We start from the raw sequence: 57,671 nt of genomic DNA on the forward strand, positions 1-57,671 counted from the left end.
TCCCACGAATGTCGATTCCAGGTAAGTCGAAAGGAATTTCCGTCACTTCTGATTGGTAGCTGGCTTTGGCTGATAACGACAGTTGTGGCAGATACCCTTTATTAGCATTGGAAATATTATATTCCTTTGTTTTCTCAATCAATCCGTATCGCTTTATTAAAGGATAGTGCTCTCGGGCCTGTTGCTGGCACTCTTCCAAGGTCAGTCCCTGAGCCCATAACATGGCGGTCGGGAGGATAAGTAGAAAGCTTGCCAAAATGAATAAATTTTTCATATCCTTAGTCTGCTTTATATGGTTTCTACATTTTCTTGTTTCCTTCGTTCAAGGTACTGATGATAGTCTTGGTTCAAGGATTGTTCAAGGTCTTTTGCCGCCAACTTGAATTTGAGGAGTGTTTTTAACAGCATTGTCGGTAAGCGCAAATGTATTTGGAATAATTTGAATAATCAAGAGAAAAAGAGGGGAGAAAGGTAGAAATAAGTTTTTTTATCTTTTAGAGCCTTGTTTAAAAATGGCTGAAGTCTTTTTATTACAAAGCTTCTGTATCAGTGGGGGCGTTCCTTGTAAAAAACGGAGTACACAGGGAATTGCTGAAGGCAGATTGTGAAGGGACTTGAAAAGCACGGATGAAGGGAGGATGAGGGGATGTACTGTCATTCTTAACCGATTGATTATCTGAATGTTTTAATTAAAATGTAAGGATGAACGGAAAAGAGGTGATGAGCGGCTTAATGAGGGGATAATCTCACCCGCCACTGCATGAAAAACATGCCGGGCTTTCTTAAAAAGGTGCTGAGGTTTTTTGAAAACATAAAGAGCTTTTTAGAAAACATACCGAGCTTTTTGGAAAACACAAAGGTCTTTTTGCAACATTCAGTGTGAGCTGTATATTCTTAAAAAACACGTACGTAGGCATCGGTCTACACATACGGTGGCATAAGCCCACACGTATATACGCATCGGGCTACACGTACGTACGCATAAGCCTGCACGTATATATGTCATTGTGTCAGGTTCCGTCTATATTCTGTGCCGGGATTTGGTCCGTTTGTCTCCGGAAGAAATGGTCAGTTTGGCAACTATAAGATTAGTATTGAGGAAAATTTAAACAGGCTCTAAGTTTGGTTAGCCCTTGTTTGATGTATTCCCGTTTCATATCTTCCGGTTTTAGCACGACATTATCATACATCAGCAGGTCAATATCCAGTTTAACAATTCCGGCCGCTTTATCTGTAGAGAGGCGTCCGCTCCGATGTTCCAATACTTTGAATAAATCATGAACCGCTCCCGGTGACAGTGCTGTGGTGAAGCTGGCCAACTGATTGCTGAAAGGAGAATGAAATCCGCTTCCGATGGCTTCTGTTTCCATAAGTTCGCCGAAATGAATATCGGGGAAGGCTTCACTCAGCGCTTTTCGTGCATCCGAAAGTTGTGTGAAACGGTTTGTGTTAGAGCCCATGCAAAGCAAACAGTAGTGTTCGTTCATAACATTTATTGCATTAATGCTGCAAAAGTAAGAAATGTTTTTGTACTTTTGCATGATTATATAAAAGAAATGGAACCATGAAATTTATCGGAATTATTCCTGCAAGATACGCCTCTACACGTTTTCCGGCTAAACCTTTAGCCCTTTTGGGAGGCAAACCCGTGATTCAAAGAGTTTATGAACAAGTGGCCGGCATCTTGGATGAGGCTTACGTGGCTACGGACGACGAGCGCATTGAAGCTGCAGTAAAGGCTTTCGGAGGCAAGGTCATTATGACTTCTGTTCATCATAAAAGTGGTACAGACCGGTGTTACGAAGCGTTTACCAAAGTGGGGCAGGGATATGATGTTGTCGTCAATATTCAGGGTGATGAACCCTTTATCCAGCGTTCGCAACTGGAGGCTGTCAAGGCTTGTTTTGATGACGCCTCAACGCAGATTGCCACTTTGGTGAAACCTTTCACTCCCGAAGACGGTTTTGCGGCATTGGAGAATGTGAACTCTCCCAAGGTGGTAGTCAACAAGAATATGAACGCGTTGTACTTCAGCCGCTCTATTATCCCTTATCAGCGTAATGCCGAAAAGCAGGATTGGCTGGCCGGACACACCTATTACAAGCATATCGGTCTTTACGCTTATCGTGCTGATGTGCTGAAGGAAATAACCTCTCTTCCGCAGTCTTCACTGGAACTGGCGGAATCGTTGGAGCAGCTTCGTTGGTTGGAGAACGGCTATACAATTAAGGTAGGTATCAGTGAGGTGGAAACGATAGGTATTGATACTCCTCAGGATTTGGCGCGTGCAGAAGAATTCTTAAACCGACAGGAGGCAAAGAACGCATGATTTTAGACAGAACGACTCCGCCGCCTATTCGCCAATTAAGCGAATTCAGTATCGCACTTCCGGAACGGAGAGTGATGAAAAACGGCATGCCGCTGAATATTATCAATGCCGGAACAGAAGATGTTGTCCGTTTCGATTTGTTGATTGGTGGCGGACAATGGCATCAGGAACAGCCTTTGCAGGCTATGTTCACTAATCGTATGTTGCGTGAGGGAACAGGACGTATGACTTCGGCACAAATTGCCGAAAAGCTGGATTATTATGGGGCTTGGCTGGAGCTTTCTTCTTCAGTGAATTATGGTTTTATCACACTTTATTCATTAAATAAGTATTTCTCTCGTACCTTGTCTGTCATTGCTGAAATGGTGAAAGCCCCGCTTTTCCCGGCAAAGGAACTTTCGGTAGTCGCAGACACCAACAAGCAGCAGTTCCTGGTCAATAGTACGCGTGTGGAAATGATTGCCCGTAAACAATTAAACCGTGCTTTGTTCGGTGCGGAACATCCTTTCGGACGCTATGCGGTGGCCGAAGATTACGACCGTATTACTCCTGAAGTGTTGCGCGAGTTTTATCAGAAATACTATCATTCGGGCAATTGTTCGGTCTATATATCAGGGAAAGTCACTCCTGATATTATCCGGAGTATCGAAGAGAACCTGGGCGATGATGCCTGGGGAGAGGTGAAGGACAAGCCTGTGATGCAGGCGGTGGCACCCCGAACCACTTCAGAAAAACATCTCTTTGTCGAGCGTGAAGATGCTTTGCAAAGCTCCCTCAAAATGGGAAGTTTTGTAATGGACCGCCAGCACCCTGATTTTTTGAAAGCAAGAGTGATGGTGACTTTGTTCGGAGGTTACTTTGGCAGTCGGTTGATGTCTAACATTCGTGAAGATAAAGGATATACTTACGGCATTGGGGCGGGAATCGTATCTTATCCCGATACCGGTATTTTAATTATCAGTACCGAAGCGGCGAATGAATACATTAATTCCATTATTGTCGAAGTTTATCGTGAAATGGATAAACTCTGCAATGAATTGGTGCCGCAGGGTGAACTGGAGATGGTGAAGAACTACATGCTGGGCGATTTATGTCGTTCGTATGAAGGTCCGTTCTCACTGTCGGATGCATGGATTTATATTGAAACGGCAGGGCTGGACGATAAGTTCTTTATCCGTTCGCTGGATGCCATCCGTGGAATCACGAGGGAGGAAATACAGAGATTGGCACAGGCGTACTTCTGCAAAGAAAACTTAATAGAGGTCGTTGCGGGTAAAAAAGTGTAATAACCTGCAACGCTGAAAGCAGAAAGTAGTATCTTTGACTTGTCTTATCTATTATCTAGAAACGAACCAATGAAGAAATACGCATATATATTATTGATTTTGGCTTCGGTCAGCACAATGGCTACCGCCCAAATAAAGATAGGCAACTATTCTTTTAAGGATGGGAGCGAGTATACAGGAGAACTGAAAGGCCGTAAGCCTAACGGAAAAGGAAAAACAGTCTTCAAGAATGGCGACATTTATGAAGGTCAGTATATAAAAGGAAAGCGTGAAGGTGACGGAACCTATACATTTCACGACGGAGAGAAATACGTGGGACAGTGGTATCAGGACCAGCAGCACGGTAACGGCACTTTCTATTTTATGAACAACAATCGTTATGAAGGTATGTGGTACACCGATTACCAGCAAGGCGAGGGTACGATGTATTATTATAATGGCGACATCTATGTAGGCAATTGGTTTCAAGACCAGCGCAGCGGAAAAGGCACTTATACGTGGAAAGCCGGCGCGCAATACGTGGGTGAGTGGAAGAATGATAAGAAAAACGGTGAAGGTACGATGGTATGGCCCGATAAATCAAAATACGAAGGACAATGGAAGGATGATATGCGTGACGGAAAAGGTACCTTTGTATATGTAAATGGCGATAAATACGTAGGCGATTGGAAAACAGATGTGCAGGATGGCAAAGGCATTTATTATTTCCATAGCGGAGACCGTTATGAAGGTGATTATGTAGATGGCGAGCGTACAGGTGAGGGCATTTATTATCATAAAAACGGTGATAAGTATGTCGGCACATTCAAAAATGGGGAACAACACGGAACAGGTACATTTACCTGGGCAAACGGTGCTGTGTATGATGGTCAATGGGTTAATAACCAGCGTAATGGCAAAGGTCATTATGTTTGGGCCAACGGCGATGAATATGAAGGCGACTGGAAGAACAATATGGCTGATGGTGAAGGAGTCCTCCAAATGAAAGACGGAAGTTGTTATAAAGGCCATTTCTCTAAAGGGAAGGAAGATGGCAAAGGTGTGCTGGTGGATAAAAACGGCGTACGTTTTGACGGATTCTTCAAACAGGGAAAGAAACACGGCGCTTTTGTCGAAACAGATAAAGACGGAAAGATTATCCGTAAAGGCGTATATAAATTTGGAACATTGGATGCCTCTCAAAAATAAGAATATGTTAGACTTAGAACAAATTACCAAAAAAGTACGTGAAATAGCACTCCAAGGGGGTGCTTTTCTTCGCAATGAGCGTAGCAGTTTCGACCGTGGCAGAGTGGAAAAGAAGAACGCCCATGATTATGTGTCTTATGTGGACAAGGAATCGGAGCGCAGAATTGTAGCGCAATTGCGCGAATTGCTACCCGAAGCGGGCTTCATTGCCGAAGAAGGTTCAGGCAGTCTGACTGATGAAGAGTATTGCTGGTTGGTAGATCCGCTGGACGGAACCACTAACTTTATCCATAATAATGCGCCCTACTGTGTCAGTATTGCTTTGAGAAACCGAGAAGAATTGCTGGTAGGAGTGGTATATGAAGTGTGTCGTGACGAACTCTACTGGACATACAAAGGCTCGCCGTCTTATCTGAATGGCAGAGAAATCCGTGTGTCGGATATAGCAGACATGGATGAGGCTTTCGTTGCGTTAGGCTTTCCGTATAATTCTCAATCTTATAAGCCGCTAGCCGAACATATAGTGCATACACTTTATGGTAATGTGGGCGGCCTTCGTCTTCAGGGGGCTGCGGCTGCAGAACTGTGCTATGTGGCAGCCGGACGTTTTGAAGCCCGTATAGAAGGGCTACTTGGCCCATGGGATATTGCTGCCGGTTCAATAATCTTGATGAATGCAGGTGGAAAAGTGACCGATTACAGTGGAGGAGAAGACTTCTATAACGGCCGTGAGGTGCTTGCAACCAATGGAAAGCTGCATAATGAATTTTTGAAGATAGTAAGAAAAAGATAAATACTTTGCTTTTTTCTAGTTCGTTACAAATATATATCGTATATTTGTCAAGTAAACGTGTGACAAATAGAACATGGATATATCTATTATCTTTCAATTTTTAAAGGAACTGGCTGCAAACAACAACCGTGAGTGGTTTCAGGCGCATAAAGAAGAGTATTTGAGAGCGCAGGCTGAATTTGAACAATTATTGACAGCTGTTATCGCCCGAATCTCTTTGTTTGATGATAGTATCCGAGGTATAGAAGCCAAGGACTGCACTTACCGTATTTATCGCGATACTCGTTTTTCGGCGGATAAGACTCCTTACAAAATACATTTCGGCGGCTATATCAATGCCCATGGCAAGAAATCGGATCATTGCGGCTATTACCTTCATCTGGAAAATGGGCACAGTATGCTTGCGGGAGGGAGTCTTTGTCTCGATTCTAAAGTGCTGAAAGCCGTTAGACAGGCGGTATATGATAATATAGAGGAGTATAGAGCCATTGTAGAAGACCCTGCTTTCAAGCGCTATTTCCCGGTTATCGGCGAAACACATCTGAAAACAGCTCCTAAAGGATTCCCTAAAGATTTTGAATATATAGATTATCTGAAGTGCAAGGAGTTTACGTGCGCTTACATGGTGCCCGATGAGTTTTTCATGGCACCCCACCTGATGGATAACGTGGAGGACGTCTTCAAGCAGTTGAAGCGTTTTGCTGATTTCACGAACTTCACCATTGACGATTTTGAATGATAGAGAGTAATATTAACCATCAAAATATAAAATTATGGTAGTAGACAAATTTGAAAATTTGGAAAAGTATGCTTCATTAAATCCCTTGTTTGCAGAGGCAATCAAGTTTTTGAAGACAACCAATTTGAATGCTCAGGAATTGGGAAAAGTAAAACTTCAGGGTGATGACCTGGTGGTTAACTTTTCGCAAACCAACCCCAAAACTAAAGAAGAAGCTAAATTGGAAACGCATAATCGTTTCATTGATATACAGATGCCTTTGTCGGGAGTAGAAGTAATGGGATACACTCCGCGCGAGGATTTGCCTGAAACTGAATATAATGCTGATAAAGATATTTCTTTTTACCAAGGATTGGCGGAAAGCTATATCCCTGTAAAGCCGGGAATGTTTGCAATCTTCTTTCCTCAAGACGCGCATGCGCCGGGAATTACACCGGATGGCGTGAAAAAAGTAATCGTAAAAATATTGGTATAAAATAAAAGAAATGACTAACAGTATTAATTATCATATTATGGAAAATACAACTCCCAAATTAGGAATTATCGAAAGTGATCCATGGCTGGAACCTTATTCGGCTGCCATTGAAGGACGTCACCAGCACGCAATCGACAAAGAACTTGAATTGACAAACGGTAAATCAACACTTTCTGACTTTGCGACCGGTTATCTTTATTTCGGTCTGCACCGTACTAAAAGGGGATGGGCGTTCCGCGAATGGGCACCGAATGCGAAAGAAATCTATATTATTGGAGATTTCAATGATTGGAAAGAACACGGTGATTTTCGGATGTATCGTGTGAAGAACTCTCCGGGAGTGTGGGAAGTGGAACTCAATCCTAATGCCGTAAAGCATGGTGATTTGTATAAATTGAAAGTCCGTTGGCACGGTGGTGAAGGCGAGCGTATTCCCGCTTGGGCCACTCGTGTCGTTCAGGATGAACAGACAAAGATATTCAGTGCTCAGGTTTGGGCGCCGGAAAAACCTTATAAATTCAGAAAAAAGGTATTCCGTGCCAAAATAGATCCATTGATGATTTATGAATGTCACATTGGTATGGCCCAGAATGAGGAGAGGGTAGGTACTTATAACGAATTCCGCGAAAAAATATTGCCTAGAGTAGCGGCTGATGGCTATACTTGTATTCAGATTATGGCTATTCAGGAACATCCTTACTATGGAAGTTTCGGCTATCATGTATCCAGTTTCTTTGCTCCATCTTCTCGTTTTGGTACTCCCGAAGAACTGAAAGAACTGATTGATACAGCTCACAGAATGGGTATCGCTGTTATTATGGATATCGTTCACTCTCATGCCGTTAAGAATGAAGTGGAAGGACTTGGCAACTTTGCCGGAGACCCGAATCAATACTTCTATCCCGGTGCGCGTCGTGAACATCCGGCATGGGATTCATTGTGCTTCGATTACGGCAAGAATGAGGTTATACATTTCTTGTTGTCCAACTGTAAATATTGGTTGGAAGAGTTTCATTTCGATGGCTTCCGTTTTGATGGTGTGACTTCCATGCTGTATTACAGTCACGGTTTGGGTGAAGCATTCTGTAATTATGGTGATTACTTTAACGGTAATCAGGACGATAACGCAATTTGTTATCTGACCTTGGCCAATAAGCTGATTCATCAGGTGAACTCCAAAGCTATTACTATTGCTGAAGAAGTATCGGGTATGCCGGGACTGGCTGCACCTTATCAAGACGGAGGATACGGCTTCGATTACCGTATGGCTATGAATATTCCTGATTATTGGATTAAGACAATCAAAGAAAAGATAGACGAAGACTGGAAACCGAGCAGTATGTTCTGGGAAGTGACCAACCGCCGCAAAGACGAGAAAACTATTTCGTATGCCGAAAGTCACGATCAGGCTTTGGTAGGAGACAAAACAATTATATTCCGTCTGATAGATGCCGATATGTATTGGCATTTCCAGAAAGGGGACGAAAATTATAACGTGCATCGCGGTATTGCCCTGCATAAGATGATTCGCTTGTTGACGGCATCTACCATCAATGGCGGTTATCTGAACTTTATGGGCAATGAATTCGGTCATCCTGAATGGATTGACTTCCCGCGTGAGGGTAACGGATGGTCACACAAATATGCACGCCGCCAATGGAACTTGGTAGATAATAAAGACCTGTGTTACCATTACTTGGGTGATTTTGATTCGGCCATGATACACACTCTCAGAGAAATGAAAAACATACAGGACGCTCCGGTGATTGAAATATGGCATAATGACAATGACCAAGTATTGGCATACCGTCGTAAAAATAATATCTTCGTATTCAATTTCAGCCCGACTCAGTCGTTTACGGATTACGGCTTCCTGGTTCCTTACGGGGCATACGAGGTAGTTCTCAATACCGATGCGAAAGAGTTTGGAGGTTTTGGCCTGGCAGACGATAGCATACGTCATCTGACCAACTTTGACCCTCTTTATAAAAGAGAAGGAAAAGAATGGCTGAAACTGTATATTCCGGCTCGTTCGGCGGTGGTTTTGAAAAAAGTGAAAGAATAACTTTATATGAGTAGCAATACCAATTTATCCTATAAGAGAGCCGTCCGCATCCTCACGGGTGCGTGCGGTCTTCTTTTCTCCGCTTTCAGTTTCATATATCTCTATCTGTTTCAGAATGATGTATTGGGAGCATTGCACTATTCGTTGTCTCAGGGAAAGACCCATTATTCGCCTTTGGCGGGAGCCGTTATCATTACACTTGTTTTATTGATATTCAGATGGGGAATAAATGGTTTGTTGGGGTTGAAAGGTCCGGTAAGGTCACTTTCGTATTTTCCCTCCTGTCTGTTGCTAGGTGTGCTGACGGATGTGGATTATTCTCTTTACCACGGAGGAAATTTTGCGGATAAATGGTTATGGTTGCTGCCTCTTCTACTTATTATATATGTGGGAGTCGTTTTTGCTCTCCGAAGGATACTACGTCATTGGTTAGACCATGAAGGCTCTGTGGTCGGACTGATTAACTCTAATCTGGCCATCTTGTTGGCACTGTGTCTGATGACGGCTTGCATCGGCAATTCGGATATCAACTTTCATCACGAACTGGCTATAGAAAGTGCTATCCGCAAGAAGGACTATAATGTCGCACGCAGAGTGGGTTACGAATCGTTAGATCCCAGCCGTACGCTGACTGTACTTCGGACATACGCTCTGTCACGTGAAGGAACGATGGGAGACCATTTGTTTGAATATCCTCAACACTATGGTTCGGACGGATTGTTGTTTGCTTCGTTTTCGCAAGAAACTTTGCGGATGAATGCAGATAGTTTGTATAATTATTTGGGAGCCAAACCGCGAGCCACAGAAAGCACGACTGATTTTCTGGCTCGCATCTGCCGGGATGAGGTGGGCAAACATACAGCATTGGATTATTATCTGAACGCTCTGCTGCTCGACAAAAAGCTTGATAGATTTGCTTCTGTCGTGGAAGACAACTTCTTTGAGCAAGATACATTACCCCGTTACTACCGCGAGGCGATTCTGCTCTATAAGCAATCGCATCCTGCTTATCCACGTGTATTGAATGATACGTTGATGATACAACGTCTGCAAGAATTTGATAAACTTCAAAAAGAATATACTTCACCGATAGAGCGGAAGAACCGTATGCGACGCAAATTTGGCGATACCTATTGGTGGTATTACCGTTATCAATAATATTTTTGGGAAATCATTGGTACTTTCCCATGCTTTTTTACTACTTTTGCAGACTCTAAAAAGGAATGTAAAAATAACAATATAGCAATGGCAGTAGAATTAAAAGAACTTACCAAAAGAAGCGAGAATTATTCTCAGTGGTATAATGATTTGGTGGTAAAGGCAGATTTGGCCGAACAATCACCTGTGCGCGGATGTATGGTTATCAAGCCTTACGGATACGCCATTTGGGAAAAGATGCAGCGTCAGTTGGACGACATGTTTAAAGAAACAGGACATGTTAACGCCTATTTCCCGTTGCTGATTCCTAAATCCTACCTTAGCCGTGAAGCCGAACACGTAGAGGGCTTTGCCAAAGAATGTGCAGTGGTGACTCACTATCGACTGAAGAATGCGGAAGATGGTTCGGGAGTTATTGTTGACCCGGCTGCTAAGCTGGAAGAAGAACTGATTATCCGTCCTACTTCGGAAACAATTATTTGGAGTACATATAAGAACTGGATAAACTCATACCGTGACCTTCCCATCCTGTGCAATCAATGGGCAAATGTAATGCGCTGGGAAATGCGTACCCGTTTGTTTCTTCGCACAGCAGAGTTCTTGTGGCAAGAAGGTCATACAGCCCATGCAACTCGTGAAGAAGCAGAAGCGGAAGCACAAAAGATGCTGCATGTTTATGGTGATTTCGCAGAGAAATATATGGCTGTTCCGGTTGTCAAGGGTGTGAAATCGGCCAACGAACGCTTTGCCGGCGCACTTGATACTTATACCATCGAAGGTCTGATGCAAGACGGAAAAGCATTGCAATGCGGTACTTCTCACTTCTTGGGACAGAACTTTGCAAAAGCATTCAATGTTCAGTTTGTTGATAAGAATAATAAACTGGATTATGTTTGGGCCACTTCATGGGGGGTATCTACTCGTTTGATGGGTGCGTTGATTATGACTCACTCGGATGATAACGGTTTGGTGTTGCCACCGCATTTGGCTCCGATTCAGGTAGTTATCGTTCCTATTTACAAGAACGACGAAATGCTGAAGAAGATTGATGCCAAGATAGAAGGTATCGTGAAGAAGCTGAAGGCGATGGGCATCTCGGTGAAGTATGACAACGCCGACAACAAGCGTCCGGGCTTTAAATTTGCCGATTACGAGCTTAAAGGTGTACCCGTCCGTTTGGTAATGGGCGGCCGTGACCTCGAAAACAATACCATGGAAGTGATGCGCCGCGATACGTTGGAAAAAGAAACTCGTTCATGCGACGGTATCGAAGAGTACGTGCAGAACTTGTTGGAAGATATTCAGAATAACATCTATCAGAAAGCATTGAACTATCGTAACAGTCATATCGTAAAGGTGGATTCATACGATGAGTTTAAAGAACAAATAGAAAAAGGCGGTTTTATTTTGGCTCATTGGGACGGAACTCCTGAGACGGAAGACCGCATTAAAGAAGAGACAAAGGCAACAATCCGTTGTCTGCCTTTTGATGCAGATGAAGAAAGCCTTACTCCGGGCAAATGTATGGTAACCGGCAAACCATCTGCTCGCCGTGTACTCTTTGCTAGAGCTTATTGATTTTTTTAGTCTAAAAATAGGGAAGGTCGGCTGCAGTGAATGCTACCGACCTTTTTATTCTTTGGGAAATGATTGAAGTAGAAAATTTATCTATCAACTTTGGCGACTTGTTGCTTTTCAGGCACCTCAACCTACATGTAAATCGGGGGGAGAGCGTTTGCGTTTGCGGTGACTCGGGCAGTGGAAAGACTTCATTACTGAAGGCTATTCTGGGATTTGTACCTATAAATGAAGGAGTTATCAGGGTAGATGGGGTAGAGATGACTTCCCGAAGTGCCGATTCCGTCCGACGGAAAATAGCATGGATTCCACAAGAGCTTGCCCTGCCGTCCGAATGGGTAAGTGATATGGTGCGTATGCCTTTCGAGTTGAAAGCCAATCGCGAAACAGGCTTTTGCATGGAGCATTTGTTGGATAATTTTGCCTTGCTGGGCTTGGAAGAGGAGCTTTACCACAAGCGTGTGCACGAGGTGTCGGGGGGACAAAGGCAACGGATTATGCTGGCAGTTACCGGGTTGCTCAATAAATCGGTACTGATTGTAGATGAACCGACCTCAGCACTCGACCCCAGTTCTTGCGAGCGTGTGATAGATTTCTTTAAAAGCCTGTGCGGTAAGGGAATGACAGTTTTGGCGGTCTCTCACGATAAGCAGTTTGCCGCCGGTTGCGACCATATATTTAACCTATAATAAAACGTGTATAGATGGGAACGATAGATATAGATTACACCAGCCTGGGAGTAGGATTGTTGCTTTTACTGATTCCTGTTTACTTCTTGTGGCGTTTTAAGACGGGGCTACTGAAACCTATTCTAACCGGTGCCGTGCGAATGATAATTCAGTTGTTTTTTATCGGTGTCTATCTCCGCTTTCTGTTTGAGTGGAACAATCCTTTTATTAATTGCTTGTGGGTAATTATTATGGTGGGCGTGGCAGCCGAAACTGCAGTTACCCGCACTCACCTGAAACGTCATATTCTAATGATTCCCATCTCCGTGGGCTTCTTGGTAACAGTGGTATTGGTGGGGCTTTACTTCCTGGGATTCGTACTTCGACTGGATAACATCTTCAGTGCTCAATATTTCATTCCAGTATTCGGCATTATTATGGGTAATATGCTGGGAGTGAACGTGATTGGCCTTAATACCTACTATGCTGGTTTGAAGCGCGAGCAACAACTTTACTATTACTTGTTGGGCAACGGTGCTACCCGTAGTGAGGCCATTGCCCCTTTCATTCGTCAGGCTTTAATAAAAGCATTCAGTCCCGGTATAGCTAATATGGCTGTGACAGGCTTGGTGGCACTTCCCGGAACTATGATTGGACAGATATTAGGTGGAAGTTCGCCTCATGTAGCCATTAAATATCAGATAATGATAGTGGTGATAACTGTTGCCTCCTCTATGCTTTCACTGATGATTACCATTATGTTGGCTTCCCGAAAGTCTTTTGATTCCTACGGTCGCTTGCTGCAAGTGCACAAAGAGGGAAAGCGAAAATAAGGTCTTCTGACAAATATTATTCCAATATGACAGATAAAGAACAAATATGGTGTAGGATAGCCAAAATGGAGACTCCCGGTTTTTTTATCACCGCAGACATCATGCGTGAAGGAAGTTCGGAACTGAATGGGCTGGAAGTGTTTATCGAAGAGAAAATAATACAGATACGACAGGGTGTCACAGGTCGGAAATTTACTTTTCAGGAAGGGGAGTGGCGTCTCCATCTCACTTTTTTTCCTACCGACCGTGTGGTAGATGAGCGTTATGCCCTAAAGAATAAGTTTATCAAACAGAGAAAATAATCTTGCACGTTTTATTGGTTTTATTATCTCGTAAACTTGTTTACTGCCGTTGCTTTTCAGCGAAATTACCCTTTGCGCAGAATTATTTTATGCAGGAAATGGTCTTCGTAGTAGTCCACAAGATATATAACCGAATCATTTTCTGTAGCACATCCCGAAAAGAAACCACGACAAGCAGATAATTTCCTTTGATATAGATACCCAATTCCCGATTCTCGATTGTCATGTCAAGCGGAATCTGTTCAATGGAACGGATGGCTCCTGTGGTGAAATCAGACTTGCTGAACTCTACTATATTGTTTTCTGACATTGCCGGATAACTTATTCCCGAAAGCAAAATGCGGGAATTGGACTGGGATTTGTCGGACGATTTGTTTCCGCATCCCATCAGTAGTCCAATCGTTAGGGTTGCCAGTAGAAAATATAAAGTGATGCTTCGCATAGTCATATATATAGTAGTGTTGGTTCAGAAGGTTTATACTTTGAGATGAGAACAAATATAGAAATTTTCTTCGATTATTTTCGTTTCATCAAGAAAAAAATGTATCTTTGCATTCAAATTTTCTCAAAGGAATGAAAATTAAAGAAGTAATTGGTGCCCTTGAAAGGTTCGCGCCTCTGCCTTTGCAAGACGGTTTTGATAATGCCGGACTGCAAATCGGACTGACAGAAGCGGAAGCAACAGGGGCTTTGTTGTGTCTGGACGTTACTGAAGCCGTTGTAGATGAAGCAGTGATGTTGGGATACAATCTCATTGTGTCACATCATCCGCTTATTTTCAAAGGATATAAATCGATTACGGGACGAGATTATGTGGAACGTTGTATCCTGAAAGCTATCAGGAACGATATTGCTATTTATTCGGCTCATACCAATTTGGATAATGCTCCGGGTGGAGTGAACTTCAAGATTGCCGAGAAAATCGGTTTGAAGAATATCCGTATACTCGAACCTAAACAGGAATGTCTGCTGAAATTGGTTACTTTTGTTCCTTGTGCACAAGCTGATGAAGTAAGAAAAGCATTGGCAGAAGCCGGATGTGGATGTATAGGCAACTATGATTCATGTAGTTATAATGTGGAGGGCGAGGGGATTTTCCGTGCGTTGAAAGGGGCAAATCCATTTTGCGGAGAGGTGGGCGAACTGCATAAAGAGCCCGAAATACGCATTGAGACAATTCTTCCCGATTTTAAGAAGGCGACTGTCATAAAAGCTCTGCTGGATGCTCATCCTTATGAGGAGCCTGCATTTGATTTCTATCCGTTGAAAAACGATTGGGCTCAGGCGGGAGCCGGAATCATAGGAGAGTTGGAGGAGCCCGAAACGGAGCTGGAGTTTCTGAAAAGCATCAAGAAAACTTTTGAGGTGGGGTGTGTGAAGCATACCCATTTATCGGGACGTCTGATTCGGACTGTAGCTTTATGTGGTGGAGCAGGCGCATTTTTATTGCCTCGTGCGGTCGGTAAAGCAGATGTTTTTATTACCGGTGAGGTGAAGTATCATGACTATTTCAATTATGAGAATGATATTTTGATAGCTGAAATAGGGCATTATGAGAGTGAACAATATACAAAAGAAATATTTTATTCAATCATACGGGAAATGTTTCCGGCACTGGAAGTCCAGATGACGCGGGTAAACACCAATCCCATTAAATATTTGTAAGAAGAACTATGGCTAGAGAAGCAAAGAAAGACCCGAGTGAATTGACGGTAGAAGAGAAGTTGAAAGCTTTATACCAGTTGCAGACCATGGTGTCCGAAATCGATAAGATTAAGACACTGAGAGGTGAACTTCCTCTTGAAGTACAAGACCTTGAAGACGAAGTAGCAGGTTTGAGTACCCGTATCGAAAAGATAAAAGCTGAAATAGAAGAGCTGAAATCAAACATTGCCACAAAGAAGATTGAGATTGAAACGGCTAAGAACTCTGTTGAGAAATATAAATCTCAGCAAGATAATGTACGCAATAACCGTGAATATGATGTGCTAACCAAAGAAATCGAATTCCAGTCATTGGAGATTGAACTCTGTGAGAAGCGTATTAAAGAATATACAGCTGCTGAGAAGACCAAGAATGAGGAAATCGAACAAAGCAATGAGGCTTTGGAAGAAAGAAAGAAAGACTTGGATGCAAAGAAGGCAGAACTGGAAGAAATTGTTTCTGAAACCAAGCAGGAGGAAGAAAAGCTCCGTGAAAAGGCTAAAGTGCTTGAGACTACTATCGAACCTCGTTTGTTGCAGGCATTTAAACGTATCCGCAAGAATTCTCGTAATGGCTTGGGTATCGTTTATGTACAACGCGATGCTTGCGGTGGTTGTTTTAACAAAATTCCGCCTCAGAAGCAGTTGGATATCCGTATGCGTAAGAAGATTATCGTTTGCGAATATTGTGGTCGTATCATGATTGACCCTGAATTGGCAGGTGTGGTAGCAGAACAACACTTGGAATCTGTAAAGAAATAAGTTTTTTATTTATTGTTAATATTGAACGGATTGCATGGAACTTACTGTCACCGATGTGACAGTTCTGTTTTGTGCAATCCGTATTTTTATCTCTATTTCTCTCCCCCTGCTACAGTTGGGAATAAGATGGAATTTCGGGTAAGAAAACGTAACTTTGTGTGTCGTAGTCGATTTGGCAGCAATAATGGCTCAGACCGTTGCTCACAATGAGATATTTCACTCTCAGCACCATGTTATAGCGCGTTATCTGGTCAAACACCGCTTGTGTTATTTCTATATGGGGGGCTTTGTACTCCACAATCAGTTTTGCATTCAGATTCTTATCATACAACACGGTGTCGCAACGCTTCTTTGTTCCGTTCAAGTCCAATTGTATCTCGTTGGCAAGTAATCCTTTAGGATAACCTTTATAATCCGTCAGAAAGTGAACAAAATGCTGTCTTACCCATTCTTCGGGAGTAAGGGCGACATATCTTTTTCGGAGCGTATCGAAAATAACATTTTTTCCGTTGCGCTGTGCTATTTTAGCTTCGTAGGATGGTAAGTTTAATGATAACATTTAGTAAATTTGCATAAGTATAATCCGGTATAACCGGCACAAAAATACAAAAGATTATGAAAACAAAAGAGGAAATTGTAGCAAACTGGCTTCCTCGCTACACAAAAAGAAGCCTGGAAGATTTCGGAGAGTATATACTTCTGACCAATTTCAATAAATATGTGGAGTTGTTTGCCGAGAAATTCGGCGTTCCGGTGTTGGGACGTGATGCCAATATGATATCTGCCAGTGCAGAGGGGATGACCATCATTAACTTTGGAATGGGAAGCCCTAATGCGGCCATTATTATGGATTTGCTGGGTGCCATTCAGCCCAAGGCATGTCTCTTTCTTGGAAAATGTGGAGGGATAGATAAGAAAAATAAGTTAGGCGATTTGATTCTGCCGATAGCTGCCATCCGTGGAGAAGGAACTTCTAATGACTATTATCCGCCCGAAGTTCCTGCATTACCGGCATTTATGTTGCAACGTGCTGTTTCGTCTGCCATTCGTGATCATGCCCGTGATTATTGGACAGGGACTGTATATACCACTAACCGGCGCATTTGGGAACATGATGAAGAGTTCAAGAAGTATCTTCTTAAGACTCGCGCCATGTGTGTGGATATGGAGACAGCCACATTGTTTACTACCGGTTTTTATAATCATATTCCTACCGGTGCATTGCTTTTGGTGTCAGATCAACCGATGATTCCGGAAGGGGTGAAAACTGACAAGAGCGACAACATTGTAACGCAACAGTTCGTGAAGGAGCACGTAGAGATTGGCATTGCTTCCATGCGTATGATTATTGATGAAAAGAAGACGGTTAAGCACTTGAAATTTGACTGGTAATTTTACTCATTATGGCAAAAGAAACCACTTACGAAGAAATAGCTCGTGACCTGAAAAACCGTATCTATAAACCTGTGTATTATCTCATGGGAGAAGAGTCTTATTATATAGACAAAATCTCTGAGTATATTGCTCAAACGGTGTTAAATGAAAGTGAAAAGGAATTCAACCAAACGATTATATATGGTGCCGATACGGATATAGCTACCATTATCAATGCAGCCAAGCGCTATCCTATGATGTCCAAATATCAGGTTGTCATAGTAAAGGAAGCACAGGGTGTAAAGAATATGGATGAACTGTCTTATTATTTGCAGAGACCTTTGGAGTCTACTATTTTGGTGCTGTGCCATAAGCATGGGGTTTTGGACAGAAGAAAAAAATTGGCAGCTGAAATAGAGAAGGTGGGTGTGCTTTTTGAATCAAAGAAGATAAAAGATGCTCAATTGGCAGGCTTTATCACTTCTTATTTAAAGCGTAAATCTATCGAGATTGAACCGAAAGCCTCCGAAATGATGGCCGAGTTTGTCGGTACGGATTTGAGTAGAATGGCAGGGGAATTGGAAAAACTTATTATTACTCTCCCTAAAGGGCAAAAACGAATCACGCCGGAGCAAATAGAGCAGAATATAGGCATAAGCAAGGATTATAATAACTATGAGCTTAGAAATGCCTTAATCATAAAGGATGTGTTTAAGGCAAACCAGATAATAAAATATTTTGAGGAGAATCCTAAGACTAATCCTTTGCAGATGACATTGTCTGTGTTATTTAATTTCTTCTCTAATTTAATGCTGGCGTATTATGCTCCCGAGAAGTCGGAGCAAGGTATTGCTGCTCAGTTGGGGCTGAAATCTCCTTGGCAATCTAAAGACTATATGGCTGCTATGAGAAAATATAGCGGGGTGAAGGTGATGCAGATAATTGGTGAGATTCGTTACTGCGATGCCAAGTCAAAAGGAGTGGGAAATTCTTCTTTGGGGGATGGGGAGTTACTTCGGGAGCTTGTTTACAAAATTCTTCATTAGATAGAGCTGTCGATGGGAGGAAGAAACTCCCGATGTTCTTTGTGATGGGAACATCGGGAGTTTTTTTATAGTATCTCTTTTCCTGTTAACTGCCTTTGTTGCATATCGATATTATTTTACATATTCATTCTCTTTTTTCTTCTTTATGCTGTTGGGGCTATCCTGATAGGCATCTTCTCTTTCAAATTTCTAGATTATCCTTTCTGCTGACAGTGAAAATAAAGCTTATCTTATTTATAATTAGATAGTTATATGGAAATTTGCTTCTTGAGAGTCGCGTATTTAGTAAGAAGTGGGTAAGTTGTTCGTGAAAATGGAAGTATTTCTCTATTTTAAAGTTTGGCGAGCGACAAATATGCCACCTAAAAAGCGGTTTGCCAAGAGAGGGAGATAAACTAATCAAATCTTGGTACAGGATATAACGGAACCAGATCAATACACATATATATGTGTAGGCCGATGCGTACGTACGTGTAGCCTGATGCGTATATATGTGCAGGCCGATGCCACCGTATGTGTTGCTCGATGCGTACGTACGTGCAAACTGTAATAAGCAAATTCCAAATCGTCATTTTTATCGTTATTGGAGTGAGGAGGATATTTGTGTGTATCGGTAAAATGTCTGTTGGACCGAGGGCTTACGAAGTCAGATGCAGAGGTATATTTCTCTTCTTCAGACGTTAAAATTCACAATTGGCGAGTTTTTGTATTTTCAACAATGAATATAGGATTGTGAACAGGATTAAATATAGTCTATTTTGTAAATTTTCAAATTTACAAACTTGTATTTTATGATTGTAAATAGGAGAGTGTTATCTTGTAAAGTGTGAGGTTATAAATGTGTATGCATATTTATTTAAGCCTATGATAGGGTGTATAATACATTGAAAACCAATTATTTTATACCTGTTTATAAAGTGGTTGATAAAGAAAGGACAAAAAACTTGCTCATTTCGATATTTTCACTTGTAAATAGTATATATATTGAATTTATAAGTATCATATAATGAGTGTTTTATATCCAGTTAATTAAAGTTGAATTTATTGCTGTTTTATGGTGATTTACGCTTGTAAATGTAATATTGTTTAAGTATGTAAATTTTGTAAATACAAATATAAACTATGCATTTATGTATTGTAAATTTGCAAATCCGAATTATAAGAATTACTTTTGTCTCTATATAATCTGACTTATTACTTTTGTAAATGAAGGAAAGAATAGCTCAAATCATCCAAAAAGAAGGTATGACTGCTGCGCAATTTGCAGATAAGATAGGAATTTCGCCTTCCTCTCTCTCTCATATCCTGAGTGGTAGGAATAATCCGAGCCTGGAGGTAGTCATGAAAATACACAAGGCTTGTGATTACATTAGTTTGGATTGGCTTCTCTATGGCGAAGGAGAAATGGAGACCGATGTAGACTCGGATAATAATGGCAGTTTTCCCGGTCCATTGTTTGACGAGAATTCATTATTTGCGTCCAATGGGACGAATGCATCTGAATATCGCAAGGAAACTGAGGTTAAAACCTCTGTTATACCCCCTAAAGAGATTGTGCGTGAGGAGATTAAGTACATAGAGAGACCTGCCAGAAAAATCACTGAAATAAGAATTTTCTTCGATAACGGTACTTATGAAACCTTTCGCCCTGAAAAATAGCTCGCATTTTACTAAATAATATAGGTATTTTGCTAAAATGCCCTCCCACAGATAAGTAATTGGGTAAATTCGTGTATCTTTGCATTGAAAAACGAATTTACCCAATTTTATTTCATGAAAAAATATATTTTAGACCTTGTGGTTACACAGAACATTAAATTGCATGCCAATTATGTTCTGATTAAAATGACTCAAGCTAACCCGTTGCCCGAAATGCTGCCGGGTCAGTTTGCTGAGATACGAATTGACGGTTCTAATACTACTTTCCTGCGCCGTCCGATTTCTATTAACTATGTGGATAAGAAAACAAACGAAGTATGGTTCCTGGTACAGTTGGTTGGTGACGGTACGCGTAAATTGGCAACTGTAAAGCAGGGTGACATCGTTAATGTAGTAATGCCTTTAGGAAACGGATTTACCATACCCGGGGATGTTACAGCATTCAAGCCCTTGCTGGTGGGCGGCGGTGTGGGTACCGCTCCTATGCTCATGCTGGGCGCAGAACTTGTAAAGGCCGGCTGTAAGCCAACTTTCCTGTTGGGTGCACGCTCCTCTAAGGATTTGTTGCAATTGGACGAATTTGAAAAGCTGGGTGAGGTTTATACCACTACCGAAGATGGCAGCATGGGCGAACAGGGTTATGTGACCGGGCATAGTCTGTTGAACAACAATGGTTTTAACATGATATATACTTGTGGTCCGAAGCCCATGATGGTATCGGTTGCCAGATATGCCAAAGCCAATGATATCGAATGTGAGGTGTCATTGGAGAATATGATGGCGTGTGGTGTGGGCGCATGCTTATGTTGTGTAGAAAACACGGACGAAGGTCACCTGTGTGTTTGTAAAGATGGTCCTGTATTTAATATAAAGAAACTATTATGGCAGATTTAAGCGTAAATATCGGCAGTTTGATGATGTCTAACCCTGTTATGACAGCATCGGGTACATTTGGTTATGGAAAAGAGTTTGAGGACTTTGTCGATTTGGAAAAAATTGGCGGTATCATTGTAAAGGGGACTACTCTCCATCATCGTGAGGGAAATCCTTATCCGCGCATGGCGGAGACTCCCATGGGGATGCTGAATGCCGTAGGATTGCAAAATAAGGGTGTACACTACTTCGTAGAGCATATATATCCTCAGATAAAGGATATCAATACCAATATGATTGTAAACGTCTCAGGCTCGGCTGTAGAAGACTATGCCAAGACCGCAGAAATTATCAATGAACTTGATAAGATTCCGGCGATTGAATTGAATATTTCCTGTCCGAATGTAAAGCAGGGAGGCATGGCTTTCGGTGTTTCTGCCAAAGGTTGTTCGGAGGTGGTAAAAGCAGTTCGTGAGGTGTATAAGAAGACTTTGATTGTAAAGTTATCGCCTAATGTAACGGATATCACCGAGATAGCACGGGCTGCCGAAGCATCGGGCGCCGATAGTGTTTCTTTGATAAACACATTGCTGGGTATGGCAATTGATGCAGAGAAACGCCGTCCTGTTCTTTCGACCATTACCGGCGGTATGAGTGGCGCAGCAGTAAAACCGATTGCTCTGCGTATGGTTTGGCAAGTAGCTAAAGCGGTAAATATTCCTGTCATAGGTTTGGGGGGTATCATGGATTGGAAAGATGCGGTAGAGTTTATGCTTGCAGGTGCTACTGCTATACAGATTGGTACGGCAAACTTTATAGACCCTGCTGTTACTGTCAAAGTATCAGAAGGCATAAATGACTATTTGGAGCGTCATGGATATACATCTGTAAAAGATATTATTGGTGCATTAGAAGTATAATAGTTTTACCTTGGTGTAACTTGGCCCCGCAAGGATGTTTTGAGGTCTTACTCTTTATCCTTGCGGGGCTTTTTGTTCTTATTGCCTGAGGTGGTTTGACTCTTGAATAAGTTGCATCTGCAACTTTGTACAAGGGTATCAAATGATAACCTCAAAGATTTTTTGCGATGAAATGGTTCGTTTTTGCAAAAGAGAAGGTCGGAATATGCAGAAAAAACTTTATTCTGAGGTGGAAAGGCTCCATCTATTCTTTAATATGCTTGAAAGGCTGAAGTAGAACTTTAAGTAGATATATACCTAAAAAAGAGGAGGTGCAGACGTCAGTTATTACCGTCTGCACCTCTTTATTTTTATATCTATTTTTTATTTTAGCAAATCCGGTCTTAGGCGCTGGGTTCGTTCTAAAGACTGCTGAAGTTCCCACTCTTTTATTTTTGCTTCGTGTCCCGATAAGAGTACATCGGGAACAGCCCATCCATTGTACTCGGCCGGACGCGTATAGACAGGAGCAGCCAATAAATTATCTTGGAAAGAATCAGACAAAGCAGATTGCTCGTCAGAAATTACTCCGGGGATGATACGAACCACTGCATCGGCAATAACAGCCGCAGCAAGTTCACCTCCTGTCAAAACATAGTCACCTATACTGATTTCTTTCGTAATGAAATGTTCACGAATCCGGTAGTCTATCCCCTTAAAATGCCCACATAAGATGATTAAGTTTTTGGCAAGTGAGAGAGAGTTTGCCATCGGTTGATTGAACTGTTCTCCATCGGGGCTTGTAAAAATTACTTCATCATATTCGCGTTCCGCTTTCAGAGCAGAAATGCATCGGTCTATCGGCTCAATCTTCATCACCATGCCGGCAAATCCCCCAAAAGGATAATCATCTACTTTACGATAACGGTCAAAAGCATAGTCACGCAAGTTATGTATATGAATTTCTGCGATTCCTTTCTTTTGTGCCCGGCTCATAATGGAGCAGTTGAAGAAGCCTTCCAGCATCTCGGGCAATACAGTTATGATATCTATTCTCATTTTCTATTTATTTTTTGCAAAAGTACGAAAATCCTCTCTTCCTAACGGTGTTTTTCATTCAAAAAATAGCTATTTTTGCAGGAAACTATCTTTTATGGTATGACTGAAATAGAAAGAATAAATCAATTGCGCGAGGAACTTCATCGCCATAACTATAATTATTATGTGTTGAATGCTCCCGAAATCAGCGACCGGGAATTCGACCTTTTGATGCGTGAGTTGCAAGACTTGGAAGCAAAACATCCCGAATATCGGGATGAGAATTCGCCTACCATGCGTGTGGGGAGTGATATTAATAAGAATTTCACTCAGGTGGTGCACAAATATCCTATGCTTTCGCTTGCCAATACTTATTCGGAAGCGGAAGTTTCGGATTTTTATGACCGTGTGAAGAAATCCCTGAATGAAGAGTTTGAGATTTGCTGTGAGATGAAATATGACGGGACCTCCATTTCCCTCACTTATGAGGATGGGAAATTGACTCGTGCCGTCACTCGTGGTGACGGTGTGCAGGGAGACGATGTGACGGATAATGTGAAAACAATCCGCAGCATTCCGCTTGTTTTGCATGGTGAAGGTTATCCGCATGAATTCGAGATTCGTGGAGAAATACTGATGCCATGGGAGGTGTTTGAAGAACTGAATCGTGAGCGTGAAGCTCGTGAGGAGCCTCTTTTTGCCAATCCGCGTAATGCGGCTTCGGGAACGTTGAAATTGCAAAACTCCGCTATCGTGGCTTCCCGCAAGTTGGATGCTTACCTATATTATTTATTGGGTGAGAACTTGCCTTGTGACGGCCATTACGAGAATCTGAAAGAAGCAGAAAAGTGGGGTTTCAAAATATCTGATGTGACACGCAAGTGTAAAACACTGGAAGAAGTATTTGAATTTATCAGATATTGGGACACCGAGCGTAAGAATCTGCCGGTGGCTACAGATGGTATTGTATTGAAGGTCAACTCCTTGCGTCAGCAGCGCAATCTTGGTTATACAGCCAAGTCTCCCCGTTGGGCTATTGCCTATAAGTTCCAGGCAGAACGGGCATGTACCCGATTGAACAGAGTGACTTACCAGGTAGGGCGTACGGGAGCCGTTACTCCGGTTGCCAATCTTGACCCTGTGCAATTGGCGGGAACTGTGGTAAAACGTGCTTCCCTGCATAATGCGGATATTATTGAAGGGCTCGACCTTCACATTGGCGATATGGTATATGTGGAAAAGGGTGGCGAAATCATTCCGAAGATTGTCGGTGTGGACAAGGATGCCCGCATAATGATTGGTGACAAAGTGAAATTTATAACTCACTGTCCCGAATGTGGAAGCAAATTGGTGCGTTATGAAGGCGAAGCTGCTTATTATTGTACTAATGATACAGCTTGTCCTCCCCAAATCAAAGGGAAGATAGAACATTTTATCAGCCGTCGGGCGATGAACATCGAAGGTCTTGGCCCTGAAACTGTAGACCAGTTTTATCAAGAAGGACTTATTCACGACATAGCCGATTTGTACACACTGAAAGCATCCGACATTATTAATCTGGAACGCATGGGGGAAAAGTCGGCCGAGAATATTATCTCAGGCATCGAGCAATCCAAGAATGTGCCGTTTGAGAGAGTTCTTTTTGCACTGGGTATCCGTTTTGTGGGTGAAACTACAGCAAAAACGTTGGCCAAAGCATTTAAATCCATCGATGCTTTGATAAGTGCCAGTCTCGATGATTTGATTCATGTCGATGAAATCGGTGAAAAGATAGCCCAAAGTATCATTTTGCATTTTGCGGATGCTAAAAATCGGGATATTGTCGAGCGTCTTCGGGATGCGGGAGTGAAATTGAAAGCTGATGAACAAGATACTTCCGACCATACTGACAAGTTGGCGGGAAAATCGATTGTTATCAGCGGGGTGTTTACCCATCACTCGCGTGACGAGTATAAAGAACTTATCGAAAAACATGGTGGAAAGAATGTGGGAAGCATTTCTTCGAAAACCAGCTTTATTTTGGCCGGAGACAATATGGGGCCCAGCAAATTGGAAAAGGCGCAGAAGTTGGGTATTGCCATTATAAGCGAAGACGAGTTTCTGGAGATGATTAAGTGACTTTTTAGTATGTATAATTTAAAAATCATGTGATTTTTATCGCTAAAATAGAAAATATTCGTACTTTTGTGGGCTATTGAATAAGAGTTTATTATTTATTTATGATACAAGCAAGATTAAAAGGAATGGGGGTGGCACTGATCACTCCTTTCAAAGAAGATGATAGCGTTGATTATGAAGCGTTACTCCGTTTGGTAGATTACCAACTACAGAACGGAACAGACTTTTTGTGTGTGTTGGGAACTACCGCCGAGACCCCGACCCTGACCAAGGAAGAAAAAGATAAGATAAAACGTTTGGTGGTAGAAAGAGTGAACGGACGGATTCCCATATTGTTAGGAATCAGTAGTAACTGCACCCGCACTGTAGTCGAATCGCTGAAAAATGATGATTTTACCGGTGTAGATGCTGTTCTCGTAGCTGTACCATATTATAATAAACCCTCTCAGGAAGGCATTTATCAGCACTATAAAGCGATTGCCGAAGCTACCAATCTTCCGGTAGTACTTTATAATGTTCCCGGACGTACGGGTGTAAATATGACAGCTGAAACAACTTTGCGTTTGGCACGCGATTTTAAAAATATCATTGCCATCAAGGAAGCTTCTGGAAATATTACCCAAATGGATGATATTATCAAGAATAAGCCGGCTAATTTTGATGTGATTTCGGGCGATGACGGAATAACTTTTCCTTTAATTACACTAGGCGCAGTGGGGGTTATTTCAGTGATTGGCAATGCCTTTCCACGTGAGTTTAGTCGCATGACACGATTGGCTCTTCAGGGAGATTTTGCGAATGCTTTGACTATTCATCATAAATTTACAGAACTGTTTAGCTTGTTGTTTGTCGATGGAAATCCGGCCGGAGTGAAAGCTATGCTGAACGTGATGGGGTTGATTGAGAATAAGTTGCGTCTGCCTTTGGTCCCTACCCGAATCACTACTTTCGAGAAGATGCGTGCCATATTGGATGAATTGAAGATTAAATGCTGAAAAGATAAAGTGTCATAGAGGAGGCTCTATCTTAAAATAAAAAACAGAACGTTGAAAATCTTATAGTTTAAACACTTAGAAGAAAAATCTCCCTGTTTTGCCTTGTACTGTGATGAATAAGGCTAAAAGAGGGAGATTTTTATATGATGACTCCCCATTATAATAAAGCTGTTTTATTTTTCTGCTTTGAGGCAGTCCTTAGTGAGTTTGTTGGGAGATGGAGAAAGCTCAACTTGAAAATTGAGGTATTGTTAACCCTAAACAATGCCCATTGTTTGGGAAAGTTGTTTCCATTGTTTCCAAAAAATGTCTCCATTGTTTTAGGAAAACCTCGGGTCAGTTTAGGCTTTGCCCCCTATGTTTTGGATTGCCCCCTTGTCCGAGCATACTACAAAAAAAGACCATCTTCGCAGATAGTCTTTCTTTGTGATCGCGACAGGATTCAAACCTGTAACCGGCTGATCCGTAGTCAGCTACTCTATTCAGTTGAGCTACGCGACCCTTTAACTTTTTCTAATAAAAATAATGAATGTGACCGCGACAGGATTCAAACCTGTAACCGGCTGATCCGTAGTCAGCTACTCTATTCAGTTGAGCTACGCGACCCTTTAACTTTTTCTAATAAAAATAATGAATGTGACCGCGACAGGATTCAAACCTGTAACCGGCTGATCCGTAGTCAGCTACTCTATTCAGTTGAGCTACGCGACCCTTTAACTTTTTCTAATAAAAATAATGAATGTGACCGCGACAGGATTCAAACCTGTAACCGGCTGATCCGTAGTCAGCTACTCTATTCAGTTGAGCTACGCGGCCATTGTCAAAACTTCTAATAACATTTATTTTTTTGTGACCGCGACAGGATTCAAACCTGTAACCGGCTGATCCGTAGTCAGCTACTCTATTCAGTTGAGCTACGCGGCCATTGTCAAAACTTCTAATAACATTTATTTTTTTGTGACCGCGACAGGATTCAAACCTGTAACCGGCTGATCCGTAGTCAGCTACTCTATTCAGTTGAGCTACGCGGCCATTGTTCTTTCGTTTTGACGGGTGCAAAGATACGGACTTTTTTTGAATCTGCAAGTATTTTAGCAACTCTTTTTTCAAAAAATTATTCGATGAAACGGGAGTTAAATAGTTGCCATCCTAGCGTGAGCCCTACATTCCAGTCGTTACTCGGTGAGCTATAATGATTTACATACGCACTGATAGAACCGAAAGATAACTGGAATACCAAAGAAACTTCTCCTAAATATTCGAACTTTGTGAAGGCTTTACCATAATATGCTTTTCCATATTCGTCTTTTTTAATGGGAAAGATGGGGATGAAGCCATAGAATTCGCCCCGTAATTGGATAGAATTTCCCAATTGATAGATGGGAATGGCTCCGATTCCGGCATACTGATTGGCGCGGAACGCTTCATTATAGGTCACTTTGCTATGGGCAGTGGGTGTAAATTCACCCGCTTCCATCAAGGTGGCGGTATAGTTATTTGAAAAGTTCCGTGAAGAGTAGTAGGCTTCCAGATAAGCACCCAGTGTAAACTTAGGGCTTATTTTGTGATAAGTTTCATTTTCGTAAGATACCTGCAACCATGATTGTATCTTCTTGTATTGATCTTCTACAGGGGCTTGCGGATTGCCTGCTTTAAACTTTTCCCTGCCTGTGAATATTTGTGCTGCCATTTTTTCTCTGCTCCCCTGGGTGGCAAATTGACGTGCGTTCAGAGTACTTCCTTCCAAAACGATGGAGCCTCCAAAGATGTCGTAAGTGCTGCGGTCATGCTTCGCTTGGCTGAAATCGATGATGTTGGTCTGGAAATAGCGATCTTGAATACGTGCGATTCCTATGCCGAATTCAGCTTTCTTTCGGCTGAGAAAGGGAAGTGCCGCATTTATCTTCACAAATTCCTCTTTCTTTTTGTTAAAAGCCGGATTGTCGTTGTTGGAGAATAACTTTTCTTCTTTATAGTAGTCTAAAGTGGAGATAGAGGCTATGAAACGATATGAAGTAGGTATTCGGGTTGGAAAATCAATACGTGCTGCCAGTTGAAGGTTATTGTAAATCCTGCCAAGTTGTCCGTCGAATGTAAATTCTTTCGAGTAATAGTTCAGGTTTTGGTATGATGCACCAAAATAAACTTGGTTGGCTCCACTAGAGGAGACATTACCCCCAACTCGGGCAGAGAGATTGGCTTCCATTTTGACCTGCAGGTTCAAATCGTAAGTGCCGTCTTCTCTATTATAAACGGCATGAGGGATAATTTCAGAAATTATATTATCTGACAATAGGCGGAAGTATCCTTGTTTTACATCTTCTATTGTGAATGTTTCGTAATTATTTTCGTGGAATTCTTTACGGATATATTGTTTTTGTCGTTCATTGGCGCCTGTGATATTAACCGTTTTGAATCGAAGCTCGGGTAAATTGCTTTTATATGCCAAGCGCTGGAGTTCTATTTGGGCAGGGTTCACTCTTCGATGAATTCGGCTTTTTATGGAGTCCATCATTTCCAATGTGCGTTTGTAGCCGATGTCATGCAATTCGTCGAAACGGTTGAAATCCATCAGATTGACATCATCGTATTTGAAAGTCAATAGAATTCCCAAAGAATCGGGTAGCGTATAGTCTGTCTTTTGCATAATCATATTTTCCAATTGTCCCATGATGTCATCTTCTTTGGGTTTTCCGGGGTTGGTGGAAACGGCACTTCCTATAATAATATCAGGATGGAAGTCTTCTTTCATCACATTTACCGGAAAATTATTGTATATTCCTCCGTCATAAGCGAGTATAGAATCTATCTCAATCGGTTTGAACATGGCTGGAAAACTCATGGAAGCACGGACGGCATCTCCCAAATCACCGTCCTTCAATACCATGGCGCGTTTATTGTAAACGTCTGATGCAATGCAACGAAAAGGTACAAACAAACTATCAAAGTTTTCTTTGCATGCTGCGGTGGATTGGGCAAAAAGTTGCAGAAATACGATATTCATTTGAATAGGATCTACAATACTGTTGGGCAAAAAATGGGGCTTTACGCTTTTAAGGGAGTCCTTTAATGAAATACGAATGTTGATAAACTCCGGAGTCGGCGGATTCTTCTTAAAATAGTAGATATATTTTTCTTCGACATCTCCCGAATACCAGCGTCTAAAGTCATCTGATTTGAGTAATTGCTCCATTTCATCGGGAGAATATCCCATAGCGTAAAGTGAACCGACAATGGCACCCATAGAAGTACCGGTAATATAGTCTATGGGTATTCCGTTTTCTTCTAGTGCACGGATAATACCAATGTGAGTCAGTCCTTTGGCACCGCCGCCGCTCAATACAAGTCCTACTTTTTGTGCTTCCAATTGAAAAGGAATTAGTATTAAGAGCAAGAGTATATATATGTGTCGTTTCATGGATTTTCTATATTTCCCCAAATATAGAAATAAATCTTTGTATATATTCGTTTTGGAAATAAAAAAAGAGAAAGTGTCAAAAGCAATTGTCTGGTTTTGCTGTTGGCACCTTCTCTTTAGTTATGAGAAAAGCTCATGAAATCAGATTAATTCGATACTTCGTTTTACAAAGTTGGTCAGAGCTTCTCCTTTTAGCATATTGTTTTGCAATAATGCAAGGTCGATTAATTGGCGGATTATTTTATTCCCACTGGCATATTCGCCTAAGACGGCTTGTTTCTTGGTTGTTTCATCCGAGATTTTCTTATCGATGTCACTCAATTCATCTTTTTCTGCTTGCGGGATGTCTTCTGATTTTTTGCCTTCTTGAGCCTTTTGAAGTTCACTGCGACGATTGTTCAAAGTTGCCATTTCGTTTTCGATAGGTTCAAGTGTTGCCTTGCATGAGCTATCGGCATCTGCCAATACTTGTTTTACAAGTTTGTGATCGGCGTTCAAAACAAGGTTATACATATTTGGCATTTCTCCATAAAAGCTCATACCAGTTTGGATATTAGCCATTTCTTTCATACGGCGCATATATTCGCTTTGTGTAATCATTATCGGTGCACCGTTTTCTCCCAGTGATTGCGCTTCGACATTGAATTCCACTTTCTTTATCTGAGGCAATTGGCTACGGAAGACGGAGGAAAGAATTTCACGTTGGCCATATTCCAAATCAGCTTCTTTATGCTCTTCTTTGGCTATCAAGCGGTCGATGACATCACTATCCACACGGGTGAAGCGACTTTTCTCAAATTTTTGTTCGAGCATGCTTACCATGGCTACATCCAATTGGCCGTCCATCAGTAATACATTGTAACCTTTGTTTTTGGCAGCATCAATGTAACTGTATTGCTCGTCCAGATTGTTGGAATACAGATAAATCAGATTTCCGTCTTTATCTGTTTGGCTGTCTTTGATTAAAGTCTGATATTCCTCATAAGTGTAATATTTTCCGTCTGTATCTTTCAATAAAGCAAACTTATTAGCTTTTTCATAGAAATCTTCTTGAGTCAACATGCCATAATTGATGAAAATCTTCAAATCATCCCATTTTTCTTCAAATTCTTTACGGTCATTTTTGAAGATAGCTTGTAAACGGTCAGAAACTTTCTTTGAAATATAGGTAGAAATCTTCTTTACGTTCGAATCGCTTTGCAGATAAGAACGTGATACGTTTAATGGGATGTCCGGCGAATCAATTACACCGTGCAAAAGAGTCAGAAAATCAGGTACAATGCCTTCTACTGAATCTGTTACATATACTTGATTACAATATAACTGGATTTTGTTTCGTTGTAATTCAATATTGCTCTTGATTTTCGGGAAGTAGAGAATACCTGTCAAATTAAACGGATAGTCTACATTTAAATGAATCCAGAACAATGGTTCGTCTGCCATCGGGTAGAGTTCCTGATAGAATTTTTTATAGTCTTCATCTTTTAGCTCCACCGGTTTACGAGTCCAAAGAGGATAAGTTTCGTTGATGATATTATCTTCGTCTGTTTCTACTTGTTTACCGTCTTTCCATTCTTTCTTCTTTCCAAAAGCTACAGGAATGGGGAGGAAACGACAATATTTGGTAAGTAAAGCGGAGATACGTGCTTCTTCTAAGAATTCTTTGCAATCATCGTCTATGTATAAGATAATGTCTGAGCCTCGATCTGCTTTTTCTACATCTTCTATAGTAAATTCGGGGCTTCCGTCGCAAGTCCATTTCACGGCTTGGGCACCTTCACGATACGATTTAGTGATGATTTCCACTTTTTTTGCTACCATAAATGCGGAGTAGAAGCCAAGTCCAAAGTGCCCGATAATGGCATTGGCGTCGTCTTTGTATTTTTCAAGGAAGTCATTGGCGCCTGAGAAAGCGATTTGGTTGATATACTTTTCTATTTCTTCAGCAGTCAGTCCGATACCACGGTCGGAGATGGTAATGGTGTCTGCATTCAAACTAACTTTGATAGTGAGGTTGCCCATTTCTCCTTTAAATTCCCCTTTGGAGGCAAGAGTCTTGAGCTTTTGGGTAGCATCTACTGCATTAGATACCAGTTCACGAAGAAATATTTCATGATCACTATATAAGAACTTTTTAATGATGGGGAAAATATTTTCAGTGGTTACCCCAATGTTTCCTTTTTGCATACTATTGATGTTTTAAGTTATTATTATTTGTTATTGTAAGCTTTAAGACAAAAAAAATGCCAGATACGCAGGTATCTGACATTTTGGCGGTTATTTTTGAATAACTTTTAGTTCTTTACTTTTCTACAGTCATATTGATAGCATCTTTTTCTTTATTGTATGATACTTTAATAGTATCTCCGGACTGTAGTTCCGTACTAAGAATTATTTCTGACAATCCGTCTTCCAAATAGTTTTGAATGGCACGTTTCAACGGACGTGCACCAAATTGTATATCATAACCTTTCGATGCGATAAATCGCTTTGCATCATCGTCTATAACCATCTTATAACCAATATTTTCCATACGTTGGTAAAGTCCTTTTAGTTCAATATCGATAATCTTTACCAATGCTTCCATATTCAGTTGGTCAAAGTTAATTATTTCGTCTAGACGATTAATGAATTCGGGGGCAAAGGATTTGTTTAAAGCCTTTGTAATGACCCCTTTAGCATATTCTTTATTATCCTCACGTACCTGTGCAGTGAAGCCTATTCCTTTGCCGAATTCCTTTAGTTGGCGGGTTCCCACATTGGAGGTCATGATAACCACCGTATTTTTGAAATCTACGGTTCTGCCATAACTGTCAGTCAGCCGGCCTTCGTCCATCACTTGCAACAAGATATTGAATACGTCAGGATGAGCCTTTTCTATCTCGTCCAATAAAACGATAGAATAAGGTCTACGTCTCACTTTTTCAGTCAGTTGACCACCTTCTTCGTAGCCTACGTATCCCGGAGGTGCTCCTACGAGGCGTGAAACAGTGAATTTCTCCATATATTCACTCATATCAATACGAATCAGAGCATCAGTGGAACCAAACATCAATCTTGACAATTCTTTGGCTAAATGAGTTTTACCGACTCCTGTAGGCCCTAAAAACATAAATGTACCAATAGGTTTATTGGGGTCTTTTAACCCTACACGACTGCGCTGGATAGCTTTTACCAATGTGGCAATTGCTTTATCCTGACCTATTACTTTAGTTAGTAATTCATCTTTCATGCCTAATAATTTCATGCCTTCGGCCTGTGCCATTTTCTGTACGGGAACTCCCGAAATCATAGAAACTACATCAGCAATCTGTTCTTCGTCCACGGTTTCGCGGTTCTCCTTTAGGCTCTTTTCCCATTCTTCTTTCAGCGCATCCAACTGTGCAGTGTATTCTTTTTCCTTGTCGCGATAGCTGGCGGCAAGTTCGAAGTTCTGCAATCTGACAGCCTCGTTTTTAAGGGATTTCGTTTCATCAATCAATTTTTCCTGCTCTTCGATTTCCTTGGGAGCAGTTATATTTATAAGATGTACGCGCGAGCCGGCTTCATCTAAAGCATCGATGGCCTTGTCTGGGAAATTTCGATCAGTGATATAACGCTCTGTCAATTTCACACAAGCTTCCAATGCGGCATCGGTATAGTTCACATTGTGATGATCCTCATATTTCTCTTTGATGTTTTGCAAGATTTGGATTGTTTCTTCAGGTGTAGTAGGTTCTACTATAACCTTTTGGAAACGGCGTTCCAAAGCCCCGTCTTTTTCAATGTTTTGACGATATTCGTCGAGTGTAGTAGCACCAATACATTGAATTTCACCTCTGGCTAATGCCGGTTTCAGCATGTTGGCGGCATCCATAGAACCTGCAGCAGAACCAGCACCAACGATAGTATGTATTTCATCGATGAAAAGGATGATATTGGGGTTCTTCTTTAACTCGTTCAGAATAGAACGAATTCGTTCTTCAAATTGTCCTCGATATTTTGTACCCGCTACAACAGCCGTCATATCAAGTGCAATTACGCGTTTGTCAAACAGAATGCGTGAAACTTTTTTCTCCACAATGCGAAGCGCAAGTCCTTCCACAATAGCAGATTTACCTACACCGGGCTCGCCGATGAGGATAGGATTGTTTTTCTTGCGCCGGCTTAGTATTTGCGCTAATCGTTCAATTTCCTTCATTCGACCCACTACAGGATCTAGTTTGCCTTCTTCGGCGGCACGTGTTATGTCAGTACCGAAATTATCGAGTACCGGCGTGTCATTAGTGGGCTTCTTTTGGGTAGAGCGTGTCTGTTGGGCAGCACCGGACTGATTGCTTCCCGCTGAAGGACGATTTTGAATTTCATCCTCTTCTTCGTCTTCATCCTCGCTGAATCCAAGTCCTGCGTGAATATCTGGCTGAAGAGTAAGCTGCTCGATTATTTTATCGTATGTTACGTCACTGCTCTCCAACAAACGGAAAGCAGAGTTGTCCTTGACTCTCATAATTGCCAATAGAATATGTTCTGAATCTGCAAGTGAATTCTTAAGTAATTTTGCTTCTAAAATACAAAGTTTCAACACCTTGGATGCAGATTCGTTAAAGTTGATATTAGCATCATAAATGGCATCGGTTTCTGAATCTCTTTTCAGGATATTTTCTAATTTATACTTTATATCTTGTAAATTAATATTCAAATTTAATAAAATCTCGATAGCCTTTCCTTCACCTTCACGTATCACTCCCAACAGCAAGTGTTCGGGACCGATATAGCTGTTTCGAAGTCTGTTTGCTTCTTCTTTGCTATACGTAATGATGTCGGACACTCTTTGTGTAAATTGATTGTTCATAAAATTATTATCCTCCTTAAAAAAAAAGTATAGTGTTTATTCTTCATGCAAAGATACGCATAAAAATGATGCGCACCGTTATTTTTCTTTTTATTTAATATTACGCCTGCAAAATGTGTGCCACATTGTATCTTCATTCTTCGGTAGATGTGATATTACGTAATATGCTGTGTCTTTTTGTCTAAAGCCATGTAAGTACATGGCAAAATATGTCATTTAGCCCAACTTTTTTGCGGGTTTGTTTTCGTATGTCGTATAAAAGCCGTACCTTAGCGTGGTTTTTGATAGACCCTGAAAATGTATAATTAATATTTGTTTTAAATGCAAGAACAAGACAGAATTATAAAAATTAACATCGAAGAGGAAATGAAGTCGTCGTACATTGATTACTCTATGTCAGTAATCGTGGCACGCGCCCTCCCTGATGTACGAGATGGTTTGAAACCCGTTCACAGACGTATTCTTTACGGAATGATGGAACTGGGGAACACCTCGGATAAAGCTTATAAGAAATCAGCAAGAATTGTAGGTGAAGTTTTAGGAAAGTATCACCCTCACGGTGATTCATCCGTATATGGTGCCTTGGTTAGAATGGCTCAAGATTGGGCAATGAGGTATCCGTTGGTTGATGGTCAGGGTAACTTTGGTTCGGTAGACGGTGATAGTGCAGCCGCTATGCGTTATACCGAGGCAAGATTGAAAAAAGTGGGTGAAGAAATGATGCAGGACTTGTATAAGGAAACCGTTGATTTTCAGAACAACTTTGATGACACATTGCAAGAGCCTACCGTTATGCCGACTCGAGTTCCGAATTTGTTGGTAAACGGAGCGTCAGGTATTGCAGTAGGTATGGCAACCAATATGCCAACTCACAACCTCTCGGAAGTGATAGACGCTTGTATCGCCTATATTGATAATAATGATATTGATATCGAGGGCTTAATGCAATATGTAAAAGCTCCCGATTTCCCCACAGGAGGTTATATATATGGCATAAGCGGTGTGCGCGATGCTTATGAAACAGGCCGTGGGCGAGTAGTAATGCGTGCAAAAGCCGAAATAGAGGCACATACTTCACACGATAAGATTATCGTCAACGAAATTCCTTATAACGTAAACAAAAAAGAGTTGATCGAAAACATTGCCTCGTTGGTCAATGAAAAGAAAATTGATGGTATTTCATATGTAAATGATGAGTCTGACCGTGAAGGTATGCGTATTGTTATTGATGTGAAACGTGATGCTAATGCCAGTGTGGTACTCAATAAGCTATTCAAAATGACGGCTTTGCAGACTTCTTTTGGCGTGAACAATATTGCATTGGTACATGGACGTCCTAAAATGCTCAATCTGAAAGATTTGATTAAATATTTTGTAGAGCACCGTCACGACGTTGTAATTCGACGTACTCAATACGATTTACGTAAAGCTCAGGAACGTGCCCATATTTTGGAAGGCTTGATTATCGCATCGGATAATATCGATGAAGTAATCCGTATTATTCGTGCTGCCAAAACTCCAAATGATGCAATAGCTAATTTAATGGAACGTTTCAACTTAAGTGAAATTCAGTCACGTGCTATTGTTGAAATGCGCCTACGCCAGCTTACAGGTCTGATGCAAGACCAACTTCATGCTGAATATGAAGAAGTTATGAAGCAGATAGCCTATTATGAAGAAATACTTTCTAATGATGAGCTTTGTAAAAAAGTAATTAAGGACGAGTTGCTCGAGGTAAAAGCTAAATACGGTGATGCGCGTCGTTCGGAAATTGTTTATTCGTCAGAAGAGTTTAATCCTGAAGATTTCTACGCAGATGACCAGATGGTTATTACTATTTCACATATGGGATACATTAAGCGTACACCGCTATCCGAATTCCGTGCTCAAAATAGGGGCGGAGTAGGATCTAAGGGAAGTGAAACGCGCGATGAAGACTTCGTAGAGCATATTTACCCAGCTACGATGCATAACACGATGATGTTCTTTACTCAGAAAGGCAAGTGTTATTGGCTGAAAGTATATGAAATTCCGGAAGGAACAAAGAATGCTAAAGGGCGTGCTATCCAGAATTTGCTGAATATTGATTCAGACGATGTGGTAACGGCATATCTCCGTGTGAAGAATTTAAGTGATACCGAATTTATTAATAGCCACTACGTTTTGTTCTGTACAAAGAATGGTGTTATTAAAAAAACATTGCTTGAACAATATTCACGCCCTCGACAAAATGGTGTGAATGCAATTACCATTCGTGAAGATGATAAAGTGATTGAAGTGCGTATGACGAATGGTAATAATGAAATTATTATTGCTAATCGTAATGGTCGTGCCATCCGCTTCCATGAAAGTGCAGTCCGTGTAATGGGACGTACTGCAACCGGAGTTCGCGGTATGACTTTGGATGAAGACGGAAGTGATGAAGTAATCGGAATGATATGCATAAAAGACCCTGAAACAGAATCTATTATGGTTGTGTCGGAACAGGGATACGGCAAACGTTCAGATATTGAAGATTATCGTAAGACTAATCGTGGTGGTAAGGGAGTTAAAACCTTGAATATAACTGATAAAACAGGCAAATTAGTAGCCATTAAGTCGGTGACGGATGAAAACGATTTGATGATTATCAATAAATCCGGTATTACCATTCGTTTGAAGGTGGCTGATGTCCGTATTATGGGTCGTGCCACTCAGGGAGTCCGTCTAATAAATCTTGAAAAGCGCAATGATCAAATAGGCTCTGTATGTAAGGTAACCTCAGAATCAGAAGAAGAAATGGCTGGTGAGGATGAGAATCAGACAGATACAGAAACGTTGATTAATGCTGATAAAGAAGGAGGGGATAGAGAAATTGAATCCTCTGCCGAAGAGAATACTGAAGAATAAAAGAGAATATAAAAGATTGTATTATTAAATCCACAAAATTATGAAAAAAGTATTATTTACAGTGGCTTTATTATTGGGTGCATGTTTTGCATCTGCACAGGTTAGTGCTGTTAAAGAAGCTAAGTCTTTAAAAAGCAAACCTGAAGAAGCTGCAAAAGTTATTGAACCGGCTTTGACTAACCCTGAGACTGCAAATGATCCAGAAACTTGGAAATTAGCAGGTGACTTCCAGAAAGCTATGTATGATGACGAAAACATGAAACTTTATTTGCCGGGTGGTCAAGCTGATACAACCAGACTTTATAATAGTTTGGCAAAAATGTATGAGTATTATTTGAAATGCGATGAGATGGAGCAGGCTAAAGTAAAAAGTGGTGAGATGAAAAAGCCTAAATATAGAAAGAAGAATGCTGATGCTCTTAAAACATTACGTTTGAATTTAATTAATGGTGGTGGAGATGCCTATAATAAAGGTGATTATGCTGATGCTCTGAAATATTTTGGCTTATTTGTAGATGTTGTAAATGAACCTATATTTGCCGATGACGAATCTCTCAAAGCAGATACATTAAATGCTTTATATGCTTGTTATGCTACTTTGGCTGCTAATATGCTAAAAGATAAAGATGCGGTTATTAAATACGGTACAATAGGTAAAGAAGATAAGAGTGAAGGTCATAGAGCTTTAATGTGTTTGGCTGAGACTTATGGTGATAAAGAAACTGGCGACTCAATAAAATGGCTGGAAGTAATTAAAGAAGGAACAGAAAAATTCCCTCAGCAGGAGTATTTTGTTGGTAATATTATGGATTATTATATCCAAAAAGGAATGATTGATGAAGGTTTAGCTCAAATTAATAAGTTGCTTGCCACTAATGAAACTCCGTATTTCTTATATGTAAAAGGCATTTTGCAATTTGAAAAGAAACAATATGACGATGCCATTGCTACTTTTAATAAAATCATTGCTAACGGTGGTGATTTAGTAGCTGAAGCTTATGCAAAGATTGGTGATTGTTATTTCTTCCCAGCACAAATCATTGTAGAAGAGAATTCAGAATTAGCTATTGATAATCCTAAATACAATGAAAATGAAAACCAAATTAAAGATTTGTATGAAAAGGCTAAACCTTTCTACGAAAAGGCTAAAGAATTGAAACCGGACAATAAAGCATTATGGGGAAATTATTTGCTGAATATCTACTGGAAATTAAATAGAGCAGAATATGATTCTTTAGAAAAAGAATTAGGACTCTAATTTTTAATTTGCATAAATAATAAATGAAGGCTGTCTCAAAAATAAAGTTGAGATAGCCTTTTTTATTTATTGAGCTTTTACAATCCAAACACTCATAAGGTTGGCATTAGCTTCAATTACGAATATATTATAATCAGCATTATGTTTAATTGTGATTAGAAAAATCCATTATTGCCTTCCTTATTTCCCACTCTATATGTTTCCCATTTAGGTGGACCGAATTTATTCACCCAAATGGAAAACAGCAATTCTTTGCTATCCTTATTTAATTACCAATATAGGTGTATTAGCATGGAATATCATTTTCCGGGCAATACTTGGATTGAATAAACGGGCAAAGATATTTCTTTTGTAGTTTGTAATACAAAGGACATCTATATTTTCTTCTTTCACATATTTATCAAGATTACTCAATATATTATCTTCCTTGATTACATTATAATGCAATTCCAATTGAGGATATTGTTTTTGAAAATAATCTTTGATTCCTGCAAGTTTAATTTCGTCCCAAGCATCATTTTCTGTGCTTAAGTGAATAAATGAAATGGTAAAATGAAACGATTTAAAGGCAGTTATTAATGAGTCGAAAGCGATTAAGTCTCTTTGGTCGAAGTTGGTCACAAACGCCACCTTTTTGATATCGTTGAAGGTCTTTAGCGGAGTGTGCTCTGGTATTGCATATACAAAAGTTCTGCTTCTTTCAATAACTTCTGCCGTTACACTTCCTATCAGGTCGATGTCTTTTTGACTTCTACCTCGTGTACCCATAATGATAATCTGTGGTTTATGCTCTTTGGCATAGCGTAAGATTTCTTCTTCTGGAATGCCGTCACGCAAAATACACGTGTATTTTACGGAGGGAAATTCACCGCTTTCAACTTTCTTTTTGATCGTATCCGATAACTTATTCAGCTCTTTGTGAACTGTCTCTATCATACTCTTTATAGACTCCTCTCTTTCTATTTGAAAGTTGAAATTTTCTGTTCCGTAAGGGATTGTGGGAACATAGATAGGACTGAAATAGGCATGTAGTAAAATAACTTCTGCATTTATAGATTTGGCAAATGAGAAACCAAATTGGCAGGCCTTCAGTGAATAGTCTGAAAAATCGACAGGAATCAGTACTTTTCTTTGTTCTTTTTTCTCTTTACTACTCTCCTCTTGTTCCTTTACTACATCTTCGGCTAACCAAGTAGAACTTTCTATGATTTGTAAAGCATGAGGTAAATCACTTTCCTTAATTCTAACTCTCACACCAGAAGATATGACAGGCTGAATTAAGTTCACGTTGTGAATATAAGCTTCAATGCCCTCTGTTTCAAGCACATTTTTAAGAATCTGTGCCTTAGCATAAGTGAGGATTGCTAGAGTTACCAATTTATCTTCCATAACTGTTGTTTTTAGAGTTTCCAATTTTGTGTAATTTATTTGCATACACCTTTAAAACAAGAAAGCCCAATTGAATGTTGTCATTCAACTGGGCTTTCTTATCTTATGCTTCTTGTATTTCCTCCTTTTCTATTTCCTTTAAAATATCTATTGCTTTATCTAAGACTGTCGTATCGTCCAGCATTACCAAACCGCCATCCGGACCTGGCTCCAAGTGGATACCAACACTTTTCCCTGTTTTGAAATTATGGCCTCCAAAAAAGTTGCGCACAGTTTCTACGCTCATATTAAGTTCATCAGCTATTCTATGCATACTTCCACTGGGTAATGAATCTTTGATTTTACGCAGTTCGTTGAATGTTATCGTTCTGTTCATAGTGTATTAAATTTTAGTTTATACAAGTGATATTTAATTCACGCTATAAACTTAATCAAAAAATAATATAAAACAAAGTATTTCCTTCTTTTTTTGAACTGAAGAAAGTGGAATGATATAAAAATGCTATTTTATAAGTTTAGTGTGTGGATTGTAATGATTCCGAGAAGGATAATCATAAAATACGTCAATAACAGGACTGTAAATAATAAATTGATATCATTTATTAGATAGCCACTAGCAGTATATTGATTGGAAATACAACGAGGCTGATAGAAAATGCGTTTGTGAATGAATCTATATAACCGATACATCAAATATCCTATCAAACATCCTTCGAGGATACCGAATAGAATATCTCCGGGATAATGCACACCTAAATATATGCGTGAATATGCGTTAAGAGAGGCCCAAAAGATGAGCATAAAAGTGAGTAACTTGTTTTTAAATAATAACGATAGGAATACAGTGAGGGCAAAAGTGTTGGCAGCGTGGCTCGAAATAAATCCAAAACGTCCTCCCCTATATCCATTTACTATGTCTACCATATACATGATGTCAGGGTCTTGCGTGGGGCGAAAACGATGAAAATAAGGTTTGCAAATGCCTGAAGCAATCTGGTCGGCCAAAGTAATGACAAGGGCAATCATCACAATAGTCAATAAAGCTTCCTGTATCTTATTATTTTTAATAATGATATACAACAGTATAATAGCAGTCGGAATCCATATATACGTACTTGTCGCTACCCACATGAAACCATCCCAAAAAAGGGAGTCACTTCCATTCAGGTTTAACAAAAGTTCCTTGTCAAAGGCTATATACTGCTGTATATCCATTAGTCGTTTTTAGATTATTTCTATTACATTAGTCGGTACCCATCCTACATTACCGTCTTCCAGTCTGATTTCTTTCCACTCTTTCATTGTGTTGTCTTTAATCATCACTTTTCTTCCTTCGTGAAGGATGAAAAGATCTGTTCCACTTTGATTAGGAGTACTCTTTACCGTAACACTGGGAGCTATAATGATGGCACTATCATGGTTCAATAATTCTGTTTTTTGTTCAGAAGCAAAAATGTTAGAGCATATGCAGATGACAAAGAAACAAATGGCAGAAATGAAACCTATTTTCTTCCATACCACTCGCTTGCCAAAAATAAATAAGGCTAGCATAAGAATAGTCAGAATAAAGGTAACAATACCTGTTTGAGCCCATCCTTTTTCACTCATTGAATTAATAAGTGATTGAGTCCACGTAACAAAGAACATCTCACTGGGTAGAGTTACCTTATCAACCGTTTTGCTACGTGCCAATTCAAGGTTAAAACGAATATCATTATTACCTGGATTCAGCAATAAAGCTCTTTCATAATTGAGTACAGCTTTGGCTATATTATTCATTTTATAGTAGCTGTTTCCCAAATTATAATAGATATCTGCCGATTCTCCTTTATTCTTTAAAATGCTTTCATATAAGTTCACTGCATTGGCAAAATCATTATTGATATAGGCGCTATCGGCTTCTGCCTTTGAGATATGGGCAGAAACCGCGACTTGAGTACTGTCTGTCTGAGCATTCAGACTGAGAAAACCCATCAAAAATATCAGGATGAAATATATTTTTCTCATTATTATGACCTCCTATTAATTAGTGCTTTATACTATTCTCCATCTTGCTGATGACTTCAATGGCAGAAGAATATACCTTATCCATTGCCTCGTTCTGGTTACCTGGTGCATAACGGGCAAATTCACATTCATTTAATGTTTCGATAAATTCTTTGATAAGTTCAGGAGAAACCCCATACTTGGTTAAATCTTCCTCAATATTATCTTTCGAAAGTTTAGAAACTGGAATATTCAGTTTGTCACTGATATAGCCCCAAAGTGCCTTCAGCACTTCGTCATAGAATGCTTCTTTCTTATTTTCCGCTAACAATTTACCCGCATTCTTCATTCGTTTGGTAGCCACTTTGTTTGCTTTCTTGGTACGTACTTTGGCAACATTGGCATTTTCTATTGCTTTTTTCCGATAAACAACGACAAATGCAATGAAGAGAGCCAATGGAATAATATACCATAAATAGTAAGTGACAGAACCGAAAAAGAAATCGTCTTTTCGGGTCAGTTTACTTTCTCCCATTTTGATATAACGTATATCTTTGCCTAGTACTTTTAAATCTTCTTTATTAGTGAAGTCGGCAATTACTTGATCAGCATTTCCTTCTCCTTTTTCTACTTTCAGCGTATAAGGCTCTGTTTTCAGCGTCTTGTAAGTTTGTGACTTCAAATCGAAGTAAGAGAACTCTACAGGAGGAATCGTGAAGTTTCCCGCATGTCTGGGAATCGCCAGATATTCAATCACTTTATTTCCGGATAACCCTTCACGAGTCAAATTGAACTTATTATCAATCTTCGGGTCATAAACCTCGAAATCTTTTGGAAAATCGACTTCGGGTGTGTTAATCAACTTCAGATTTCCTACACCTGAAATAATCAACTTGATGGTAACGGCATCATTTGTTTTCAGTTCTTGTGTATTGATGGAAGAGCTGATTGTGAACTCACCTACTCCACCCGAGAAATTGGCTGGCTTTCCGGCCGGCAATTCCTTTACATTGATAACCAACTTGGGAGTTACGATGTTTTTGTTTATCTCTACGTAATTACTTCCACCATTGAAGAAAGCATCGAATGGATCATCCGAGGCTACTCGTTGCGCAACGGTACCTTCGAAGGTAATGGAGGGTACTTCCAATTTACCTGATTGCTGCGGAAACAGAATGTATTGACTCCAGACGGTAGTATTGTAGTTTCTTCCGTTATAGTGTTCCAAAGTGAATACCTTTTTACCCGGAAGCTCTACTTCTTGCGTATGGAAACCTTTTAAGTCGGGCATACTTCCACGGAGGCCCCTCAAATCTACCAACGTGTAAACCTTGTAAGTCAGCAGAATAGCCTCTTGCTCGTAAACGGTGGTCTTATTTGCCGAAGCTGTGATAAACAAGTCTTTATTGGTAATCTTGCTACTTGTGGCTTGGCTCCGGGAAGAAGATGGATTTCCTGCCTGATTCCCTCCTACACCATTGGCTTGATCAGGTGGAAGTACTTTGATAGTCACCGTATTGGAAGAAAGGGAATGTCCATCGGCAACGATTGTTGCTGCCGGAATGGTATAGGTTCCTTCCTTATCGGCCATCAATATATAGGTATAAGTAACGGAACTGGTCGAAGTTACATTACCATTAATGATTTGCGTGCTGCTCTGTCGAGAAGCTGTGGGACCCATCAGTACTTCAAATCCCTTTATGCTTGGAGCTCGGAAATCTCTAACTTTCTGTGTATTAACCGTATAGGTTAATCGAAATTGGTCACCGCTCACTACCACATCGGGTGCTGTTGCCGTCAGCGTCTGAGTTCCGTCCGCCCATGCTTCCAACACCGTAGTTATTAATATGAATAAGAGAATTACTTTCCTCATTTTTCTATTTAGTTATTTTAATCGTCAAAATTAAACAATTACCAGTCTTTATCCAACTTCTTTCCTCGAATTTGCATTTGTTTTTTCACTTTATCCTGCACATTCTTCTCATCCTGCATCACCGCATTCAACAATTGCTGGGCATTTTCTTTGGACATTTCATCCTTATTCTGTTGCTGTTGTTGATTTTGGTTCTGTTGCTGGTCTTTCTTATCTTGATTTTGCTGATCTTTGTTTTGGTCTTTCTGGTCGTCTTTCTGATCCTGTTTTTGATCTTTGTTCTGGTCTTGATTTTGCTGGTTTTGTTGCTGGTCTTTTAGTAATTTCTGTGCCAAAGCGAGATTATAGCGCGTTTCATTGTCTTTCGGATTATTGCGCAAAGACTCTTTATAGGCCTCGATGCATTGGGGATATTGTTTGGAAGCCTGAAGGATGACACCCATATTATGATAAATCTGAGCAAGTTTATCCTTATCTTTTTCTACCTTTGAAGCCGATTCAAATTGTTCCATTGCTTCTTTTGCTTTTTGTTGCATCAAGAGCGAATTGCCCAAGTTGAACATAGCATCCGTCGACTTCGGGTTCACTTCCAGTGCTTTGCGATAATCCACCTCCGCTTTGACAAACAAGCTGTCGTTGTACAGCTTGTTTCCGCTACGCAGATAATCTCTATCTGTCTTTTGGGCAAAGGCACTGCCTCCTGCCGCAAGCAAGAATAACAGGGTGATATAGGTTTTCTGTAACATAAGCATTTATTTAAATAGTCTCACATTTTTGAAAAGCGGATTCTTCCGTTCCAAAATAAGCATTTCTGCAATCAGCAGAATGAGTATCAGCCACGCCAATGCTTGGAATTGCTCATCAAATTCGGTATAAACTTGACTTTCTACATCGGCTTTCGAAAGTTTAGCAATCTCGTTGTTCAGTATTTTCTCTGCCGAGTTGGAATTATCCACGCGGATGTACATTCCATTGCCGGCTTTGGCTATTTCCTGACACATTTGCTCGTTCAAACGAGTTACAATGACGTTTCCATCTTTATCCCGGCGATAATCGTTACTGCCTCTTTCTGAAGGAATAGGAGAACCGTCGGGCGAGCCGATACCCAATACAAACACTTGCATACCTTTTTCGGCTGCTTCCTTAGCAGCTTCCACAGCACCACCTTCGTGATTTTCACCGTCGGTGATGACTATAATGGCACGTCCCACGCCTTCCTGTGGAGTAAAGCTTTTCATTGCTAAACGAATAGCTGCACCGATATCTGTACCTTGCGTGGTTATCAGCGAAGGATTGATGGTCTCCAGAAACATCTTGGCAGACACATAGTCGCTCGTAATGGGCAATTGCGTGAATGCATCTCCGGCAAATACGATTAAACCTACTTTATCATTGTTGAATGTATCCACTAGTCTGGAAATAAGCTTCTTTGCTTTGTCCAGACGACTTGGAGTCACATCTTCCGCCAACATTGAGTTGGAGATATCCAATGCAATGACAGCTTCTACCCCACTACGTTTTACCGTTTCCATCTTGGAACCGAATTGGGGGCGTGCCAACATCAGGATTACCAATGTGAGCGCAGTAAAAATCAGCCAAAACTTAATGTCAGGGCGATATTTGGAGATAGTCGGCATCAACTGTTTGAGTAATGCCGGATCACCATACTTGCGAATGTTTTGGCGGCGGCGGTAATTGGAATACAAGTACAGCGCTACTACAAAAGGCAGTATGATGAGCAAATATAAAAAGTTCGGGTCTGCAAATCGAAACATAACTTCTTGTTTTTAAGGTATTTTCTTTAATACTGAGTTGCGCAATAAGATTTCGAGCAGAATACAGAAAAAAGCAACCCAGGCAAATATCTGGTATTCTTCTTCGCGTTTGCTGAACTCTTTTACGTTCAACTTCGTTTTCTCCAGTTTGTCAATCTCCTGATAAACTTCCTTTAGCTTAGAGTTACTGGTAGCACGGAAATAGTTCCCGTTTGTTGCTCCGGCAATTTCGGTCAAAGTCTTCTCATCAATTTCCACAGGAATATTCACATATTGTGTTCCTGCGTATGTTTGCATCGGATAAGGAGCTGTTCCGTTAGTACCTACCCCGATGGTGTAAATTCTGATACCAAATTTTTTGGCGATTTCGGCAGCGGTCATTGGAGAAATGTCTCCACGGTTGTTACTACCGTCTGTCAGCAGAATAATCACTTTGGACTTTGCTTTGCTGTCTTTCAGTCGGGTTACCGCATTAGCGATGCCCATACCGATGGCGGTACCGTCTTCTATCAATCCGCGCTGGGCAATGTCACCTTTGATACCGTTAAAAAGATTCAGCAGTACTCCGTGGTCTACCGTCAACGGACATTGGGTGAAACTTTCGCCGGCAAAGATGGTCAGACCGATATTATCGTTTGGACGGCCGTTGATAAATTCGGATGCCACTTGTTTGGCAGCTTCCAAGCGGTTAGGTTTCAAGTCCTCAGCCAGCATACTGGTAGAAACGTCTACTGCCAGCATGATGTCGATACCTTCTATTTCGGTATTCTGCCAGTTGTCAGTGGTCTGAGGGCGTGCCAAAATAAGGATTACCATAACGATAGCTACTATGCGGAGCACAAATGGGGCATGCAGCAGGTAAATTTTCCAGCTTCGGGGTGCCTTCATATACATGCGGGTGGTAGAGACTTGGAGTGTGGGCTCAGTCTTTTGCCTCCTCATCACATACCATATTATATAAGGTATGAGTAATACCAGCAGAAATAGATATTCAATATTTGCAAAAATCATTGTTTCTAGTATTTATGAGTTAAAACCAGAGATTGTATATGCCGCGAAGCACCTGATAGAGAATCACTACGATAGCAATGACAATCACTCCTATGCTGCTCAGCAAGATAATTCTTCCTTGTTTTGAACGCTTTTCTTCCACGGTGATTTCCGTAGGTTCGGGTTTGGCATTCGGATCCGGTTCCACCTTGGTGTTGTTGATAAAGTCTACCGCATTGACTAAGTTCATATCGTTTTCATTCATCAGCGGTGAATGTTTGGCGAATTTTACAAGGTCAGCAGTTTGGAACAGGAACATCAAGTCTTTGATAGATTCTTTGTCACTGATATCCTGCAGTTTATCAATAATTTCGGAAGAAGTCATCTCCATTGCGTTAAATCCGAAACGTTCTGCCATATAGTTGCGAAGCACATCGGTCAGCTCTGTGTAATACTCTTTCGGGTCGGTGCTGCGCAATGTTTTATTGCTCTTGATACGCTCTATTTCCTGTAATGCCTGTTGATGGGGCGGTAATTTCGGTTCTACCTTTATTTTCTTGATAATAGGCTTATTATCTTTATATCTTACATATAAATAATACCCCAGTCCCGCCAATGCCCACATCAGCAACACGAGCCACACAATAGTTGAAATATCCTCCCAAGTGAGGGGAACCTCGCGAACTGTTTTCGGACCGAAAAACTGCTCGGGATGAAGTGTATCGACCGGAATGGAATAAACCTTCAGTGCCAATGCTTTTGAACGGTATGCCTGATTGTTAACCAACACTTCGAGAGGCGGCAGATAGTAAAGTGCCGAGTCGAAAGAAGTGATAGTATATTCTTGTTTGATGAGCATTCGCCGTCCATCGTTCAATATTTGGGTATCAGGCTTGGCAATATCAAGAATTTCCACTCCCCTCACAATGGTGTCACGCAAAGCGGGAAGTATCAATTTTTGATTGGCATCCATACTGACTTCCAACTTTATTTTGGCCTGTTCGCCGATAAGAAGCTGTAGAGAGTCGATGCTTGCATCCACTGTAACCTGTTGTGCCTGTGCCTGATGTGCTGTCAGCAGCATCGTGGCACAAGCCAATACTTTCAAGAACTTTTTGCTAGTATGTATTATCTTCATGTTCATTAGTTTCGTTTAGCAAATAAGTTAAGCAACGCTTTTACGTAATCCTGATCGGTGCGGATAGATACAGAGTCTACATTGCTTTTTGTAAAGGTTTCGTTCAGCGTACCCTGACGTTGTAACCACCATTCGTTGTGTGTGCGTCGCAAGGTACGAGACGAGGTATCAATCCATTGTTCGTGTCCCGTTTCAGCATCGCGTACCTTCATTAAACCCACATCGGGAAGATCGGTGATTCGGCGGTCGTATACCTGAATGGCGACAATATCATGCTTGCGGTTGGCAATAGTCAATGCATTGCGGAAGTCCTTTTCATCAATAAAGTCACTCAGCATAAAGGTAGTGCAACGTTTCTTTATTACATTGGTCAGATATTCCACTGCCATTTTGATATCTGTACGCTTACTTTCGGGCTTAAAGTCAAGCAGTTCGCGGATGATATACAGAATATGTTTGCGTCCTTTCTTGGGTGGAATGAACTTTTCAATCCGATCCGAAAAGAAAATGACGCCAATTTTATCGTTGTTCTGAATAGCGGAGAATGCTAGAGTGGCGGCAATCTCGGTTACCATATCCTTCTTCATCTGTTTCACCGTACCGAAATCCAAGCTATTCGAAACGTCAATCAGGAGCATGACCGTCAATTCGCGTTCCTCTTCAAACACTTTTACAAAGGGCTTGTTATAGCGTGCGGTCACGTTCCAATCTATATCTCTAACATCGTCACCATACTGATACTCACGCACTTCCGAGAATGACATACCTTTACCCTTGAATGCAGAGTGATACTGCCCGGCAAAGATATTATTCGAAAGTCCGCGTGTCTTGATTTCAATCTGGCGAACCCGTTTTAATAAATCACTTGTTTCCATACTGTTCGTACTAAGTTATTTGTTTTCAAGTGCATCGGATTTTCCCTTTCTCATCATGGAAATAGGATGATATACCGATGCCTTTATCATTCCACTATTATGAAATGATAAACTTTTACTGTTGTTCCGAGCTTTTCTTCGGCTTGTTAATCTTCTTTTCCGCAGGAAATCTGCTGTATGATGTTTATCTCCGCAGATGCAATGCTTGCAAACACGGTTATATCCACAAAAAAGTACTTGATATCCTGCAGAAATCTTATTCTTTAAGGCACTTCCACCTTGTTCAGAATCTTGCTGATGATTTCGTCAGAAGTCATGTTGCTGGCTTCTGCCTCGTAAGTCAGACCGATACGGTGGCGAAGTACGTCATGGGCAACAGCGCGCACATCTTCGGGAATGACATAGCCGCGACGCTTGATGAACGCATAACTGCGTGCAGCTAAAGCCAAATTGATGGAAGCACGAGGTGAACCACCAAAACCAATCATATCTTTCAGTTCTTTCAAATCATACTTTTCAGGATAGCGGGTTGCGAATACGATATCGGCAATGTATTGCTCAATCTTTTCGTCCAAGTATACTTGCCGAACGACTTTGCGAGCTTCCATAATATCTTCCGACTTCAAAATGGGGCGGACTTCAATCTTTTCGCCACTGATGTTTTGACGGATAATTTTCTTTTCTTCTTCCAGTTTCGGATAGTCTATAATGACTTTCAGCATAAAGCGGTCTACTTGTGCTTCAGGCAATGGGTAAGTACCTTCCTGTTCAATCGGGTTTTGGGTAGCCATTACAAGAAATGGTTCGGGCAACAGGAATGTTTCCTTACTCAGTGTAACCTGACGTTCCTGCATAGCTTCCAGCAAAGCACTTTGCACTTTGGCCGGAGCACGGTTGATTTCATCTGCCAATACGAAGTTGGCGAATATCGGTCCTTTCTTAGCGATGAATCTCTCATCTTTCTGACTATAAATCATGGTACCGATAACGTCGGCCGGGAGTAAGTCCGGTGTAAACTGGATTCGGCTGTACTTGGCATCTATCAATGATGCAAGAGTCTTGATTGCTAAGGTCTTTGCCAGACCCGGAACACCTTCCAACAGGATGTGACCATCGGACAACAAACCGATAAGTAAAGATTCTACCAAATGTTTTTGACCTACGATAACCTGATCCATACCGGTCATCAAGTTGGTTACAAACGCACTTTGTCTTTCAATTCGTTCGTTTAGTTCGCGAATATCAATTGCTTCAGCCATAATTTTGTTATTTAGTTATTTCTTTTTTAAATCATTATAACGGCCTTGCGACGGCCTTGTTCGATTAACGCAGCCAAAATTACGGTAATTAATTAACTGAGGCAACTAATTTTTATTAAAAAAGTAAAGCGCATCTCTACTTTTTAAAGGATATTGGGCTAAAGAATTTTAAAATGAAAATTAGCGGTGGTTTATTACTTCTTTGGAGTCAATTCCGGGATGCGTAATGTTGTTCCGATGGGGACTCTGTCAGCATCTTTGATTACGTTTTTGTTATGCTTTACAATGTATGGCCACAACTTCTTTGTTCCATAAAATTTCAGTGCTAATTTTATGAGACTTTCTCCTTCTTGAAGGGTATAATTGGTCATGGTGCCCACAATGTCATACTCTACAGTGTCCGCCAGTGTCACTTTGGCTATCTCTTGATTGACGGCTGACTTTACGGAGGAATGGCTTTCCGGTTTTGTCGGTTGCTGCTGCAAAGGAGTCTCTGCCGGTTGTGGTTGAACCGGTTCTTTTGTCTGCAAGTCACTTACCGAAGCGGTATCCTGCTGCCGGAGACTGACGGAGTCGTTTGGCACTTCTTTTACAGTAGGTGGTAGTGTTGTAGTAACGGATTTCTTTACCGGCTGTTTATTTGATGATGATTGCATGAACCAATAAATACCGCCGGCAATGCAAAGGACAAGAATAATTGCAATAATGATTCCCCATGGGCTTTTCTTCTTCTCCTCTTTCAACGGTTTTTCAGGAGTTTTCAACGAGTCCTCCGGAACTGTTACCAATTGTGGTTCCGAAGCAACAGCCTCAGACACTGTGATTGTTTCCGACACTGTTTTCTCTTCTTGAAGCGCTTCTACTACAGCTTCTGCAATGTTGACAGGTTCTTCTTCCGAAGTTTTTTCTACTGCTTTCGGAGCTTCTTCCGCCAAAGGGTTTTCCTCTGTCGGTTGTTGCTCTTCCACCACTTTACTTGTTTCATCCGCCGCTATTGTTTTTTCCGGTTCGGCAACATCGGTTACCGGTTGAATATCAACCCCATTGTCGGATACACTGGTGATAGTGTGGGCATCGTCGTCTTTTGGAACTTCAGGGGTGGAGATGACTTCCTCCGCACTCTCCTCTCCATCGTTTTCTCCTTCAAATTCTGTTTCCGTATCTTCCAGTTGGGTATTCTCATTCAGGATAACCGTTTCAAAATGTGCGAACGGTTTATTAATCAAATCCTTCATGGTAGTATCGGGAGTAAACGATATTTTGTTGTGCCCCTGTATTTGAAAGCGTTCACCTGTATTTACATTAACGCTTTCGCGGCTTTCTACTTCTGTTAGTTTAAAAGTACCTAATCCCTTGACTTTTACATACTTTTCAGAAGCCAATGCTTCTTCGATAAGGTCAAAAACTCCTTTAACAAAGGCTTCGGCATCCTTTTTGCTCATGCCGTGTTTCTCTGCCAAAAGTTCGATAATATCTTGTATGGTTATTTTGTCACTCATAGTATGTCAATTGTATGTCTTAAGGGGGTATTTATTTAAACTTTTCTTTTAATATCGCACTCGGTTTATATGTCAATACCAATTTGGGAGGTATCAACATACGTTGTTGCGTAGCAGGATTAATAGAAATGCGTTCTAACTTTTTTCTTACCTCGAAAGTACCAAATCCCTGAATTGCAACTGTATTTCCATCTTGCAACTGTTGGGTCATGATACTTATCACTGAGGATACCAATTGAGTTGTATCTTTGTTGGTATATACAAATCTACGCGAAAGTTCGGATATAAATTCTTTATTATTCAAGGCTTTAGCTTATTAATTTGGCTGCTATATTAATAAAAAAACAAACATTCTCCAAACTTTTCGGAGGAAATTACTTATAAAATGCTACCATATAGGTCGAAATCATCAGCATCTGTAATTCGGACGTTATAGAACTCGCCTGTATTCAAATGTTTTCCATCTGCTTTAATTAAAACTTCAGGATCTACTTCAGGTGAATCAAACTGTGTACGGCCTATGTAATACTCTCCTTCCTGACGGTCGATGATTACTTTGAATTCTTTCCCTATTTTTGCAGCACTCAGCTCACCGGCAATTTCCTGTTGAATAGCCATCAACTCATCCAATCGTTGCTGCTTTACCTCATGCGAAATAGAATCCACATATTCTTGAGCAGCGTATGTACCTTCTTCTTCCGAATAAGCAAAGGCTCCCATACGGTCAAATCGTACTTTTCTGATGAATTCCTTCAATTCTTCAAAATCTTCCTCACTCTCACCCGGATGTCCTACCATTAATGTGGTGCGTAAATGGATACCCGGTACTTCTTTACGGAATTTCTCGATTAAATCGTATGTTTCTGCTTTTGTCACATGGCGGCGCATTTTGCTTAACATATTATCGCTGATGTGTTGCAGAGCAATATCCATGTACTTGCAAACATTATCGTGTTCGCGCATCACCTTGAACAGTTCTTCAGGGAAGTGTGCCGGATAAGCGTAGTGTAAGCGAATCCATTCCACCCCCGGAACATTGGCAATTCTTTCGATGAGTTCGGGCAATTTCTGACTTTTGTATAAATCTATGCCATAATAGGTTAATTCTTGTGCTATAATCTGAAATTCCTTTACCCCTTCAGAAACAAGCAATTTCACTTCATCGATGATTTCTTCCATCGGGCGTGAGATGTGTCGGCCTGTAATAATGGGGATAGCGCAATATGAACACTTCCTGTCGCAGCCTTCCGATATTTTTAAATAAGCATAATGATGAGGAGTGGTCAGTGTACGCTCAATGGCGAATTCCGATTTATAGGCTTTGCCTAAGTCAGCAAGTAGTTCATTCCAATTGAACTTACCATAAAACTTGTCCACTTGAGGAATTTCTAACTCCAACTCTTGCAAGTATCTTTCGGATAGACACCCCATTACATAGAGCTTCTTCAGTCTTCCCTCCTCTTTAGCCTGACAGAATTCCAATATCATGTTGATGGATTCTTCTTTAGCATCCCCAATGAAGCCGCAAGTATTGATAACTGCAATTTCTCCTTGGGGATTTTCGGCGTCATGAGTTGCTTTGTAACCGTTTGCTTCCAGCTGACGCATCAGCTTTTCCGAGTCTACTAAGTTTTTGGAACACCCTAAGGTGATAATATCTATTGTGTTACGTTTCATTTATTTTTCTGTCTCTCCAAATAGTGAGTCTACAAATTCTTTTTTGCGGAATACTTGCATGTCTTCGATACCTTCTCCCAATCCGATGTATTTTACAGGAATCTTAAATTGGTCTGAAATGCCGATGACTACACCACCTTTTGCTGTTCCGTCAAGTTTAGTAATAGCCATAGCGGTAACTTCGGTTGCAAGAGTAAACTGCTTGGCTTGTTCAAAGGCATTTTGTCCTGTAGAGCCATCCAGTACCAGCAATACTTCATGGGGAGCATCGGGTACTACTTTTTTCATTACATTCTTGATTTTAGTCAACTCATTCATCAAGTTGACTTTGTTGTGCAGACGGCCGGCAGTATCAATGATGACAACATCTGCGTTGTTGGCAACAGCCGAACTCAGGGTATCAAAAGCAACAGAGGCAGGGTCTGAGCCCATCTTCTGTTTGATAACGGGCACTCCAACACGTTCCCCCCAAATATCCAACTGCTCTACGGCAGCGGCACGGAACGTATCGGCAGCTCCAAGATAAACAGATTTACCTGCTTTCTTAAATTGGTAGGCCAATTTTCCAATAGTGGTCGTTTTACCTACTCCATTTACACCTACTACCATTATGACATAAGGTTTCTTGCCTGCGGGGACTGTGAATTCTTCTGAATCCACCGTATTATTTTCAGTCAGCAAAGCAGCGATTTCTTCACGAAGGATATTGTTCAGTTCTTGCGTGTTGACATATTTATCCTTTGCCACTCTGTCTTCTATACGCTTGATGATATTCAGAGTAGTTTCCACACCTACATCGGAAGTAATGAGTACTTCTTCCAGATTATCCAATACTTCATCGTCTACTTTTGATTTACCGGCCACGGCGCGGGCTATCTTACTAAATACACTTTCTTTGGTTTTGGACAATCCTTTGTCTAAAGTTTCCTTCTTTTCTTTCGAGAAAAAATTAAAAAATCCCATATTGGAGTTTGATTTATCTGTTTATGCTACAAAGATATAACTAATCTCTTACACGGACAAAAAAAAGCGTCAGAAGATTGGTTATAATGTGCGATAATGATAACGGTTATGCATAAAAAAAGTTCCTTTCACATTGTGTGAAAGGAACTTTTTGCCAATCGGAGTGATTGGATTATTTCTTGAAAAAGTCTTGAACTTTTTCGTTAGGTACCATTTGTTCATCGAAGATGTATGCTCCAGTCTTCGGAGATTTAACCATCTTGATAACCTTAGTGTAAGAACGTCCTTCTTTACCTGTCTGAAGGGTTGCGACTGTTTTCTTTGCCATGGGTTATAATTATTTAATTTCTTTGTGTACTGTTACTCTTTTCAAAATAGGATTGTACTTCTTAAGTTCCAATCTTTCAGTGGTATTTTTTCTATTCTTTGTTGTAATGTAACGAGAAGTTCCCGGCATACCACTATCCTTCATTTCTGTGCATTCAAGGATTACCTGTACTCTATTACCTTTAGCCTTCTTTGCCATAGTCTATCTCTCCTTTTTAATTAACCAATAATTTTGATGCTTTTCCAATCACAATAGCCTTTGGTAACCGCTTCATTCAGCGCTGCATCCAGGCCTTTTTTATTAATCACACGTAAGCCGTTAGCACAGATATTCAGGCTAATCCAGCAATCTTGTTCTACATAGTAGAATTTCTTAGTAAACAAGTTCACATCAAAAGTTCTTTTGGTTCTTCTCTTAGAGTGTGAAACATTGTTGCCAATCATGGCTTTCTTTCCGGTAATTTGACAAATCTTCGACATTGCTATCTTATTTTTATAGTTTTTTTCAATACTTGTTTCAAACGGAGTGCAAAATAAGCACTTTTATTTGTATAAAACAAGGTTTTTGGCAAATAATTCTGCATTTATTGCTCATTTTCTTCGTTTTGGAACAATTTTCGGAGTAATTGCAATGCATTTTGGGTGGCATTTGCAATATTTTTGTTTCTTCCTTCGTCCCCTTCGATTTTGAGCGTAATTACTTTGTCTTTACATCCGGCGGCAATCCAAATGGTGCCAACCGGTTTGTCGGGAGTACCCCCTGTCGGGCCGGCAATACCTGAAGTGGCAATTGCGCAGTCGGAATTCATCGATTTCATCGCGCCTTTTACCATTTCGACAACGGTTTCTTCGCTTACTGCTCCATAAGTCTCTAATGTTTCATGGCTCACACCTAATAAATTCTCTTTTACTTCGTTGGAATAGGCAATAATTCCACCTTTGAAAAAGTGTGATGTTCCGGCTACGGCTGTAATTGCGGCTGCCACATTTCCTGCCGTGCAGCTCTCGGCGGTAGCGAGTGTCAGGTTCTCTTTCCAAAACAATTCGCTAATCTCTTTACTTAAAAATTTACCTTCTACTGACATTTCGAAAAACTGTTTTTTGATAAATATTAAATTGTTACCCGTGAATATGCGGGTTTGTCAATGGTGCAAAAATCTTTGTCCAAATACTTATAATAACCGGTAATGGCAATCATTGCTGCATTATCGGTTGTGTAACTGAACTTTGGAATATATATTTTCCATCCATATTTGGCGGCGTGTTCATGGAATGAATTGCGCAAGCCGTTGTTGGCTGATACTCCTCCGGCTACAGCTACTTCGTTTATCTTGTGTGCTTTGGCTACTTTCCTCAGTTTGTCCATCAGAATATCCACAACGGTTGCTTCCAGTGAAGCTGCCAAATCATTCTTATGATGTTCGATAAAGTCAGGATCTTCTTTCAACCAATCGCGCAAGGAGTAGAGGAAAGAAGTTTTTAGTCCGCTAAAGCTGTAGTTGTAATCAGGAATATGCGGTTTGCTGAATGTAAATGCTTTCGGGTTTCCTTGGCGGGCCAGTTTGTCAATGATGGGACCACCGGGATAGCCCAGCCCCATTACTTTAGAGCATTTGTCAATAGCTTCTCCGGCTGCATCATCAATGGTTTGCCCCAACACTTCCATGTCATTATAGGCTTTTACCAAAATAATCTGTGAATTGCCGCCCGATACTAAGAGACATAAAAATGGGAATTTAGGCTGGTTCGTATCTTCTTCTGTTTCTTTAATGAAATGAGCTAACACATGGGCTTGCAGATGGTTAACATCAATCATTGGGATGTTTAAGGAACGGGCAAACCCTTTGGCAAAAGAGACCCCGACCAATAAGGAGCCCATTAATCCGGGGCCACGCGTGAAAGCCACTGCACTTAGGTCTTCTTTAGTGACTCCTGCCCTTTTCAAAGCTTCATGCACTACAGGTACAATATTTTGTTGATGTGCGCGTGATGCCAATTCCGGAACAACACCGCCATACGCCTCGTGGACAGCCTGGCTGGACACGACATTCGACAACAAGACACCGTTTTTGATTACAGCAGCAGAAGTGTCGTCGCAAGAAGATTCTATACCTAATATAATTGTATCCATAATCTATATACCTTATTATATATTAATGTGTAAGGATTTCAAGTCCGTTTTCCGTCATAAGGAATGTATGTTCCCATTGCGCAGAAGGAAGTTCATCTTCAGTCACTACTGTCCATCCATCCTCTTCGTCTATAAATACTTCCCAAGTTCCGGTGTTAATCATGGGTTCAATAGTAAAGACCATGCCTGGCACCAATAACATGCCTGTCCCCTTCTTTCCGAAGTGTTCTACATCCGGTTCTTCGTGAAACTCCACTCCCACACCGTGTCCACAGAGGTCACGTACTACGGAAAAACCATTCTTTTTGGCATGTTTCTCAATAGCATGACCTATATCGCCTACAAATCCAAAAGGTTTGGCTGCTTCCATACCGATTTCCAAACACTCTTTGGCTACTTGCACTAATTTTTCTTTTTTAGGGGTGGTCTTTCCGATAATAAACATACGTGAGGCATCGGCATAATAACCATCCAAAATAGTGGTACAGTCTACATTTATAATGTCTCCTTCTTCCAAAATATCAAATTCACTGGGGATACCATGGCATACCACTTCATTAATGGAGGTGCAGCAGCTTTTTGGAAAACCTTCATAACCTAATGTAGCGGGAATACCACCGTGTGATATGGTGTAATCATACACCAACTTATCAATTTCGAGAGTGCTCATACCGGCATGGATTTCTTTTTCCACTAAATCCAGGACTCCGGTATTAATGATTCCGCTTCGGCGTATACCTTCTATTTGTTCAGGGGTTTTGATTAGTTCCCTTGTGGGAACCAAATGTCCTTTATCCTGATAATAAAGAACCTTCTTATCTAAGTCTGTGAGTTCCACACCTTTAGGAACTCTCCAGTTTACTTTATTTCTTTTCATTTATTTTGTTTGTAATCCAGTAAATGCTTACTATTGACTGGCAAAGATAATATTTATTTGTTTATTATATAACAGTCTATGAAATAAAAGTTTAATTCATTTCGAAAAGATATGTGGAAATGGGGCCATCTGAATAAGAAGAAAGGCGTATGCCTAGCATTCCACCACCCGATACACATTCCCCTTGGCAGTATGCACCCGCTCGCCCAACTGGGGCAGGATGCGGCTCAGGCTGTAGGCCGTCATGCCCCTCATGGCTGAAGGATGTGCGGACTTCATCCGCTCGAACAACTGAGTTGCGGAAAGGGTCAGCACCTCCTGCGGATGGTCCTCTTCCGTGGCAAAGCGGAAACAGAGGCGGAACACCTCCTCTTCGGGTACATGCTTGTAGAACAATGCGTTGTGTTGCTGTATGGCTTGTTCCTCTTCCTTGTTAAACCAGCTGCGTTCACCGGACAGAAGCTCCGCCTTGAGTTGGGCGTACAGTTGCTCATGCTCTATGGGGGTGGTGCAGTCTATGGCGTGCTCCAGACTGACACAGAGAAAACGTCGCGAGCCGGTGCGGTCCACCAACAAGTCTTCCCGGTTACTGGTGCCGATGAACGAGGCGATGCGGGGAAGTGCCGAAGCACTGC

The 57,671-nt window shown here is 40.9% G+C and carries 53 protein-coding genes and 6 tRNA genes (2 of these 59 running past the window's edge); 23 read left to right on the forward strand and 36 right to left on the reverse strand.

Annotated features, from left to right (window positions below; genetic code table 11):
- Both IR173_RS09180 and IR173_RS09185 read right to left on the reverse strand, forming a co-directional pair.
- A protein-coding gene (locus IR173_RS09180) for a TolC family protein (protein WP_237039350.1) crosses the window boundary here: on the reverse strand, positions 1–274 show its 5' portion. It extends 1,025 nt beyond the left edge of the window; the window shows 274 of its 1,299 coding nt (coding positions 1–274); it begins with the start codon at positions 272–274; the stop codon falls past the left edge of the window.
- Between the two features lie 814 nt (positions 275–1,088).
- The gene (locus IR173_RS09185) at positions 1,089–1,487 is read right to left on the reverse strand and encodes a 2-amino-4-hydroxy-6-hydroxymethyldihydropteridine diphosphokinase (protein WP_237039351.1); all 399 of its coding nucleotides are present in this window, start codon (positions 1,485–1,487) and stop codon (positions 1,089–1,091) included.
- 77 nt (positions 1,488–1,564) lie between these two features.
- Between IR173_RS09185 and kdsB the strand changes: the two genes are divergently transcribed.
- The 12 genes from kdsB (at position 1,565) to IR173_RS09245 (ending at position 13,414) form a co-directional block, all read left to right on the forward strand.
- Positions 1,565–2,329 carry a 3-deoxy-manno-octulosonate cytidylyltransferase gene (gene kdsB / locus IR173_RS09190; protein ID WP_237039352.1) on the forward strand — a complete coding sequence of 255 codons (765 nt, stop codon included), beginning with the start codon at positions 1,565–1,567 and terminating at the stop codon, positions 2,327–2,329.
- The gene (locus tag IR173_RS09195) at positions 2,329–3,615 is read left to right on the forward strand and encodes a M16 family metallopeptidase (RefSeq protein ID WP_237039397.1); all 1,287 of its coding nucleotides are present in this window, start codon (positions 2,329–2,331) and stop codon (positions 3,613–3,615) included. The genes kdsB and IR173_RS09195 overlap by 1 nt, the downstream gene beginning before the upstream one ends.
- Before the next feature lie 69 nt (positions 3,616–3,684).
- Positions 3,685–4,803, forward strand: a complete 1,119-nt coding sequence (locus IR173_RS09200) for an MORN repeat-containing protein (protein ID WP_237039353.1) — start codon at positions 3,685–3,687, stop codon at positions 4,801–4,803.
- A 4-nt stretch (positions 4,804–4,807) separates the two neighbouring features.
- The gene (locus IR173_RS09205) at positions 4,808–5,596 is read left to right on the forward strand and encodes an inositol monophosphatase family protein (RefSeq protein ID WP_237039354.1); all 789 of its coding nucleotides are present in this window, start codon (positions 4,808–4,810) and stop codon (positions 5,594–5,596) included.
- Between the two features lie 73 nt (positions 5,597–5,669).
- Positions 5,670–6,335, forward strand: coding sequence for a DUF2461 domain-containing protein (locus IR173_RS09210; RefSeq protein WP_237039355.1), 666 nt, complete (start codon positions 5,670–5,672; stop codon positions 6,333–6,335).
- 34 nt (positions 6,336–6,369) lie between these two features.
- On the forward strand, positions 6,370–6,810 hold the full coding sequence (locus tag IR173_RS09215; protein ID WP_237039356.1) for a YhcH/YjgK/YiaL family protein: 441 nt from the start codon (positions 6,370–6,372) through the stop codon (positions 6,808–6,810).
- A 37-nt stretch (positions 6,811–6,847) separates the two neighbouring features.
- The gene (locus tag IR173_RS09220; RefSeq protein WP_237039398.1) at positions 6,848–8,875 is read left to right on the forward strand and encodes an alpha amylase C-terminal domain-containing protein; all 2,028 of its coding nucleotides are present in this window, start codon (positions 6,848–6,850) and stop codon (positions 8,873–8,875) included.
- Positions 8,876–8,881: 6 nt separating this feature from the next.
- Entirely contained in the window at positions 8,882–10,033 is a 1,152-nt protein-coding gene (locus tag IR173_RS09225; RefSeq protein ID WP_237039357.1) for a DUF6057 family protein, read from the forward strand.
- A gap of 87 nt (positions 10,034–10,120) precedes the next feature.
- Positions 10,121–11,611 (forward strand): proline--tRNA ligase, encoded by a 1,491-nt coding sequence (proS, locus tag IR173_RS09230; RefSeq protein ID WP_237039358.1) that lies wholly within the window; start codon positions 10,121–10,123, stop codon positions 11,609–11,611.
- Positions 11,612–11,679: 68 nt separating this feature from the next.
- On the forward strand, positions 11,680–12,300 hold the full coding sequence (locus tag IR173_RS09235) for an ABC transporter ATP-binding protein (protein ID WP_237039359.1): 621 nt from the start codon (positions 11,680–11,682) through the stop codon (positions 12,298–12,300).
- 14 nt (positions 12,301–12,314) lie between these two features.
- Positions 12,315–13,112: an ABC transporter permease gene (locus tag IR173_RS09240; protein ID WP_237039360.1), complete on the forward strand. Its 798-nt coding sequence runs from the start codon at positions 12,315–12,317 to the stop codon at positions 13,110–13,112.
- Positions 13,113–13,138: 26 nt separating this feature from the next.
- A complete protein-coding gene (locus IR173_RS09245; RefSeq protein ID WP_237039361.1) occupies positions 13,139–13,414 on the forward strand; it encodes a hypothetical protein in 276 nt (91 codons plus the stop codon).
- An 82-nt stretch (positions 13,415–13,496) separates the two neighbouring features.
- Here the strand turns inward: IR173_RS09245 and IR173_RS09250 are convergent, their stop codons facing one another.
- Positions 13,497–13,862: a hypothetical protein gene (locus IR173_RS09250; RefSeq protein WP_237039362.1), complete on the reverse strand. Its 366-nt coding sequence runs from the start codon at positions 13,860–13,862 to the stop codon at positions 13,497–13,499.
- 125 nt (positions 13,863–13,987) lie between these two features.
- Between IR173_RS09250 and IR173_RS09255 the strand changes: the two genes are divergently transcribed.
- Both IR173_RS09255 and IR173_RS09260 read left to right on the forward strand, forming a co-directional pair.
- The gene (locus IR173_RS09255) at positions 13,988–15,079 is read left to right on the forward strand and encodes a Nif3-like dinuclear metal center hexameric protein (protein ID WP_237039363.1); all 1,092 of its coding nucleotides are present in this window, start codon (positions 13,988–13,990) and stop codon (positions 15,077–15,079) included.
- 8 nt (positions 15,080–15,087) lie between these two features.
- Positions 15,088–15,879, forward strand: a complete 792-nt coding sequence (locus IR173_RS09260) for a zinc ribbon domain-containing protein (protein WP_237039364.1) — start codon at positions 15,088–15,090, stop codon at positions 15,877–15,879.
- Between the two features lie 109 nt (positions 15,880–15,988).
- Here the strand turns inward: IR173_RS09260 and IR173_RS09265 are convergent, their stop codons facing one another.
- On the reverse strand, positions 15,989–16,438 hold the full coding sequence (locus tag IR173_RS09265; protein WP_237039365.1) for a type I restriction enzyme HsdR N-terminal domain-containing protein: 450 nt from the start codon (positions 16,436–16,438) through the stop codon (positions 15,989–15,991).
- A gap of 56 nt (positions 16,439–16,494) precedes the next feature.
- On the opposite strand from IR173_RS09265, the gene IR173_RS09270 reads away from it, so the two are divergent.
- From IR173_RS09270 to IR173_RS09290, 5 genes are all read left to right on the forward strand, one after another.
- Positions 16,495–17,271 carry an AMP nucleosidase gene (locus tag IR173_RS09270; protein WP_005938774.1) on the forward strand — a complete coding sequence of 259 codons (777 nt, stop codon included), beginning with the start codon at positions 16,495–16,497 and terminating at the stop codon, positions 17,269–17,271.
- Between the two features lie 11 nt (positions 17,272–17,282).
- A complete protein-coding gene (gene holA / locus IR173_RS09275; protein WP_237039366.1) occupies positions 17,283–18,299 on the forward strand; it encodes a DNA polymerase III subunit delta in 1,017 nt (338 codons plus the stop codon).
- A gap of 1,206 nt (positions 18,300–19,505) precedes the next feature.
- Complete coding sequence (locus tag IR173_RS09280) at positions 19,506–19,958, forward strand: helix-turn-helix domain-containing protein (RefSeq protein ID WP_262914288.1); 453 nt, start codon at positions 19,506–19,508, stop codon at positions 19,956–19,958.
- A gap of 114 nt (positions 19,959–20,072) precedes the next feature.
- Positions 20,073–20,852 carry a dihydroorotate dehydrogenase electron transfer subunit gene (locus IR173_RS09285; RefSeq protein ID WP_237039367.1) on the forward strand — a complete coding sequence of 260 codons (780 nt, stop codon included), beginning with the start codon at positions 20,073–20,075 and terminating at the stop codon, positions 20,850–20,852.
- Positions 20,840–21,751, forward strand: a complete 912-nt coding sequence (locus tag IR173_RS09290; RefSeq protein WP_237039368.1) for a dihydroorotate dehydrogenase — start codon at positions 20,840–20,842, stop codon at positions 21,749–21,751. The genes IR173_RS09285 and IR173_RS09290 overlap by 13 nt, the downstream gene beginning before the upstream one ends.
- A gap of 363 nt (positions 21,752–22,114) precedes the next feature.
- Here IR173_RS09290 and trmD read toward each other — a convergent pair whose 3' ends face one another.
- Positions 22,115–22,789 (reverse strand): tRNA (guanosine(37)-N1)-methyltransferase TrmD, encoded by a 675-nt coding sequence (gene trmD / locus IR173_RS09295; protein ID WP_237039369.1) that lies wholly within the window; start codon positions 22,787–22,789, stop codon positions 22,115–22,117.
- A 99-nt stretch (positions 22,790–22,888) separates the two neighbouring features.
- Between trmD and ligA the strand changes: the two genes are divergently transcribed.
- Together ligA and dapA are read left to right on the forward strand one after the other, a co-directional pair.
- Positions 22,889–24,886, forward strand: a complete 1,998-nt coding sequence (ligA, locus tag IR173_RS09300; RefSeq protein ID WP_237039370.1) for an NAD-dependent DNA ligase LigA — start codon at positions 22,889–22,891, stop codon at positions 24,884–24,886.
- Between the two features lie 101 nt (positions 24,887–24,987).
- The gene (gene dapA / locus IR173_RS09305) at positions 24,988–25,881 is read left to right on the forward strand and encodes a 4-hydroxy-tetrahydrodipicolinate synthase (RefSeq protein ID WP_237039371.1); all 894 of its coding nucleotides are present in this window, start codon (positions 24,988–24,990) and stop codon (positions 25,879–25,881) included.
- Between the two features lie 427 nt (positions 25,882–26,308).
- Here dapA and IR173_RS09310 read toward each other — a convergent pair.
- The 9 genes from IR173_RS09310 to IR173_RS09350 form a co-directional block, all read right to left on the reverse strand.
- A tRNA-Arg gene (locus IR173_RS09310) sits at positions 26,309–26,382 on the reverse strand.
- Positions 26,383–26,413: 31 nt separating this feature from the next.
- Positions 26,414–26,487, reverse strand: a tRNA-Arg gene (locus IR173_RS09315).
- 31 nt (positions 26,488–26,518) lie between these two features.
- A tRNA-Arg gene (locus tag IR173_RS09320) sits at positions 26,519–26,592 on the reverse strand.
- 31 nt (positions 26,593–26,623) lie between these two features.
- A tRNA-Arg gene (locus IR173_RS09325) sits at positions 26,624–26,697 on the reverse strand.
- Between the two features lie 34 nt (positions 26,698–26,731).
- Positions 26,732–26,805, reverse strand: a tRNA-Arg gene (locus IR173_RS09330).
- 34 nt (positions 26,806–26,839) lie between these two features.
- A tRNA-Arg gene (locus IR173_RS09335) sits at positions 26,840–26,913 on the reverse strand.
- A gap of 82 nt (positions 26,914–26,995) precedes the next feature.
- Entirely contained in the window at positions 26,996–29,299 is a 2,304-nt protein-coding gene (locus IR173_RS09340; RefSeq protein ID WP_237039372.1) for a patatin-like phospholipase family protein, read from the reverse strand.
- A 141-nt stretch (positions 29,300–29,440) separates the two neighbouring features.
- Entirely contained in the window at positions 29,441–31,486 is a 2,046-nt protein-coding gene (gene htpG / locus IR173_RS09345; protein ID WP_237039373.1) for a molecular chaperone HtpG, read from the reverse strand.
- A 115-nt stretch (positions 31,487–31,601) separates the two neighbouring features.
- Positions 31,602–34,130 carry an ATP-dependent Clp protease ATP-binding subunit gene (locus IR173_RS09350; RefSeq protein WP_237039374.1) on the reverse strand — a complete coding sequence of 843 codons (2,529 nt, stop codon included), beginning with the start codon at positions 34,128–34,130 and terminating at the stop codon, positions 31,602–31,604.
- Positions 34,131–34,451: 321 nt separating this feature from the next.
- On the opposite strand from IR173_RS09350, the gene gyrA reads away from it, so the two are divergent.
- Both gyrA and IR173_RS09360 read left to right on the forward strand, forming a co-directional pair.
- Positions 34,452–37,019: a DNA gyrase subunit A gene (gyrA, locus tag IR173_RS09355; RefSeq protein WP_237039375.1), complete on the forward strand. Its 2,568-nt coding sequence runs from the start codon at positions 34,452–34,454 to the stop codon at positions 37,017–37,019.
- 40 nt (positions 37,020–37,059) lie between these two features.
- Positions 37,060–38,277, forward strand: a complete 1,218-nt coding sequence (locus IR173_RS09360; RefSeq protein ID WP_237039376.1) for a tetratricopeptide repeat protein — start codon at positions 37,060–37,062, stop codon at positions 38,275–38,277.
- Positions 38,278–38,538: 261 nt separating this feature from the next.
- On the opposite strand, the gene IR173_RS09365 is transcribed toward IR173_RS09360, so the two are convergent.
- From IR173_RS09365 to IR173_RS09470, 22 genes are all read right to left on the reverse strand, one after another.
- Positions 38,539–39,666, reverse strand: a complete 1,128-nt coding sequence (locus IR173_RS09365) for a universal stress protein (protein ID WP_237039377.1) — start codon at positions 39,664–39,666, stop codon at positions 38,539–38,541.
- A gap of 103 nt (positions 39,667–39,769) precedes the next feature.
- A complete protein-coding gene (locus IR173_RS09370; protein ID WP_237039378.1) occupies positions 39,770–40,042 on the reverse strand; it encodes a DNA-binding protein in 273 nt (90 codons plus the stop codon).
- Positions 40,043–40,173: 131 nt separating this feature from the next.
- Positions 40,174–40,881: a phosphatase PAP2 family protein gene (locus IR173_RS09375; RefSeq protein ID WP_237039379.1), complete on the reverse strand. Its 708-nt coding sequence runs from the start codon at positions 40,879–40,881 to the stop codon at positions 40,174–40,176.
- 9 nt (positions 40,882–40,890) lie between these two features.
- On the reverse strand, positions 40,891–41,673 hold the full coding sequence (locus tag IR173_RS09380; RefSeq protein ID WP_237039380.1) for a tetratricopeptide repeat protein: 783 nt from the start codon (positions 41,671–41,673) through the stop codon (positions 40,891–40,893).
- A 19-nt stretch (positions 41,674–41,692) separates the two neighbouring features.
- Positions 41,693–43,525 (reverse strand): BatD family protein, encoded by a 1,833-nt coding sequence (locus tag IR173_RS09385; protein ID WP_237039381.1) that lies wholly within the window; start codon positions 43,523–43,525, stop codon positions 41,693–41,695.
- Positions 43,526–43,563: 38 nt separating this feature from the next.
- Positions 43,564–44,271, reverse strand: a complete 708-nt coding sequence (locus IR173_RS09390) for a tetratricopeptide repeat protein (protein WP_237039382.1) — start codon at positions 44,269–44,271, stop codon at positions 43,564–43,566.
- Between the two features lie 6 nt (positions 44,272–44,277).
- On the reverse strand, positions 44,278–45,300 hold the full coding sequence (locus IR173_RS09395) for a vWA domain-containing protein (RefSeq protein WP_237039383.1): 1,023 nt from the start codon (positions 45,298–45,300) through the stop codon (positions 44,278–44,280).
- 12 nt (positions 45,301–45,312) lie between these two features.
- Complete coding sequence (locus IR173_RS09400; RefSeq protein ID WP_237039384.1) at positions 45,313–46,311, reverse strand: vWA domain-containing protein; 999 nt, start codon at positions 46,309–46,311, stop codon at positions 45,313–45,315.
- Positions 46,312–46,330: 19 nt separating this feature from the next.
- The gene (locus tag IR173_RS09405; protein ID WP_237039385.1) at positions 46,331–47,428 is read right to left on the reverse strand and encodes a BatD family protein; all 1,098 of its coding nucleotides are present in this window, start codon (positions 47,426–47,428) and stop codon (positions 46,331–46,333) included.
- Between the two features lie 5 nt (positions 47,429–47,433).
- A complete protein-coding gene (locus IR173_RS09410) occupies positions 47,434–48,303 on the reverse strand; it encodes a DUF58 domain-containing protein (protein WP_237039386.1) in 870 nt (289 codons plus the stop codon).
- Between the two features lie 263 nt (positions 48,304–48,566).
- Positions 48,567–49,562 carry an AAA family ATPase gene (locus tag IR173_RS09415; protein ID WP_237039387.1) on the reverse strand — a complete coding sequence of 332 codons (996 nt, stop codon included), beginning with the start codon at positions 49,560–49,562 and terminating at the stop codon, positions 48,567–48,569.
- Between the two features lie 194 nt (positions 49,563–49,756).
- Complete coding sequence (locus tag IR173_RS09420) at positions 49,757–51,061, reverse strand: HU family DNA-binding protein (RefSeq protein WP_237039388.1); 1,305 nt, start codon at positions 51,059–51,061, stop codon at positions 49,757–49,759.
- A 31-nt stretch (positions 51,062–51,092) separates the two neighbouring features.
- Positions 51,093–51,365, reverse strand: coding sequence for an HU family DNA-binding protein (locus IR173_RS09425; RefSeq protein ID WP_005938697.1), 273 nt, complete (start codon positions 51,363–51,365; stop codon positions 51,093–51,095).
- A gap of 74 nt (positions 51,366–51,439) precedes the next feature.
- A complete protein-coding gene (rimO, locus tag IR173_RS09430; RefSeq protein ID WP_237039389.1) occupies positions 51,440–52,738 on the reverse strand; it encodes a 30S ribosomal protein S12 methylthiotransferase RimO in 1,299 nt (432 codons plus the stop codon).
- Complete coding sequence (gene ftsY / locus IR173_RS09435) at positions 52,739–53,701, reverse strand: signal recognition particle-docking protein FtsY (RefSeq protein WP_237039390.1); 963 nt, start codon at positions 53,699–53,701, stop codon at positions 52,739–52,741.
- Between the two features lie 172 nt (positions 53,702–53,873).
- Positions 53,874–54,029, reverse strand: coding sequence for a DUF4295 domain-containing protein (locus IR173_RS09440; RefSeq protein WP_005841293.1), 156 nt, complete (start codon positions 54,027–54,029; stop codon positions 53,874–53,876).
- A gap of 9 nt (positions 54,030–54,038) precedes the next feature.
- The gene (gene rpmG, locus IR173_RS09445; RefSeq protein ID WP_005841291.1) at positions 54,039–54,227 is read right to left on the reverse strand and encodes a 50S ribosomal protein L33; all 189 of its coding nucleotides are present in this window, start codon (positions 54,225–54,227) and stop codon (positions 54,039–54,041) included.
- Between the two features lie 20 nt (positions 54,228–54,247).
- Positions 54,248–54,508: a 50S ribosomal protein L28 gene (gene rpmB / locus IR173_RS09450; protein ID WP_005841284.1), complete on the reverse strand. Its 261-nt coding sequence runs from the start codon at positions 54,506–54,508 to the stop codon at positions 54,248–54,250.
- A gap of 104 nt (positions 54,509–54,612) precedes the next feature.
- A complete protein-coding gene (locus tag IR173_RS09455; protein ID WP_237039391.1) occupies positions 54,613–55,113 on the reverse strand; it encodes a CinA family protein in 501 nt (166 codons plus the stop codon).
- A gap of 26 nt (positions 55,114–55,139) precedes the next feature.
- Positions 55,140–56,159 carry a tRNA (adenosine(37)-N6)-threonylcarbamoyltransferase complex transferase subunit TsaD gene (tsaD, locus tag IR173_RS09460; protein WP_237039392.1) on the reverse strand — a complete coding sequence of 340 codons (1,020 nt, stop codon included), beginning with the start codon at positions 56,157–56,159 and terminating at the stop codon, positions 55,140–55,142.
- Between the two features lie 22 nt (positions 56,160–56,181).
- The gene (gene map, locus IR173_RS09465) at positions 56,182–57,036 is read right to left on the reverse strand and encodes a type I methionyl aminopeptidase (protein WP_237039393.1); all 855 of its coding nucleotides are present in this window, start codon (positions 57,034–57,036) and stop codon (positions 56,182–56,184) included.
- A 153-nt stretch (positions 57,037–57,189) separates the two neighbouring features.
- A protein-coding gene (locus tag IR173_RS09470) for a VapE domain-containing protein (RefSeq protein WP_449580136.1) crosses the window boundary here: on the reverse strand, positions 57,190–57,671 show its 3' portion. The gene runs 1,069 nt beyond the window's last position; the window shows 482 of its 1,551 coding nt (coding positions 1,070–1,551); its start codon lies off the right edge, out of view; its stop codon occupies positions 57,190–57,192.

This window comes from Phocaeicola faecalis (assembly GCF_021730445.1).
GTDB classification, from domain to species: Bacteria; Bacteroidota; Bacteroidia; order Bacteroidales; family Bacteroidaceae; genus Phocaeicola; species Phocaeicola faecalis.

Bases quoted from the DNA above. Each gene is read 5' to 3' on its own strand.
- IR173_RS09200 (WP_237039353.1), top strand. From the start codon at position 3,685: ATGAAGAAATACGCATATATATTATTGATTTTGGCTTCGGTCAGCACA.
- proS (WP_237039358.1), top strand. From the start codon at position 10,121: ATGGCAGTAGAATTAAAAGAACTTACCAAAAGAAGCGAGAATTATTCT.
- IR173_RS09215 (WP_237039356.1), top strand. From the start codon at position 6,370: ATGGTAGTAGACAAATTTGAAAATTTGGAAAAGTATGCTTCATTAAAT.
- IR173_RS09205 (WP_237039354.1), top strand. From the start codon at position 4,808: ATGTTAGACTTAGAACAAATTACCAAAAAAGTACGTGAAATAGCACTC.
- IR173_RS09220 (WP_237039398.1), top strand. From the start codon at position 6,848: ATGGAAAATACAACTCCCAAATTAGGAATTATCGAAAGTGATCCATGG.
- IR173_RS09415 (WP_237039387.1), bottom strand. From the start codon at position 49,562: ATGGCTGAAGCAATTGATATTCGCGAACTAAACGAACGAATTGAAAGA.
- IR173_RS09375 (WP_237039379.1), bottom strand. From the start codon at position 40,881: ATGGATATACAGCAGTATATAGCCTTTGACAAGGAACTTTTGTTAAAC.
- rimO (WP_237039389.1), bottom strand. From the start codon at position 52,738: ATGAAACGTAACACAATAGATATTATCACCTTAGGGTGTTCCAAAAAC.
- gyrA (WP_237039375.1), top strand. From the start codon at position 34,452: ATGCAAGAACAAGACAGAATTATAAAAATTAACATCGAAGAGGAAATG.
- IR173_RS09395 (WP_237039383.1), bottom strand. From the start codon at position 45,300: ATGTTTCGATTTGCAGACCCGAACTTTTTATATTTGCTCATCATACTG.
- IR173_RS09410 (WP_237039386.1), bottom strand. From the start codon at position 48,303: ATGGAAACAAGTGATTTATTAAAACGGGTTCGCCAGATTGAAATCAAG.
- IR173_RS09400 (WP_237039384.1), bottom strand. From the start codon at position 46,311: ATGATTTTTGCAAATATTGAATATCTATTTCTGCTGGTATTACTCATA.
- IR173_RS09385 (WP_237039381.1), bottom strand. From the start codon at position 43,525: ATGAGGAAAGTAATTCTCTTATTCATATTAATAACTACGGTGTTGGAA.
- IR173_RS09185 (WP_237039351.1), bottom strand. From the start codon at position 1,487: ATGAACGAACACTACTGTTTGCTTTGCATGGGCTCTAACACAAACCGT.
- dapA (WP_237039371.1), top strand. From the start codon at position 24,988: ATGATACAAGCAAGATTAAAAGGAATGGGGGTGGCACTGATCACTCCT.
- IR173_RS09440 (WP_005841293.1), bottom strand. From the start codon at position 54,029: ATGGCAAAGAAAACAGTCGCAACCCTTCAGACAGGTAAAGAAGGACGT.
- IR173_RS09405 (WP_237039385.1), bottom strand. From the start codon at position 47,428: ATGAAGATAATACATACTAGCAAAAAGTTCTTGAAAGTATTGGCTTGT.
- IR173_RS09380 (WP_237039380.1), bottom strand. From the start codon at position 41,673: ATGAGAAAAATATATTTCATCCTGATATTTTTGATGGGTTTTCTCAGT.
- IR173_RS09270 (WP_005938774.1), top strand. From the start codon at position 16,495: ATGAAAACAAAAGAGGAAATTGTAGCAAACTGGCTTCCTCGCTACACA.
- trmD (WP_237039369.1), bottom strand. From the start codon at position 22,789: ATGAGAATAGATATCATAACTGTATTGCCCGAGATGCTGGAAGGCTTC.
- IR173_RS09290 (WP_237039368.1), top strand. From the start codon at position 20,840: ATGGCAGATTTAAGCGTAAATATCGGCAGTTTGATGATGTCTAACCCT.
- rpmB (WP_005841284.1), bottom strand. From the start codon at position 54,508: ATGTCGAAGATTTGTCAAATTACCGGAAAGAAAGCCATGATTGGCAAC.
- rpmG (WP_005841291.1), bottom strand. From the start codon at position 54,227: ATGGCAAAGAAGGCTAAAGGTAATAGAGTACAGGTAATCCTTGAATGC.
- IR173_RS09370 (WP_237039378.1), bottom strand. From the start codon at position 40,042: ATGAACAGAACGATAACATTCAACGAACTGCGTAAAATCAAAGATTCA.
- IR173_RS09260 (WP_237039364.1), top strand. From the start codon at position 15,088: ATGGCTAGAGAAGCAAAGAAAGACCCGAGTGAATTGACGGTAGAAGAG.
- ligA (WP_237039370.1), top strand. From the start codon at position 22,889: ATGACTGAAATAGAAAGAATAAATCAATTGCGCGAGGAACTTCATCGC.
- IR173_RS09365 (WP_237039377.1), bottom strand. From the start codon at position 39,666: ATGGAAGATAAATTGGTAACTCTAGCAATCCTCACTTATGCTAAGGCA.
- map (WP_237039393.1), bottom strand. From the start codon at position 57,036: ATGAAAAGAAATAAAGTAAACTGGAGAGTTCCTAAAGGTGTGGAACTC.
- holA (WP_237039366.1), top strand. From the start codon at position 17,283: ATGGCAAAAGAAACCACTTACGAAGAAATAGCTCGTGACCTGAAAAAC.
- htpG (WP_237039373.1), bottom strand. From the start codon at position 31,486: ATGCAAAAAGGAAACATTGGGGTAACCACTGAAAATATTTTCCCCATC.
- IR173_RS09265 (WP_237039365.1), bottom strand. From the start codon at position 16,438: ATGTTATCATTAAACTTACCATCCTACGAAGCTAAAATAGCACAGCGC.
- IR173_RS09350 (WP_237039374.1), bottom strand. From the start codon at position 34,130: ATGAACAATCAATTTACACAAAGAGTGTCCGACATCATTACGTATAGC.
- IR173_RS09250 (WP_237039362.1), bottom strand. From the start codon at position 13,862: ATGACTATGCGAAGCATCACTTTATATTTTCTACTGGCAACCCTAACG.
- IR173_RS09390 (WP_237039382.1), bottom strand. From the start codon at position 44,271: ATGTTACAGAAAACCTATATCACCCTGTTATTCTTGCTTGCGGCAGGA.
- IR173_RS09245 (WP_237039361.1), top strand. From the start codon at position 13,139: ATGACAGATAAAGAACAAATATGGTGTAGGATAGCCAAAATGGAGACT.
- IR173_RS09280 (WP_262914288.1), top strand. From the start codon at position 19,506: ATGAAGGAAAGAATAGCTCAAATCATCCAAAAAGAAGGTATGACTGCT.
- IR173_RS09235 (WP_237039359.1), top strand. From the start codon at position 11,680: ATGATTGAAGTAGAAAATTTATCTATCAACTTTGGCGACTTGTTGCTT.
- IR173_RS09255 (WP_237039363.1), top strand. From the start codon at position 13,988: ATGAAAATTAAAGAAGTAATTGGTGCCCTTGAAAGGTTCGCGCCTCTG.
- ftsY (WP_237039390.1), bottom strand. From the start codon at position 53,701: ATGGGATTTTTTAATTTTTTCTCGAAAGAAAAGAAGGAAACTTTAGAC.
- IR173_RS09240 (WP_237039360.1), top strand. From the start codon at position 12,315: ATGGGAACGATAGATATAGATTACACCAGCCTGGGAGTAGGATTGTTG.
- IR173_RS09420 (WP_237039388.1), bottom strand. From the start codon at position 51,061: ATGAGTGACAAAATAACCATACAAGATATTATCGAACTTTTGGCAGAG.
- IR173_RS09210 (WP_237039355.1), top strand. From the start codon at position 5,670: ATGGATATATCTATTATCTTTCAATTTTTAAAGGAACTGGCTGCAAAC.
- IR173_RS09455 (WP_237039391.1), bottom strand. From the start codon at position 55,113: ATGTCAGTAGAAGGTAAATTTTTAAGTAAAGAGATTAGCGAATTGTTT.
- IR173_RS09360 (WP_237039376.1), top strand. From the start codon at position 37,060: ATGAAAAAAGTATTATTTACAGTGGCTTTATTATTGGGTGCATGTTTT.
- IR173_RS09340 (WP_237039372.1), bottom strand. From the start codon at position 29,299: ATGAAACGACACATATATATACTCTTGCTCTTAATACTAATTCCTTTT.
- tsaD (WP_237039392.1), bottom strand. From the start codon at position 56,159: ATGGATACAATTATATTAGGTATAGAATCTTCTTGCGACGACACTTCT.
- IR173_RS09225 (WP_237039357.1), top strand. From the start codon at position 8,882: ATGAGTAGCAATACCAATTTATCCTATAAGAGAGCCGTCCGCATCCTC.
- kdsB (WP_237039352.1), top strand. From the start codon at position 1,565: ATGAAATTTATCGGAATTATTCCTGCAAGATACGCCTCTACACGTTTT.
- IR173_RS09285 (WP_237039367.1), top strand. From the start codon at position 20,073: ATGAAAAAATATATTTTAGACCTTGTGGTTACACAGAACATTAAATTG.